Source organism: Elusimicrobiota bacterium, from assembly GCA_041660185.1.
Taxonomy (GTDB): Bacteria; Elusimicrobiota; Elusimicrobia; order 2-01-FULL-59-12; family 2-01-FULL-59-12; genus JBAZWU01.
This window is the reverse complement of sequence record JBAZWU010000007.1, coordinates 1-57406: the sequence shown is the minus strand read 5'-3', so window position 1 is coordinate 57406 and position 57406 is coordinate 1. Positions and strand designations below refer to the sequence as shown.

Below are 57406 nucleotides of genomic sequence, written 5' to 3'. Positions count from 1 at the left end.
CGGGGAATCCAGACAAGCTACCCTACGGCATGATGGATCCCCGACAGAGTCACTCGGGGATGACGGAAAAGATCTTATCGTTTCAAAATAGCCATAAAGGCTTCCTGAGGGATTTCCACTTGTCCAAACTGTTTCATTCGGCGCTTTCCCTCTTTTTGCTTCTCGAGAAGCTTCCGCTTGCGCGTGATATCGCCGCCATAGCATTTCGCCAGCACGTCTTTGCGCATCGCCGGGATGGTCTCTCGCGCAATAATCCGATTTTCAATCTTGGCCTGTAATGGAATCTCGAACATCTGCCGGGGAATGAGCTCCTTGAGCGACTCCACCAGCGACCGCCCCTGCGCATAGGCCTTGTCCTTGTGCACGATAAACGAAAAGGCGTCAACCATCTCGCCGTTCACCATGATTTCCATTTTCACCAGATCCCCCGGACTGAAGCCGGTGTGGTCATAATCGAACGAAGCGTACCCTTTGGACAGCGATTTCAGTTGATCATAGAAATCGCTCACGATTTCAGCCAGCGGCAACTCGTAATGGAGCGCGACACGCGTCGACGATAAATACTTCATATCATGGAAAATCCCTCGACGGTCCTGGCAGAGCTGCATCAGCGGACCCACAAAATCAGCCGGGGTCACAAGGGTGGCGGAGACATAGGGCTCCAGAACCTGCTTAAACTCACCGGACAGAGGAAATTTTGCGGGGTTATCCACCCTCTGTTTTTCATCCTGCAGATTGATGACCTCATAAATAACATTGGGAGCCGTAATGATCAGCAAAATCTGGAACTCGCGTTCGATCCGCGTCTTCACGATATCCAGGTGCAGCAAGCCGAGAAAGCCGGCGCGGAACCCGAAGCCCAGAGCCGTCGATGTTTCCGGTGTAAAGACAAAAGCGGAATCGGTTAAATGGAGTTTTTCGAATGCTTTCTTCAGGTTGTCGTAGTCCGCGGGATTAATCGGATAAATGCCGGCAAAAACAAAAGGCTTCAGTTCTTTATAACCGGGATGAGGTTTTGCCGTGGGCCGCTGGGTGGACGTAATCGTATCGCCGACCCGGACATCACTCAGATCCTTAAGCCCGAGGATCAGGTAACCGACTTCGCCGGCGCTCAAGCGCTCCTTCTTCACATACTTGAGCTGAAGAATACCGACTTCCTCGGCCGTCATCGTCAGTCCGGATACCATGAACGTAAGAGGCATGCCTGTTTCAACTTCGCCCTCCAAGATCCGCGCATAAACGACAACCCCTCGGTACGTATCAAAAACAGAATCAAACACCAAAGCCTTGAGCGGCACAGCCGTGTTCGTTGGGGCCGGCGGCACGCTCTTCACAACAGCTTCCAGAATCTCTTCCGTCCCTTGTCCCAGTTTGGCGCTGGCCAGAATCGCCTTTCGGTTAATGCCCAGAATTTCCTGCAACTGGCGTTGGCATCCCTCCACATCAGCCGCCGGCAGATCGATCTTATTGATCACGGGAATGATTTCCAGACCGGCATCGCGAGCCAGGGTAGCGTTCGCCAAGGTCTGCGCTTCAACACCCTGGGTGGCATCCACCAGAAGCAGCGCCCCTTCACAAGCGGCCAGCGCGCGCGACACCTCGTAAGTGAAGTCCACATGCCCCGGGGTATCAATGAGATTCAGCACAACCACCTGTCCGGTGGATGTCGAGGTGTAGGCCATCCGGACCGCTTTGGCCTTGATCGTGATCCCGCGCTCCCGTTCGAGCTCCATATCGTCCATCATCTGATCGCGCATCTCGCGCTTGGAAATCGTACCGGTCGCTTCCAGAAGGCGGTCCGCTAGGGTCGATTTTCCATGATCGATATGCGCGATGATGCAGAAATTACGGATATCCATTTGAAATTAGATCTTTGGAGTGGCAAGGCGTTTTTGGACGGCATCCTGCTCCGTCATCTGCAGGATCTCCTGGGCAAGTTTCTGGGCGTCCGAATAGACCGTCTGCCGGATCAGACGTTTGATACGGGGCACCGCCGCGGGAGGAACGGAAAGCTCATCCAATCCCATCCCAATTAAGATCTTCGTGAAGGTGGGATCTCCCGCCATTTCGCCGCACATGCCGACCCATTTTTCGGCCTTATGCGCCGCCTCGATGACCATGTGAATCAATCGCAAAACACCGATATGGAGCGGATTATAGAGCGACGCCACGTTCTCGTTTACACGGTCCACCGCAAGGGTGTACTGGATCAAATCGTTGGTCCCTAACGACACATAGTCCACTTCTCTGGCCAATAGATCAGCGATCACGGCGGCCGAAGGGGTTTCAATCATCACGCCGATTTCGACGTTCGCATCAAACGGGATAGCTTTCGACCGCAACTCCTGTTGAACGTCTGCCAGAATCGCATTGGCCTGCCGGAGTTCTTCAACACTGGTAATCATCGGATACATGATCTTGAGTTTTCCTTCGACGGAAGCGCGAAGAATGGCCCGAAGTTGTTCTTTGAAAATATTCTGGTACCGGAGGCAGAGCCTGATGCCGCGAAGGCCCAGGAAAGGGTTTTGTTCGTTATTAAGCCCCGTCACGCCCAGATTGGCCAGCTTATCCCCGCCCAGATCGATGGTGCGGATAATGACGGAGTACGGAAGCATCTGACGGGCCACCGCGCAGTACTTTTGATAGTGGTCTTCTTCCGTAGGCAGGCTGTTCCGGCCGATATACAGAAACTCCGTCCGATAAAGCCCGATCCCTTCCGCACCGTGCCCGAGCGCGGTTTTGACCTCTTCAGGAGTTTCGATGTTGGACGCCAGAACCAGGCGCCGCCCATCCGGCGTCTGAGCCGGCAAGTCTTTCAATTTTTCGAGTTGCCGGCTGTCGGCCAGTTGAATTTCATGTACTTTGCGGTAGTTCTCGAGCATCTCGGGGGTGGGATTGATGACGATCAGACCTTCGTTCCCATCCACAATCAGGGTGTCGCCGGCTTTCACCTGCGCCACCAGTTCGCGGAGCCCCACGACCGCCGGGATTTCCAATCCCTGGGCCAGGATCGCCGTATGCGAGGTTCGTCCGCCGATGTCCGTGGCAAAACCTTCCACCAGATCGTCCCGCAAACGCATCGTATCCGACGGAGACAAATCGTGCGCCACCACAATCGAGCGCGAGGTGAGCTCCGAGAGTTGCGAACCGGCATGCCCGAGCAGATGCCGCATGACGCGCTTGCCGATATCCGTGACATCGTCTTTGCGCTGACGGAAGTATTCATCCCCGAGCTGGTCAAACATCCGGCCCACACCGTCCAAAACAGCGACCAGCGCGGCTTCAGCGTTCATCATTTCCTGGGTAATCTTTTTCTCAATATCCTTGCTGAAGAGCGCGTCCTCCAGAATCAGCAGGTGGGCATCGATCAGCGCCGCATGCGATTTCCCCAGAACCTTCAAGACTTTCTCGCGCGTTTCCAGAACGTCCGCACGGGTCTTCGCGATGGCCTGCCGGAAACGGTGGATTTCCTTCTTGATCTCGTCCTTGGCGAGCGACCGGAAGACATAGGAAAGCGATTCTTCCTTGACAATAAAAGCTTTTCCGATGCCGATCCCCGGGGACGCCGCGATCCCGCGGACAACGATGGATTGCGAATGGGTTGGTTCAGTTGCCATAGGGGTCAATCCTTTTCATCAAACCGGTTCGTAAAAAGTGCATCCAGGGCGGTCAAAACATCGTTTTCATCCAACCCGATCGCTGTCACCACCACTTTGGAGCCTTCTTCTGCCGCCAACATCATCAGTCCCATGATGGACTTGCCGTCCACCTCCTGCTCTCCTTTACGGACTTTCACGTTCGAGCGGTAACGGCTGGTCGTTTGCACAAAAAGCGCGGCGGGCCGGGCGTGCAGCCCAAGACGATTCTTGACGGTAAACTCTTTTACGGCCATGTTATTGCAACCCCAGGACGCTCAGAATAATGGAACCGATACAAACCAGATAAAAGATCGTAAAACCCGAAAAAGCCCATCGCTTGGTAATCACGGTGGCCAACAGGACGCAGACCATCCAGATCAGCAGTTTCGACGAATTCCATCGCCACAAATACACCATGATCATCGCTACCAGCATCAATAAGCCAATACGCCGCAAATGCGCCGCAAACCCCTGCATACGCAAGGATTGGACCCAAGCCACAACCTGAGGGCCCTCCAGAGCGGCTTTTTGAAGCCCCCGCCATCGCAGCCAGAGATGGAACGAATTAAACACGGCCAGGAAACCAACGATCCACCACTTGGCGCAAATTAAGGCGGCAGGGGCATCAAAGACAGACCGGCTGACCGTCCCAGTTGCTGGATAAGCCACCAGCAGTCCGATCGACAGGGCCATCAGCGCACAAAAAGGTCTCCACGTCCCCCAGAAAACATGGTCGCCGATACCTCCGAAAGCCGCTCCCATGCTGTCTTTCAACACGGTGATGGTAGGGTCATCTCCGGGACGATCCGCGCTGGCTTTCTCTTTCGAATAAACAACCCCCATGATGATGGGAGCAAAATAAGGATGCACATTAAAAAACGTCATATGCCGGCGGATGGCCGTCTGGATGGATCCGGCCGAGGCGTGGGCGCGCTTTAATAACGGAACCATGCTGAAGGCAAATCCCATATTCTGCATCCGCTCAAAATTCCAGATGGTTTGCAGAAAAAGCGAACGAATGAATGTTTGCAGTAAAGCAAAAATCATTGTTTCTCCGATTTGGATCGTGTCCAGCGCAACGGCCGCCAAGACGCCCAGCGCTGCTCCGGCTCGTCGGACAGGAAGAGTTCCAGCGTCACCCCCATGCCGGCCACAGGCAACAAAATAATCGCCATTCGAAGACCCGAGTCAATCCGGACGATGTTCGGCCAGTGAATGAGAAATTGCCAGACTCGTTCACCCGCCCAAAACATCAGTCCGTAAAATAGCGCATAGCGCGCCCAGGACCAGACCAAACCGAATAGAATACCCAGGGAGAGCGCCGGAGCAATTCGTTCATCCGACACCCGTTCAATTAAACGCACGAGCCGCGTATTCAGCCGCCGGGCCAATTGATCCATTCCGCGAAAAACAAATCCAAAAGGAACCGATAACATCAGCGCCAGAACGACCTGCGACAGCGAGCTTTGGGGAATAGAGCTCGCCCAATAGACCGCCAGCAAGGTGACCGCGGTGGCATCGTAGGGAATTCCGACTCCGACGGGTGTCACATCCATCCACAACAACTGAACGATGCCCCCCACCACCAAGCCGATAAAGACATGGCCGAGGATCCAGCCAAACAAGGGACCGCAGACGAGCGGCTGGGAAACCATCCAGGGACCGCATCCAGTGAAATCCAGCGCGATGAAGCCAGCCCACAGAGCCGCTTTGATGGCCGGAGGCATCATGAGGGTTGCGCTCCGACACGCCACGATCGAACGAGGGACTGCCCCGGCTGCAGGGGCACGCGCATGTGAGCCAGAAGCACGGTGCCCTGATAGGTTTTTTCAAAACCATCTTCGGACAGGGAAACCGTATGAAGCGGGAATTCCCAGAGATCGGTAGGCACATCAAACTGGACCTTTGCGACCAATCCAAATGCTTCATCCCGCCGCATCCAGAGTTGTTGTTGATGATGTTCCGTCAATTCCTGATGCTCCTGGGTGGCAAAGGCAAAAGCCATTTCGCATCCAAACCAAAGGTTGCAGACCGGTCCCTGACGATTTTCGATGCGGTAAATCACCTGCCAGCCCAGCGGGGGCAAAAGCGAGATGGTTTTCTCGACGGAAATCGTATTGCGCTGATCTCCGGACCAGACCGTGCCGGTCCGCGACAACCGAACCTGGGGATACGTATCACGGACCACATCCACCCGATAACCGGTTTTGACAAAATCGCCCTGTTCGCCATATTGACAGCGGTAAAAATCGTTAATCTTGGTATCGGGATGGAAAAAATGATCCAACAGGCTGGACCGCCGGTACCAATCCGTAAAGAGCCGTTTTTCCAGGGCAGGTTCTTTCATGCGCATGGCATCATGAATGGTTTTGACCCCATCCCCTGCGCCATACGATCCCGAGGGATGCTCCGACAGATGCCGGTGATACCCTTCAGGACGACGGGTCAAAACATTCAACAGATTGACCCCTTCCGAACGTAGATCCCACTCAAACATCGAACCTCCGGAGCGGGGTGAAAAGTAAATGTTCTGGTCCGGCGATTCCGCCAGGATTTCGTTCGTGCCGTCTTTGTCAAAATCCACTTCCCGCACAACAATTATTTCGTCGGCCTGCAAAACTTTATCGGCAAGCTGTTCCGCGCGCAAAAGCTCGCGATAAATCGCCTGGCGGAGATGCGGCAGATAAAGTCCGCCGAACACCCCGTGCCAGTAGGCGCAGTTGCATTGTCCCGCCCACAGCGCATCCATCATTTTTTGCGCTTTAGGGGAGACCCGCTCCAGTGTTCCTCCGAGCACTTCATTAGCACGATGAACTTTATCGGAAACCAAGAGCATTTTTTTGTGAAGGTTATTGGATTCGTCGTATTTCGTTAGAAAATTACGCCAATACCCACCGCGCAGGAAACGTTTAGAGGCTTCACTCCCCAGATGCGCGGGGATGTTTTTCTGCAGAGTCGACAAAGCCTCTTGCGAAGCGGCGGGCAACGTCCATTCGCTCATTTCGTAATAGGAAGAAGTCGGGAGATACACCCGTCCTCCCGGCGGGAAAGCATCCAAATAATCCGAAATACGGCAGGTTTTGATCCAATCGCCATTGCTCTCCAAAACAGTCAGAAACTTTTCCAGCCAACCGTCCTCATAAACATGGTGATACGTGTCAGGCCAAAAACCAAATTTTTCCCCATCGTCAAACATGGCCAGGGCTTTGTAACCCGTCGGGGTCGCATGTCGGCGCAATAAATTGATGGTTTCCCCCGGATCTTTAAACGGAATGGCATAGCGCAGATCCTGGCGGATAGGCAAAAGGTTCAGAGTGGCACCCTGTTCTTCCGTCAGATACGCTCCCGTCATGTCATCCTCAGTCATTCCCGTCGAGAAAAAGTGAGTGTCATCGAGCAATGTGTAGGTGATGCCGTTTTCATGAAGCACCTTCGCCAGATGCGGTTCCCAGACCCGTTCGGCCAGCCACATCCCTCGGGGTTTCACCCGAAACCGCTGGCGAATATACCGGGTCAACTTATGGATCTGTCCCGCCTTATCCGCATCCGGCAAGGCGGACAAAATCGGTTCATAAAATCCTCCAGTCAAAATCTCGACGCGGTTTTCACGCACCTGCAAAACGATTTGTTCAATATATTCCGGGTGGTGATGTTCGAGCCAGTTCCACAAAACCCCGGTGGCATGCAGATTCCACTGCAGCTTCGGATGCCGGATCATGGCTTCTAAAAAAGGCAAGTAGGACTGCTGATAGGCCTTTTCAAAAACAAAATCAAAATTGCCGATCGGCTGATGATTATGGCACCCCAGTATAAAATGGACTCTGTTCACCTCGGTTGATCCCCCCCCGTTGTCTGACGTTGTTGCCATTGTTCCAAATAAGGCCTTAAATCGACCGGCTCATCCAGAGGGAGCGGCCGGGCCTCCAAAATAACCCCGCGCGTGACCAGGATGTTGAGTGCGGCGACATCCTGATCATCCAGGCTGATCGCCCGCAAGATCTGAACGCGGCCTTCCTTAAAATGGATACCGCCCACATTAACCGATGCAAGCGGCGCCCCGTCCTCCAACAACCGCAGGGCGTCTTTCGGCGAAGAAACGAGAATCAGCGTCCGATCAGTCCTCCAGCCATGTTTTTTCCACGCCGCCGCCGTTTCCGCCAGACTCAAACAAATTAAGCTGACGCCCTGGGGAACCGCCAGCAGGTAGAGCGCCTGTTGCGTTTCGTCGACCGCGACGCTATCGCTGGCCACGACCACCTGCGAAATGCGGAGGGACTTGAGCCATCCTTCCACCACCTGACCATGGACCAGCCGATCATCAATGCGAACCAGCTCAACCGTCATGCATTACCCCAAACGCTTCAAGAGAAGTTCCTTCGGCAGGACGATGGACTTACGCCCGTCTTCCATCACACGTGTCGCCAGCGCCTTCAAATCCAACATCTGCCGGTGCGTGAAACTCGAGATCATCATGTACAGATTCACGCCGGACACCACCTCGTGCGGTAAACTTCTCGTTTTTAACAAAGCGGAGTTACAAGGAGTCCCACCGATCATGTCGACCAGAATCAGGCAACCCTCCGGAGCGTCAATGGTTTTGAACGCAGACTCCAAGGCCGCCGACAAATTATCTATTCCCATCTCCGACGTGACGCTCAGTGCAACCGCGTGTCCCTGCCGTCCGACAATGTCTTCCGCAGTTCTCAGAAGCTCTCGTCCAAAATGACCGTGGGTAATAATAATGAGGCCAATCATAGGATTCCCCTTAACGATCAATGTCCCGATGGAGGACATGGACTTTAAATCCATGGTCCAGCAGGTCTTCGCGCAGCGCATCCGCAATCACAACCGACCGGTGACGTCCGCCGGTGCATCCAATCGCGATCGTGAGATAACTCTTGCCTTCACCGATGTAATAAGGCAGTGACTCCGTAATCAGGCTGAAGAACTTGCGCCCAAGTTGCTGGGCCTGCCGGGAGGACATCACGTAGCGGCGAACCGCGGCGTCACGCCCTGTTTTAGGACGAAGATGCTTCTGGTAATTCGGATTCGGCATAAAACGGACATCCCAGATGATATCGACATCGACGGGTAGCCCGTACTTGTAGCCGAACGAAACGATCGAAATCTGCATTTCATTCGACCGGCGCCGCTCCAGGATACCGGAAAGCGTCATTTTGAGATCGGCCAGCGTCATGTTGCTGGTGTCAATAATCTTATCGGCAATTTCTTTGATTTTGAGCAGTCGCCGCCGCTCTTCACTGATCCCTTTTCGAACGCTGTTGCCCAAGGGATGGCGCCGGCGGGTCTCCGAAAAACGACGGATCAAGGTACGATCATCCGCATCGAGAAAGAGAATGCGGCAGGCCACCCCCTGCTGTTTTAACGCGCTGATCGCAGCCATAAAATCGCGGAGAAACCCCCCCTCGCGAATGTCGATCCCTAACGCCACGCGCCGCAGGGGTCGGCCGGATTGCGCGCAAAGCTCCGCCATCTTCGGAAGCAGGGCGATGGGGAGATTGTCGACGCAAAAGAATCCGAAATCTTCGAAGCAATTAATGACCTGGGACTTGCCGGCTCCGGACATCCCGGTCACGATCCAAAAGAGCACCTTGTCTTTTTTCATGGTTTCGTTTTCTGGCCCGAAGGCTTTTTGGCTGACTTCTTCGCCATCATGGCAATCAGCCGCTTATTAAATTCCCGGGCCGTATACTGTCCGCGATATTTCAGACGTTGATTGAGCGTGGCCACCTCCACCAGAACCGCCAGGTTCCGGCCCGGCCGGACCGGCATGACGATCTCAGGAATCCGGACACCCAGAATGGATGTGACCTCCTCGGAAAGTCCCACGCGATCATACGCCACGGTTTGTTTCCATTCCTCCAAACGAATCACCAGTTCGATCCGGGTGCGATCGAGAATCGAACTGACTCCAAAAACCTTTTGAACATCGATAATACCCAGACCGCGCAATTCCATATGGTGCCGGATCAGCTCGGCGCCGGTTCCAAAGAGAAGACCGCCCAGGCGCTGTTTGATTTCGACCACGTCATCGGCCACGAGCATGTGACCCCGTTTCAGAAGTTCCAAGGCGCACTCGGATTTCCCGATCCCCGAATCCCCGACGAGAAGCACCCCTAGCCCGTAGACGTTCATTAAAACCCCGTGGATGGTGCTCGTCGGAGCCAGTTTTTCTTCCAGATAAACCGTCAGTTCTCCGATCAGGTGCGCCGTGGTCAGACCGGAACGCAGGAGCGGCACCTTCAGCTGGTCAGCCACCTTGACGAGTTCCCGGTGGGGCTTCAGCCCGCGCGTCATGACGATGCACGGCAAATTTTTGTTGTACGACAGGACCCGGCGGAGCGTCTCCACCCGCTGAGCCAGCGGGAGGGTCGCCAGATACGAATGTTCACCCAGACCGATAATCTGAACGCGTTCAGACGGAAAATAATCCAGATAACCGCTGATCGCCAGACCGGGGCGGTTGATTTCAGAAACCGTCACCACCCGGCGTATCCCTTTGGATCCGGCCAAAAGGGTCAGATCCAGATCCGTTTGCTTTTCCTTCATAATGTCTGCAACCAGGAGAACCGCCATGGCGGATTAGTACTGATCCTCTTCTTTGATAATCTTGATCACTTCATTTGGATCTTTCACATCCCGGAGCGCTTGCCGGAAGAATTTGTCTTTCAGCAGCCGGGAGATGCGGGCGAGAGCCTTCAAATGCAGGCTCGCCGCATCCGGAGGCGCCACCAGCAGGAAGAAAATGTAGGCGGGTTCTCCGTCCAACGCGTCAAACTGCACGCCGCGCTTGGAGAGTCCGAAGGCCGCCACGACTTCGGCGGTCTGATCGGTTTTGGCATGAGGAATCGCGATGCCCTGTCCGATTCCTGTGGAACCGAGCTTTTCTCGTTCCATCAAAACATCGACCGTGGCTTTGGCATCCTTCACTTTCCCATCTTGCGCCAGCAGCTCGACGAGCTCTTCCACCACCGCTCGCTTGGTCGTCCCAGTCAGATCGATGCGGATCGCCGAGAGCTTAAGAAAGTCCAGGATACGCAACTTTTCCCATTTCTCTTCTTGATTCATTAACATGCAAGGCCTCCTGATAAGAACGTTATGAAACGGACTCCACGACACCATACGTTTTGTCGGGTTTCCGGTAAATGACTGTGACGCGTCCGTTTTCCCGGTTTTGAAAAATCCAGTGCGCGCTGTCCGATTGCTCCATCGATGAAATGGCCTCGGGAAGGGATAGCGGAACCAGGCGTAAAATCTTCTGACTGCTGACCCGGGGATCGTTCCGTTCCGAACCGAACACCGGGGGTTCGGCCATCCAGGTCTCCGGCCGGGAGCGTGTACGTTCCTCTACACGATGGCCCTGGCGCTTTTCCTTGTACCGCCGCAGTTGTTCGTCGATCTTATCACTGGCAAAATCGATGGCGGCATAAAGATCAGCGGCCGTTTTCTTGGCCGTAAATGTCCGGCCGGACGCGTGAAGGACGATCTCCGCCGTGTGCCGGTCTTTTTCCACGCTTAAAATGGCTTGGCCTGAAATAATCCGGCCCAAAAATCGGTCCGCTTTCTCAATTTTCTTCTGAACATAATCCGCAATGGCGGCTGTCAATTTCAAATGTCGAGCTGTTATATGAACTTGCATAATCCCCTCATAAGCTGAATTTTTCTCCGAGATATACCCGGCGCGCTTCCGGATCAGCCAAAAGTTCGCGGGCGCTCCCTTCCCTCAAAACACGACCCTCGTACATGATGTATGCCCTGTCGACGATCTCCAACGTATCGCGGACGTTATGGTCCGTAATCAAAACACCAATCCCTTTGGCTTTGAGTCCCTTCACAACATTCTGAAGGTCCGTGACCGCCAAGGGGTCAATCCCGACGAACGGCTCATCCAGAAGAAGGTATTGCGGATCGGTCACCAGCGCCCGGGCCACTTCGCAGCGGCGCTTTTCACCGCCCGATAAAGTGGCCGCCACCTGGCGACGCAATTTTTCAAGCCCCAATTCATTCAGAAGGCCTTCCATTTTCGCCCGTTTGTCCTCCTCCGGCCCTTCCCGCATTTCAAGAATAGCCAAAAGATTTTCTTCCACGGTCATACGGCGAAAAATAGATGGCTCCTGCGCCAAGTACCCGATCCCCTGGCGAGCACGCCGGTACATGGGATCCAGGGTAACATTCCTCTGATTTAAAAGGATCCGTCCCTGGTCAGCCCGGATCAACCCCACAATCATATGAAAACAAGTCGTCTTTCCGGCACCGTTAGGGCCCAGAAGCCCCACCACTTCTCCGGGTTGAACATCAAAATGAATACCCCTCACAACCGAGCGCCGCCCATAGGACTTGAATAAGGCTTCCGCTTGTAAACTCATAAATCCGGATTCGGAATCACGTGCCCGCGGACGTTGTCGATCAGACGGGCTTCCTTTGGATCGAGCAGAACCCAACCCCGGTTGCTTGTAAAATCAGCCGAACCACGGGTGTCCTTGACATGAATAAAGACCCCTTTTTTTCCCCAGAGATGAATGGTTTTATCCGTCTGACTATATTGGCCCTGCTCGGATCGCGTCAATAACCGCGTCCCCTGCCGGATCCGGACATTCTGTTGAGCCAAAATAGTTTTCTGACGCTGTTGCGCGATAATACGCTCGGCGTTTAAAACAACCGGACACGTATCGCGTGGCGTCTCCCACCGGGTCACCTCCGGTTCCCCCCACAACTCGCTGATTTCCTCATTCGGATCATATCGGGCGTGCTGGCCGGTGGCGACGATTTTTTCTCCAGAATCGCTGATCCAGGTCCCCCGGACATGACCGCGCGCCTGCACAAGGCCGGTGGCCTTCGTCCGCTGCATCCGGTCCGCTTCAAGCCGGTACGGAGACTGAATCAATACGACATTTCCGGTGAAAATGGTCTGTGCGCCGTTGTCCTGCATCTGCAGCTCATCGCTGGTGATGGTCGCTTCCAAAGCAGGCTCCACCGCCCTCAAAGGCCCGCCTGCAGAAAGGCAGGCGGCAACCCCCAGAAAACCCAGAAAAAACCTTACATCCTGTTTCATTGACGAACACCCTTTTTCATCGTGACTTTTTGCCGGCTGATTTTAATATCCTTCAGACTGGGATCCGATTCAAAGCTCTGGCCTTCCGTTACGGAGTCCGGCTTTTCCAAACGGACCGGTTCGTTGGAAAAGATTTTCTGCTTCTGCGGATCATAACGAAGACGTTCGGTCGTGAGCGTTGCGCTGTCGGCCGTCACCACCCGGACGCTTCCCCACGCTTCAATCTCATGGGTTTGGAGGAATATCTTTCCAGCCTGCGACCACAACTGAGAAGAAATCTGCGCCTCCTTGAAAAAGGTGACATGCGGGAAGTCGACATCCGCCACCTGCTCTTTTTCAAAAATGCGGGCTTCCGTGGACTGCAACATCATCGTTCGCACACCCTTCTGCACATCGTTCAGCTCAAAATTTTGCAGAACCTGAGTGGCCACCGCTTTATCGGGTGCTGGGGGTTGTGAAGGAACCGTTTTCTGGCAGGCCGCACCCCCGAACACTAAACCCGCAAGGATACAGGCATGCCACTGATTCAAAGCAGCCCTTCCGACAAGAGGTCGCGTTCATCCAATAACCCGATCGGGCGTCCCCGCTCATCCACCACGGGCATGTTATCGCAACGATAACGATGAAGCGCCTGGGCCGCGTCCCCCAACCGTGCATCCGACGACAGGACATGCGGACGTTCCGTCATCACGTCCTTCATTTTCCTGGTTAATAACTGGGGGTCCCGGGGTGCCAATCGACGAAAATCACCATCCGTAAAATAACCCATCAGCCGGCCGGCTTGATTCACCACGCTGGCCGCTCCCGTCCGGGTACGCGTCATGATTTGCAGGCCTTCTCGTACCGTTTGATCGACACGGACCACAGGATTTCCACGGCCTTTGTGCATGACCTCTTTAACGGTCCACAGGAGCCGCTTCCCCAGCACGCCGCCCGGATGAAGTCGTGCGAAATCCTCCGCTTTGAACCCGCGCGTATCCATTACCGTCATGGCCAGGGCATCACCCAGAGCCAGCATGGCCGTCGTCGACGTGGTGGGGGTCAGATTGTAAGGACAGGCTTCTCGTTTGACATTCACACGAAGCGTCACGTCCGCCGTCCGCGCCAGCCGGGAGTGCGGCCGGGCGGTCATGGCAATCAGCGGAACCTCCATCGCTTTAATGGAAGGCAATAGCCGCTTCAGTTCTTCGGTTTCACCGGAAAAGGATAACGCCAGGACCACGTCGCGGGGCGTAATCATGCCGAGATCGCCGTGCATTCCTTCAGACGGATGTACAAAGGTCGACGGTGTACCGGTCGACGCCAACGTGGCGGTAATCTTGCGGCCGATCAGACCCGACTTTCCAACCCCGAGAACCACCACGCGTCCAGTACAACGAGAGATCAACCGAACCGCCTTGAGGAACGACTGATCGATGACACGCGCCTGCGCGGCCACGCAACGGGCTTCCAAAGAAATAACGCGCCGGGCGCGCTGAATCAGCGCCGCATCACTTTTGACCACTAGAAGAACTCCCTCCGTGCATCCAAGGTGTAATTTCCGGCGGCAGGTGGCGAACATAAGGCTTCAAAAGCATCCGCACGACAACAAAAACGACTGCCAAAACAATGTAAATAGCAATCAATGTTCGCCGATGCCACGCCCACGTCGGCTGCCATAAGGGCGACAGCTGCAGATCCATTCCACACTTGCGACAAGACTTCGCCTGATCCTTGTTATCCGTCAGACATTGAGGGCATTTCACCTTCGCCTCCCTGTTTTCTCATGGTACCGATGTAATGATTTCGCCACCTTATCAAGAGTCTGGAGCTCACGCACAAACCGCGGCAACGCGGCCAGCGGCAGGTTATTGGGACCATCCGAGAGCGCCTTCTCAGGCAACGGATGAACCTCGCAGAAAACAGCGGCGATACCCACCGCCACCGCCGCACGCGCCAACGGGACAAGATACTCCCGCTGGCCACCGGAGGCGTGACCCAATCCGCCGGGGAGTTGGACGCTATGCGTTGCATCATAAATCACCGGATACCCGAACTGCTTCATGACAGCCAATGACCGCATATCTACCACGAGGTTGTTGTACCCGAAGGAAATTCCCCGTTCCGTTAAAAGGATTTTCCGGTTTCCGGTGGACTCAATTTTTCGAACCACCTGTTCCATGTCCCAGGGGGCCAGGAACTGCCCCTTTTTTACATTAACGATGCACCCGCTTTCGCCGCATGCCAGAAGGAGATCCGTCTGCCGGCAAAGAAAAGCCGGTACTTGAATCACATCGACCACCTGCGCCACACGAGCCACATCGTTCGCGCAATGAACATCCGTCAGAACAGGACACCCGACTTCCTCTTTGACCTGACGTAAGGTGGCCAATCCCCTCTCCAGGCCCGGCCCGCGAAACGACCCTCCCGAACTCCGGTTGGCTTTGTCATAGGACGCCTTAAAAACGAAGGAAATCCTCCTCTCACGCGCCACTCGAGCCAGCCGCTTCGCCAGAGCCACTGTGAACGTGGAATCCTCAATCACGCAGGGACCCGCGATCAACGCCAACGATCCTTCGTTGGAAAATCGAATATGGCCCAGCTCTACGGATACGACCGGTTTCGTTTTCATCAAGCGTTGACGACAGGCACGGGAGCCGGTTCACGGTTGAGCGTGTGTTTAAAATCCAGCGCGGCGCGGACGAATCCCCGGAAGAGCGGATGCGGCCGCGTCGGGCGCGACTTGAATTCCGGATGGAATTGAACCCCCACAAAGAACGGATGCGCCGTCAGTTCCACAATCTCGGCCAGGTGGCGTTCCACGTATTCCCCTGAAATCCGCAGCCCGTGGCTTTCAATGGTCCGTCGGTATTTAGGATTAAATTCATACCGGTGGCGGTGGCGTTCCTCAACCTGAGATTTTCCATAAACCGTGGCCGCCAGGGACCCCTGTTTTAAGCGACAGGGATATCCTCCCAGACGCATGGTGCCGCCCTTTTTATGGATGGCTCTCTGCTCCGGCAGAATATCGATCACGGGATAAGCGGTCTTGGGATTAAACTCCGTGGAATTGGCGTTTTTCATACGGCAAACGTTCCGCGCGAATTCGATCACCGCCACCTGCATTCCCAGGCACAGTCCCAAATACGGAATCTGGTGCTCCCGGGCGTATTGAACAACAGCGATTTTCCCTTCAATACCACGGTCCCCGAAACCACCCGGGACCAGGATTCCCTGGACTTCAGCCAGTTCGCGCTCCAGATCGGGCGACTCCACATCGACATATTTGATCTGCACGCGCGCATCGTTGGCAATACCGCCGTGGAGCAACGCTTCGACGACACTCTTGTAAGCGTCTTTGAGCTCCACATATTTTCCAGCCAAAGCAATGGTCACCCGTTTACGAGGGTTCTTGATTTTCTCAACCATTTCCGCCCATTCTTGCATTCCCTGCCGATGACTCCGTTGTCGTAGCTGCATGAGGGCCAGTTCATCCAGCCCTTCCCGTTCAAAGGCCAGCGCCACCTCATAAATGGTCGACACATCCCGCGCCTCCACTACCGCTTCCACGGGGACACTGCAGAAGAGACTGATTTTAGCCCGCAGCTCTTCTTCCAGAGGCCGCTCCGTCCGGCAGACAATGATATCGGGTTCAATTCCGATTTCACGCAGCTTTCCAACGCTGTGCTGGGTCGGTTTGGTTTTCATCTCTTCGGAAGAACGAATGTAGGGCACCAGCGTCACATGAATATACAGCACGTTATCCCGCCCGACATCGAGCCGCATCTGCCGGATGGCCTCCAAAAATGGAAGGCTTTCGATGTCGCCGACGGTTCCGCCGACTTCAACGATCACAATATCTTTGTTCGGGCCGAGCTGCAGGATACGCGATTTGATTTCGTTGGTGATATGCGGGATCACCTGAACGGTCTTGCCCAGGAACTCGCCGCGTCGCTCCTTGCTGATGACGGTATCGTAGATCTGACCCGCCGTGCAGTTGTTCTTGCGGCACATGTCCTGGTCCAGATAACGCTCGTAGTGACCCAGGTCGAGATCGGTCTCTGCGCCGTCTTCCGTGACAAAGACTTCACCGTGCTGGTAGGGACTCATGGTGCCTGGATCGACGTTAAAGTACGGATCAAACTTCAGCATGTCGATCCGCAGGCCCCGCGATTTGAGCAAGCGCGCCAGGGAAGCCGCGGTAATCCCTTTTCCAAGAGATGACACCACTCCGCCGGTTACGAAAATATATTTAGTCATTTAAATGTTTTCCCTGACATGGCGTTAATCCGCCTTCGCGGATCGAGCCAGAATTTTCTCGACTTTTTTAACATCTGCGGGACGATCGACTCCGCAAGTCACTTGCGGCACAACCACGACTTTGATCGAACAACCGTGATCCAGCGCGCGCAACTGCTCCAGCCGTTCCGACTGCTCGAGCGCCGAAGGCGACAACGCGGCATACCGGAACAGAAACACCCGCCGGAACGCATAAATCCCGATATGGGCCCACCGGGGCATCTTGGACTCTTTTCCGGCTCTCATCTGAAAAGGGATCGGGGAGCGCGAAAAATAAAGCGCGTAATTCATCCGATCCAGCACGGCTTTGACAATATTCGGGTCCCGCCATTCCTTGTCGCTTTCAATCCGGCGAACCGCGGTAGACATCACGGCGTGGCTGTCCTCTTGAAGCGCCTCCACCACCCGGTCAATGGTGTTCGTCGACAAGAGAGGCTCATCCCCTTGCACGTTGACAACCATCCCAGCGGCTGAGGCACGCGCCGCCTGGGCCACGCGATCGGTCCCGCTGGGGCAACGCGGACTGGTCATCACAACCTCGCCGCCGAACCCCCGCACAACGCGGGCGATCCGGGCGTGATCGGTCGCCACTACTACACGGGTGACCCGCTTGGCACCCCTAGCCGCTTCCCAAACCCATTGAATCATGGGTTTTCCAGCAATCAAAGTCAGGGGCTTTCCCGGAAAGCGCTGGGCCCCCCATCGCGAGGGGATTACCGCCAGCACATCTTCGCGGTGATCAACCATGTCGGTTCGTCTTCAAAACTTTCAAAAGTTCATCCGGAGTGACGTAAGCTGTCCCGAGTTTGGCGACGACAAGTCCGGCCGCGTAATTGGCCAACTCGGCCGCGTCACGGAGCGAAGCGCCGGCGGCCAATGCTAGGGTGAGGGTGCTGATCACCGTATCTCCCGCGCCCGTCACGTCGTAGACTTCCCGGGCCCGCGTCGGGATATGGAGAGGCGGCTTCTTCTTTTCGATCAGAGTCATTCCGTGTTCCCCGCGCGTAATCAAAATGGAATCCGCATCCAATTGACGCAACAGTTGTTTCCCCAACCGTTCCACGCCTTCTTCGTCCTCGACCCACCGAACCCCGGCGCTTTCCATCGCTTCTTTCATATTGGGCGTCACACACGTGACGCGCCGGTAGCGAGAAAAATTCTCGACTTTCGGATCAACGGTAATCGGGATCCCTTGCCGCCGGGCCAGAAACACCAGGCGGTCAATCAGCGGCCAGGAAACGACCCCCTTGGCGTAGTCGGAGATGACCACCGCCTGCATATGAGGCATCAGCCGTTCGACCTGATCCCCGATTTCCTTTTGAATCGCCGGAGACAGAGCCGTCCTCAACTCCCGATCAAAGCGGACTACCTGTTGATGCTGGGCAATAATACGGGTTTTGACAATGGTCGGGCGTTCCGGCGTTCGGAGAATATGCTCGGCATGAATCCCGATGTTTTGAAATTTGGTTAGAAGGCGCTCCGCCCAGATATCCTGGCCGGTCAGGCCAACCACATGGACCTCCGCGCCGAGCACCGCCATATTGGCCGCCACATTCCCGGCCCCACCCGGGACTTCGGTTTCGCGCGAGACTTCCACAACCGGAACCGGCGCCTCCGGAGAAATACGGGAAACAGATCCCCAGATGAAGTGATCCAGCATCAAATCCCCCACCACCAGAGCTTTCAAATGCGCAAAACGATGAATAAGGGGTTTCGGATTACTTAAACTCATAGGAAGAAGAAGGCCGGACGGCAATAAGTGGGCACGCGGAATTTTATAAAAAACCGCGCCGTTTTGCCAATTTTAGATGATTTTAATTAGGCGGCTTTGGTGAGACCGTGACCAGGTGGTTTGAGCGGCGGTGCGGCTAGCCAAGTGGTTCGACCCCCCAAGGTTAGACGCGAACGTTCTGGGTGGTTAGAAACTCAATTCCGTAGAGGATGGCGTTCGTCTTTTTTTGAACCCATACGACGCGGGCCGTCACCATCAGGACCCCTTCCTTCAACAATCGCAAACGAGCATAAAGCTTTTCCCCTTTACCAAAAACGCGCGTGGACGAAAAACAGGCTCCAACAGCCGAAAAATTGACAAGGCGTCCGATCTCGGCAATCGAATGCCCTCCCTGATCCAGAATCTCGAGGACAGAGTTGTGTCTCGCGCGTGGGGCTCGTCTTTTTTCTTTTGCAACCATTAATTGATTGTACCAAGACTCGACCCGTTGCAAACCATTTCGTAACAAGTTGTTTCCTTGCTTCCTTGACCCAGACGTCTACATTTATAATGTGCTATCCGCTCCTATACCAGCTAACGAAGCGCAACGCTTGGCGGCACTGCGCGCACTCCGAATATTGGACACGCCTCCGGAAGAACGGTTTGACCACATTACCCGGTTGGCTCAGCACATATTTAAAGTTCCCGTATCCCTGATTTCACTCGTTGATTCCGACCGGATCTGGTTTAAATCCCGTCAGGGACTCAACGTTTCCGAATCCCCACGGGATATCTCCTTTTGCGGGCATGCCATCAGCGAACCCACGATCATAGTGGTGCCAGATGCCTCGGTCGATGCGCGTTTTGCTGATAATCCATTCGTGACAGGGGCCGCTCATTTCCGTTTTTACGCCGGATGCCCGCTTTCTGGACCGGACGGCAGCCGGGTGGGCGTCCTCTGTCTACTCGACAGACAACCCCGCCAGATCACGGAAAATGACCGGTCCATTCTTCAGGACCTCGGAACGATGGTGGAATATGAGCTGAACTCCCTGACCCTGGCAGAAGCCAACCAGCAACTGCGGGAAACGCAGCAGGAACTACGGCTCGCTAAAGAAAAATTAGAGATCGCTTTCCACTCCAGCGAAGAAAAATACCAGCAGCTTTTTGCCGCGGAATCGGATGCTTTGATTTTAATCGACGTGGAAACATTACGGCTCATTGAAGCAAACCATTCGTCTGAAAAGCTGTTCGGCTACACCCGGGAAGAATTCGATCGCTTAAAAATTTCCGATCTTTCAGCAGAACCGGAGAAGACGATTGCGTGTGTCCAGGGAACCCAGTCCGACCCAGTGACCCGATCCTATCGCCGAAAGGACGGCCGCGTCTTTCCAGTAGAAATTAATTTTAGTCGACTCCTTCTCAATGACCGAAAAATGATCCTGGCAGCCATTCGCGACATTAGCGAACGCCAGCGTATGCAGTCGGCTCTGATTCAATCGGAAAAAATGGCGGCCGTGGGTCAATTCGCCGCTGGGCTGGCACATGACATCAATAACCCCGTCGGAGTCATCTGGGGGTTTGCGCAACATCTGTTGTCGAACATCGCCGAAAACGCTCCTTCTTTCGTACCGTTGAAAGCGATCGAACGCGAAGCGCTACGCTGCAGGAACCTGGTCCAGAACCTCCTGGCATTCTCTCGAACAGACAAGGACCAAACTCACACCAAACCAGAGGATCTCTTTCAGATCACAGAGAACGCTCTGACGCTGGTCGCCACGCTATCCCTTTCCAGAAAGGTCACGCTGAAGCGGCCCACGCGAAAACCACTTCCTCCTGTTCCGGTCAACAGCACCCAAATCCAGCAGGTCCTGATTAACCTCTGCATGAACGCTTTGGATGCGATGCCCAACGGCGGGGAATTGACGGTCGAGCTGGACGTACAGGGTTCCGATGCGCTGATTCGGGTTCAGGACACAGGGAGCGGCATCCCGGCGGACGTGTGCGAGCGGATTTTTGAACCCTTCTTCACCACAAAAGAAGCCGGCAAGGGAACCGGTCTGGGATTAAGCATTACCTCAGAAATAGTTAAAAAGCATTCCGGCAGGATTGACGTGCAAAGCGACGTCGGTAAGGGAACGACGTTCATCATTCATCTCCCGCTGGAACAACCGAAGGAAGCGGATTCCAAAGCACCTCGTCAGTTAGCGGCCTAACCCCTTCTTTAACTCACCGTTTCAGCGCTGTAGCGTGCAATGAGACCGGTGCGGACCGCCTGCCGATAAACCCACGAAAAGAGTCTGCAGGCCAGCAGGCAATAGAGAACAGCTAATAAACCGCCCTGCACAAGCCCTGTTTTAGAAGCAACTCCGCCTGAAATGACGGCCCGCAGGCCCTCAAACACATAAGCGGGCGGCAGAAAATGCGCGAAGACCTGCATCCAGCGCGGGAGCGTGGATAACGGATAAAACACCCCGGCAAAAGGCGACAGGAGCGCCGGCATGGGCCAGATAAACCACTCCGCCGCCGGCCCAAGCCGGAGGACCACGGCGCAGGCGAAAACACCGAGCGCGATACCGAACAGAAACAGGACCATCAGAAACGGGATCACCATCCACCCGTAGGCGAGAAAGGAGAGACCAAAGACGGCCGTGGCCACGGCCATCATCATCAGAAGGCTGACCGAACTGGTGACGATGCTGCAGAGCACCAGACCGCTGACATATTCCGAGATGGAAATAGGGGTCGCAAAAATATTCAGAAAATTTCGCGACCAGACATCCTCGAAAAACGCCATGGAGACCCCTTGCATCACACGGACAAAGAAGTCCCAGAGAAGCACAGCGCCTAGAAGCATCGGTACAAAATTGAACGTGGAAACCGTCAGGCTGTTCAGGTAACGGGTCATAAAACCCCACAACAACATATCGATAGCGACCCAGGCAAACAGGGGCGACACCCGGGAGAAACTCCCTCGCATGAGGTAGAACTGACGCAGCATGACGGCGGCGACGCGTTTCAGCGACATCATCGCTCTTCCGACCCCAACGTAAGGGGTTCGCGCGCCACAGTAATGAACAGCTCCTCCAGGGTTCGTTTTCCATGCTCCTGCGGCATGGTTTTTGGATCTCCCTCCAGCAGAAGGGTCCCATGCGAAAGAAACAGGACACGGTCGCAAACCGCTTCGACTTCGAACATATTGTGAGACGTCCACAGCACCCCGCATTGTTTTTGGGCGGCATACTCGCGGATCTTCACCCGGATGTCGCGGGCCGTCGCCGGATCGAGCGAAGCGGTCGGCTCATCCAGGAGCAGGAGCCGGGGTTGATTCAGCATCGCTTTGGCCAGACTCACGCGCGTTTGTTCGCCCGACGAGAGAACCCCGCATTTCACATTCCGGAAGGACTCCAGCTCAAATTGCTGGAGGAGCGCCTCCAGGCGTTTGGACAGCTCCGGAACCCGATAGAGCAGCCCGAACACGCGCAGGTTTTGAATCACTGTCAAGTTGCCCGGTAGCGGTGCGTAGGCCGCCGCAAAATTCGTGACTTCCAGAGCCTGACAACGGTGGGTCGCCATGTCCCGGTTGTAAACACGGATGGTCCCGGAGGTCGGCTCGAGCACACCGAGAATCATATTAATGGCGGTGGTCTTCCCCGCTCCGTTCGGTCCAAGAAGCCCGACTATCTCCCCCTGTTCCACGTCAAAGGAAATACCATTGACCGCAACGGTGCGGGCGTAATCCTTGCGCAAATCCACAACAGAAAGCACTTTCGACATTTTTCTCCGTCATCCCCCGCGGGTTCTGGCGGTCCCGACCTCCCGTTGATGTTCTCTTTGACGGGACCGCACCGACTGTTCGATTCGACAGGTGGACGGTGCGGGGGATCTAGACATCAATGATGGATCCCCGCCTACCATACCTCTAATGCGTTTATGGAGTATGGCTATCGCCCACTAACGCATTGGGGCGATGGCGGCCTGCGGGGATGACGACTGTACAGCCAATTTTACCACTTACCAATTTCTCACATTTACTACAATTCCATCACCATCTCCAACCGGGGAGCAGGGGGACAGGCTCATTATCGACGGAGGGGCGTATGCCGGCTTTTTTCCCTTGGAAAGATGACTACAGTGTCGGGATTCCCCGGCTGGACATACAACACAAACAGCTGATCGGAGCCGTCAACCGTCTGGCCCAAGCGGTGGATGACGGTCATGCCCATCAGTCTTCTCTGCCCGATATTTTTCGGGATTTGTCCGATTATGTCCACGTGCATATTCGAGATGAGGAACAGATCATGTTGACCTACTCGTTCCCGGAGGTGGCCGCCCATCAACATGAACACCAGGAATTCATCCGCCGGCTCGACAATTTTCAGAAGGGATTGCGTGAACGTGAGAAATTCCTCGACATAAAAGTATTGGAATTTTTGAAAACCTGGCTGGCCAAACATATGATGGTCGAAGACCAGAGATATGCCGCTTACCTGAAATCGAAGGGAATCCACTTTCCCTGAAAATACGCCTGAGTCCAGCCGCCGGCACTCCCGCCAAACTTAAGAGAAGAATCGGATGACCAGGACGGCAAAGACCGCCGCGCTACCGAGCAAACATTGGTATTCCCGGTTACGACGATAGACTTCCCCGCTGAAACGCTGCTCTCCGAGTCCCTGGACATGACCGCGCGTCGGCCAGAAAGCCGGGACACGCTCGGCGTAATGCTGATAAGGCTCTCCGAGGTTGGCCAAAAGTTCTTTTTCTTCGGCGACGCTTTTGGCACGATAAACAACTCCAAAACCGAGCAGGAAAGCCAGCCACAAGAGGATAGCGGAAACAGGCAGGGGATGGCGCCAGAGAGCGATACAAAAGCCGGTTCCAATTAGAAAGCTTCCGATATACAGCGGGTTACGGATGTAAGCGTAAGGCCCTCCGACCGCCACACGCTTTCCCTTGAGAAGATAGCCAGCCGCCCACGACCGCAACGCGCAGCCGGCAATGACAAAAAGCGCGCCGGCGAGGAGCGTATTCAAAGCGTCGGGACGTGCCACCACCAGATACCACGCCGCGAACGCAAAACCCAGCGGAACCCTCCAGCGCAGAACGGATTTAGGCACGGGGCTTCACCTGGAAGCGAGGATCGTTGTACATTTTAAACTGCCGGTAGACCTTGGGGACCCAGCGCTTTTCCGTCCAGGCACCGCAAAACCCGTCCATTTCCGTCAGCAGATCATCCCGTTGGCGCTGCAGAATGGTCAGCCGGTCACGGCACATCTGGCGGTGTGATTCGTCTGCGTCTGGACGATCAATTTGTTCCCGGGTGTGGTAAATCTTCAATTCAGCGATACAGATTTTATCGATCAAGCTTCCCATTGTTTCAGCCATGGTTTATCCCTTGGGTTGCGACTTCAGGAATTGCTCATCGATCTTTTCAATCAGATCGTTCCGGCGCTGATTCAAACGATCGACTTGCCGCTTGGCCTTGGCCACAAGGACGTCCTCCGGCACACGGGCCTTGTCTTCTTCATGCCACAGTTCGACATGGGTTTGAGCCAGTTCGCTGACCAAACGGCCCAAGGTGGAGCCTTCGTTATTCATAAGGGTCCTCTTTCATTTTTCAGAATCCAATCCACCGCGTTTTGAAAAGTCGCAGAGACATGATTTGGTTTGAACGCGCGGTTCCGGCCGATCCACCGGCGGCCATACCCGGTCAAAACCAGAAGGCCTTTTCCCCCGGCACGTTGTCCGACTTGAACATCACTCGGGCGGTCTCCGATGCTGATCGCCCCTTTCCACGAAACACCCAAACACCGCGCCGCTTGACGCAGCATTTTCAATCCCGGTTTACGGCACGCGCAGCGACGGCGGGGATGGTGAATACATTGAAAATAGCCGTCGAGCGTCACGCCGTGCCGCCTCAAAAGCTTTTGGAACTGCCGGAGAACGACGCGCATTTCCTGAAGCGTAATGATCCCACGCCCCACACCGGACTGGTTGCTGAGAACCACTACTTTATAACCTGCCTGCTTGAGCCGCCGCAAGCTTTCCGGCACGCCGGAGAACAGTTTTACTTTCTTGGGATCCTTCAGATAATCGCCTTCCCGGATTAACGTTCCATCCCGGTCCAGCGCAATTAATGGAAGATGTATGAACCGGCTCGTCATCGGCAGGAACTCTCTTTTCGGCGAGCCAAAGCCAGCCCGATCCCCATAACAAAGTAAAACATCATTGAAATGATGCTGGCGTTGTATGTTGTCTCGGTGAGTCCACTGACGAGAAAACCCAGAATCCCGCCGACACAACCCCACAGAATGGCGCGGTCCTTTCCGGCGCTGCGCTGGATTCCAAGGACTAACTCATAGAGCAGCATGGCGATAAAAGCGCCATAGGCCGCCAGACCAAACAATCCCCGCTCGGTCGCGAAATTGACGTAGGTGCTGTGCAAATGGCCCCAGGGACCTTCTTTCTTTTCCTCTTCATTCTGAAAATCGACGGACACGCGCTTCACATTGCCGGGACCAATCCCAAGGAGTGGATGGCCCTTCCACAACTGCCAGCCCGCCTGCCACATATGCAGCCGCTCCTGGTTCGAGCGGTGCGCGATATCCGCAATCGAATGGACCCGGTATCGCAGCGATGGCATCAGAAAGAGACTCGAAAGCGGCAGGATCAGTATGGCAAATCGCAGGAGATTTCCCCATCGGTAGCGAACCACAATCAGAAGAAGACCCACGCACACCGCCGCGATCCAGGGCCCCCGGCTTTGTGAAACCAGAAGTGCGGCCCCGGCCAGCCAGGTCAATGGAATCCATTTCAACCATCTGCGGCCTTCCTCAAAACTGACGAAGCTTAAGGCAAAAGCCAGCAGGAACAAGAGGCTTTCGGCATAGGTCAACGGATGGCTATAGGTTCCGGCGACACGACCATTGATCATGGAAAATTGGTCGATGATCGGGCGCGGCCAGTGCGACATCTCTTGCGGCACATAAATCAAGTAACCGGCCGAGTTATCCGTCTGATCAACGCCCACCAGAAACTGGGTCAGCCCCCACACACAGGAAAGAAATCCGGCGACCAGTAACCATCGAACCAGCCGCTCGGCAACATTCTGCTGCATCGCCATCGCCGCGACCATAACCAAAATAAGAAAATAGAAGTCCTTTTTGTAGATTTCGTGAAAGCTGTGGGCCTGGGAGAGACCCAAGAGGCTCGACAGCACACTGATCCCCAAAAAAACCGCGTAAGCCTTCTCCGTATTTCCCCAGACGGGCCGCCAGCGGCCCAAGGTCCAACGTCCGCCGAAAAGCCATAAAGCCAAAAGCGGAAAAAAAATCAGGCTCGACAGGGCGATCGAAAAAGGCAGTGCGATGGCGAGGAGGATCAAACCGATACCGACGATTTTATCGAGCATGGATCAGTTGCTGAATGAGGTCAAGCAGACGTGTCCAATGATCGTGTCCCTGGCTGATGACCAACTCCACCCGCAGCACAAACGAACGGGCCAACGCCGCCGGCGGCGCCGAAGCCGTAACCCAGCGCATCGCATCTTTTTCCGTCATCAGAATCCAGTCGATCGCACGCTTGTTCCGGCTCACCCAATCCCAGACTGCTTCCGCGCGGTTTTCATGATCCGCCAATCGGAGGGAACCCACGATCTGCGCTCCAAGATTCGTCAAGGTCGCTTCAAACGCTTCGGGATTGCCAATCCCCGAGGCCACGAGCACCCTTTTCCCTCGAAGTTCGGACAAAGACACCCTGTTCCGTTTGACCAAGGCAATCAATTCCCGGGGCTCATGCCGGCTTTCCAGAAGACAGGAGGACTCCCGCATTCGCATGGAGACTTCCGCGCGCAAAACCGCTAAACGGTCCGGCCCGACAGAAGAGGTACGGGTCAACACCACCGCATCGGCACGACGCAGCGCCTCCGGGCTCTCGCGTAAAAATCCGGCTGGAAGCAGTTTTCCGCCGCCCCAGGGATCGTTCACGTCAACCGTCACGATGTTGATGTCCCGATCGAGTCGATGATGCTGAAATCCATCATCCAAGATGAAGCAATCTACCCGCTGATGCTTCAAAATAAACTGCCCCACCGCGTAACGATCAGCCCCCACCCCGATACAGGCACCGGGAAGGCGCGTCGCCAATTCCATCGCTTCGTCTCCGGATTCGGCCACTGATGCGCAGATGCCCTGTGCGTTTCGAACCAAAACCGGGTGCCGCCGTTTCTGCTCCCGTTTATACCCGCGCAAAAGCACCGCCGGCCGCAGGCCCCGGGCCAGCAAATCGCTGGCCAGACGCATCACGAGAGGCGTCTTTCCCGTCCCCCCGACCGTAATGTTTCCGACACAAATCGTCGGGTGCGGAAGGCGCTTGACCGGAAACCAGCCCCGGCGATAGGCCAATTGCCGCCCCTTCACACCAGCCGCATACCCCCAGCTGCTGAGTTTGGCGAATCGCCGAACCGACTGCGCCAGAAGATCTTGACGTTCGCCGCGCAAGATCTGTTCCCACCACGGATGATCCGCTCCCCGTGTCCGGCCCTCTTTTCGCACAACAGAACTCATCGAAAGCCTCTCGGATTCACTATTTCCATCGCGTTTTTAAAGACCATTTCAGACGCGAGTCGAGTCATGCATTCATGTTGAAAAGGACATTCATTCAAATTACAACCGAGACAGGGTACGCCATCGGCCTGAAGAAAACGATGCGGCGGCACACCGGGGTTCCAGTTGACAGGATCGGTGGGCCCATACAGAGTCAGGGTCTGTGCCCCCGCCGCCACCGCCAGGTGCATCGGGCCGCTGTCGTTGGTGATGACCAATCGGCAACGCTCCAGAAGCGCCGCCATTTGTCGCAGGGTGGTCGGCGGTATTTTACGAGCCCCCGGGACCATTCGCGACAGACGATCCACATAGGGTTCTTCTCCCGGCCCCCAAAAGAGCCAAACGTCATTCTCCCGTCGAATCAAATCCTGAGCCAGCGCCGCATAAGACTCCACCGGCCAGCGTCGGGACACCCGGCGGTGCGTTGGGACCAACCCTACAATCGCCTGGGCCGATACACTTTCCATGGCACCGGCCGCCCATTTCTTTTCATCGTCGGACAAATAAATTTTTAGCATCGGTCGTTCCGCAACAGGACCGGTCAAATTCTCAACCAGAGAAAACTTCCCATCCACCACCGATTGCCGGCCGACAGGACGTTTGACGGTCTCCCGATAAACGCGTCCCCAGAAAGGCACGCGATACCCCACGGTGAGCCGGGCCCCGCTCAAGAAAACCAGAAGCGCGGAGCGCGGCGAACTTTGAAAATCAATAATCCAGTCATAGCGCTGTCGGCGCACCTTTCGAATGCTCGAGAGGACCGCCCGGGGATCATACACCTGGACCTGATCCACATCCGGATGTTGTTCCAGAAGCGGCGCAAACGCGCCTTCCGTCAGAAAATCGATGCGGGCTTCCGGGAATTGCTGCCGCAGGACCGGCAAGACCGGAGTGGTCACAAGGACATCTCCGGCTCGTTTGAGCTGAATGATCAGGATTTTTCGACGTTTATCCATGGGAATAGGGAGACTCGGGTTTCAACCATTGTTTGAACCGTTGATCCAGCCCGTAAAAAGTCCCAAACCACTTCGCTTTCCGGGCGGAGCTGTGCCATTGTATCCGTGACAGGAGCCACTGCGGCGAAGGGTGCACCACCTTGATCCGCTGAAGCTCAAACGGGTTGATCCCGTTTGTATTGGCACCGGAACGGACCGTGGCAGCGCTTCGAAATCCCAACCTTATCAGAATCGGCCACCATGCTTCCTCATACTCACCCCACGGCCAGGCGATATGGTGGCAGGGTTGCCGGAGCTCCGCTTCGACCAATGCTTTGGATTGAACCAGCTCCTGTTTCACATCCAAATAGGGCCTGGTGCGTATCCAGCCTCGGTGCGTATGGGTATGAGAACCGAATGTGACCAAGCCGGAAGCCAACATTTCCCGCGCTTCACCCCAGGAAAGAAATTGCCCGATCTCACGTTCTTGCGTCCGGGTATCGAGTGTCAGCACGTCTTCCCGCGGGCGGGTCTGCCGTTCGATATAGGACGTCACCACGTAGATAGTCGCTTTGACATTCAGCTTTTTCAGGATTGGAAAAGCATAAACCCAGTTATCGAGATAACCATCGTCAAACGTGACAACGAATCCACGCTGATTCGCCGGCGAACGACCCGCAATAACCCTCAACACATCCTCAAGCGATAGACTCCGGTAGCCCTGGGCCAGAAGCGCTCGAAGCTGGCTTTCAAAGACATCCGGGGTGATGTCACGGTCAGGACTGACATGGTGATACAGGAGAATGGGAATGGATCGTTTCATCGGGAGGCCACTCCTTCGACGAGCCGTTGATAAAAAGCCTCGATCTGCGTCGCGGCCGATGGAAGGGAGAAACGCTCCTGGACCAGCGTTTTCCCTTGTCTGGCGAGTGATCCGGCAAACTCTGGCTGATCCAGAAGTCTCAGAATGGCGGAAGCCAGGGCTTCGCTGGCCGCTGGAGGAACCAGGAGCCCGGTTTCTCCATCTGAAATGGCTTCCGGAATGCCTCCAACGGAACTTCCGATACATGGAATTCCAGCGATCATCGCCTCCCGAAGGGCGGTCCCGGCCCCTTCCTGAAGGGAGGGCTGGACATAAATCGTTGTCGCTGCCAGGATTCGGGGCACATCGGTCCGAAAACCGAGGAGATGAACGAAACGATCCAATCCCAACTCCCGGACCAGACCCTGAAGTTGTTCCGTATTGCGGCCAGCCAGTAAAAACCGGCACTTCGGGAAACGCTGGCAAACGGGAACCGCCGCTTTCAGCAGATAATCCTGCCCTTTAAAATCCGCATAATTGGCTACGGTCGTGACCACGGGACCCTCCGGCAACCCCAGCTCGCGTCGTAGCGCCTTCCCCTCCTCCGGTAGAGCGGTCTGGGGATCCACAATAGAAGGAACAACCTCGATGAGGGACGGGATTACTCCGGCTTTCTGAAGTTCCGTACGGACAGCTTCTGAAATGGCGATGTAGCCATTGATTCGCCGGGACAGGTATTTGAGCTTGCTGAACAGGTTGCGCTTGATCGGGAAAATCACCCGCCGGGTGACGACAAAAACAGGCACGCCAGACCCCGCCACAGCCATGAGACCAATCGCGTGAGCGGTGGAATGCTGGGCGTGCAACACGTCAACTGGTTTATCTTTTAGAAGACACCTCACGTTCCAGACAGCCAACACATCGTAGTCCTGGCGCATGCGAACAGGCTCGACCGCAAGACCCGCCGACCTGGCTCGGGAGAGGATTTCACTGCCGGGTTGACAGGCCATTCGAATGTCATGGCCGCGCTTCTGGAGGGCCTCCGCCATCCGCAGCGCCTGATGCGCGCCGCCAGACCACCCCATCGACTCAGTTAGATACATAATACGCATGCTTTTTGACCTTCAAAAATAACTATTGCGGACCACTATATCTTGGGATAGAATCGGCCCAAGGAAATGCCGATGAGACACGCGCGAAAGAAAAAAATCAAAGACGAATCGGAGTTCGATGATCGTCCAGTTCCCTTCGAAGCGCTTGCCGAATTGACCCGGAGCGAAGTCATCCAACAGGTCAAAAACGGCATGAGCCGCATTGCGCCTCTGGAAACGGACGAACCGGAACCCGAGGAACCGTCTCACTAATTCGCTGCGCCCGCATGAAACGGTTGCCGTAACCGCTCCTGGCACATCTTCAATACCATTTCTACCGAAACTTGAGTGATATCCTCCTGCGGAAATCCATGATCCGGCGCCAAAGCCACCCGATGGCGTTCGTTCCCCTCTTTCCAGGCCGGATAAGGCCCCCATCGCCGGGGATGGCAGGTCGCAATCGATGAATAGATGGAGACGGTCGGAACATCCAGCCCCACAGCGATATGCAAGGGCCCCGTGGAATTGGTCACCACCAGATTGGCGCAGGCCAATAACGCCGCCAGCTCTCGAAGACTCACCCCTCCGGACGGCACAAACACGGGAACCCGGCGCATCTGATTCATCATGATCGGCTGGTAGTTTTCCCCCCGGCCTCCGGTTACCACGACCTCGTAACCTTCTTCAAGCAAACGGCTCCCAAGCTCCATGAACGAGTTCAGCGGCCATCGCGCCGAGCTATTGCCGGAACCCGGATGCAGAATCACCACCGGTTTTTGAAAGGGAACCCCCAGGCTTTCCAGAAACTGATGGGCCCGCTGCTTTTCATCCTCCGTTAAAACAATCCGGGTCTGAACGCGTTTAACCGGAACACCCAGAGGTTTGAGCAGCTCCAGATTATAATCGGCTTCGTGACGGCGGCCTTCCGAACGATGCTGCCAGAGCCGCTCATTAAAGAAAAGGCTGTACCACTTGCTCGCCGGGCCGATGCGCCTGCGAATTCTGGCGCGCCAGACGGCCCAGCTCACGCGCCAACGGGGATAAGCTACGATCGCGACATCATAACGTCCGTCCTTCAGCTGTTGGATGAGCGGGGCAACCGGTCCTCCGGCATCCACAATCGTCTCATCGATATCCGGGTTGTTCTGCAAAAGAGGAGCTGCGTAAGATCTCACCAGAAAAGCGATATGGGCTTGCGGATCAGAAGCCCGCAAAGCCGAGGCGACAGGGGTCGTCAGCAACACATCGCCGATGCGGTCGGTTCGGACAATCAAGTAACGGGTCATTTCAATTCCCACAACTTCAGGGAACGAAGCCAGGCCGTATGGGCGGAGAGTGACGCATACAACAGCCCCGGACGCCCGTCCAGCCAGGCGCCTTTGAAGACTACGCGCGACAGCAATTCCCACACGGGCCGGAGACAATCGATCCCTGTGAAATGTCTGCCCCGCTGCCGCAGATCCTGCGCAGCCAGGGAGGTATACTGGTTGCTTTTTTCAACGTACTCCGCCAGCGTGGCGTACGAAAAGTGCTCCATCGGGGACACGAGCCGCCCCACCGGGCCGTTCACGTCGATATGTTCGTGCACCCGCGCATCCGAAAAACGGCCGCTCGTGCGGCGAAAAAGGCGAAGGACCCAGTCTCGCCCCAGCCCTCCGTGCTGCAGCAAATGACCCAAAAAATAAAACCGCCTCCGGATTTCGTATCCGGCAATATTGTCGTCTTTCCCCGCGGCCACTGGCGGGGAATCCAAACCTGTCGTTCCGGATTGATGGATCCCCGGCCTGCGACCGCCGGGGATAACGATTTGGAGGATCTCTTTCGCCAGTTCCGGAGTCACCCGCTCATCGGCATCGATAGAGAGCACCCACTCTCCCGTGGTCTGTTCCAAAGCGAACTGTTTCTGGTCCGCAAAACCTTTCAAGGCACGCGTCAACGTGCGCGCTCCATAACGCCTGGCGATCTCCAGGGTGGCATCCTGGGAATGATCATCCACGACGACGATTTCATCCGCCAGCGCGCGCAGGCTCTCCAGACACACCGGCAGGTCGCGGGCTTCGTTACGGGTAATGATAAATGCGCTCAGTCGCGGCATTACGATCTCCGGATCTCTGCCAGCGCGTCCTTGTAAACCGACAGTGTTTCCTCAACGAACCGCGGAATCCCGAAAAGCTTCTCGGCACGCTGACGCGCCGCCTTTCCCATGGCCGCAGTCCGGGTCGGATCGTGCAGCATCACCGCCAGGGCTCGCGCCAGACTCGGCGCATCCTTCGGGTCCGCCAAAAAACCGGTTTCACCGTCCTTCACGATTTCAGGCAGACACCCAACGCGCGTGGCCACCACCGGACGCCCGGCAGCCATCCATTCGACCGCGGCGCGGGAAACCGCTTCGCTGCCCGTGGAAGCGATCACTCCGATGGAACAACCGGCCATGACACGCGGGACTTGAGTCTGGAATCCTTCGAAAGAGACGCGGTTCTCCATACGCAAGCGTTCCGCCATGCCGCGCAATTCTCGTTGCTTGATATTTTCTTCCTGACCGATGATGCGCAGACGCACTTTTGGATAGATATCTTTCAGGAGATGCAGCGCCTCCAGCAGATACCGGTGACCTTTCACGGGATCCAGCCGTGCCACGATCCCCAGCACCGTCTCCTCCGGAAGAGGGGTCCCTTCAAAATCAGGCAGGGAAACACCTTGATAAACGGTAACGATTTTTTTCGGCGCGATCTGCAGCGCCTTCACATAAGCCTGCCGGATGTACTCCGCCGCGGTGATCACCCGCTGGGTGTGTTTATAGAGAAACCATGAACCCACGCGTTTCTGGACGCCGCGCGCGTCTGCCCGGGTCCGGACCACGGCCACGCCCTGCCCCAGAGCGCTCGCTACAGCCAGGCTGTGGGTGCTCCCGGTATGAGCGTTGACAAGATCGATCTTGTGCTCCTTCAGAAAATGACGCAGAGGATTCAACCCTTTCAGAGTGGCCAGAGGAACCGTCCGCAGTCCTAGACGGCGGGCTTTCATCCAGGGTTTTCCCCCGGGAACAGCTGAGACGAACACCTGGTGCCCGTTTTTCTTAAGTCCTTCCGCCAGCACCAGCGCATAATGGGCCAGACCGCTGTCCCAGGGAACGTCTATGAGTTGAAGAATTTTCATAGACGGGACACCGTGATGGAGTCCGTCGATTTCAAGACCGGCCGCAGTGCCGAGACGACTTCTTCGACGGTAATACGACGCATGCATTCAAAATGATCCAGCGGACACCGCTCCGCGCCATGCAGTCCGCAGGGACGGCAGGGCAGATCTTTTTCGATGACCGTATTCCCAGGGCCATACGGGAAGAATCCCAGTTCGCGCGTGGTCGGCCCGAAGAGCGCCACGGTCGGGACCCGGCTGGCGACAGCGATATGCATCGGTCCCGAATCATTGGTTAAAAAGGCGCTGCAGCGCGAAATAGTGGCGATCAATTCCCGCAAATCTGTCTTCCCAACCCAGTCGATGGGAACCTGCTTCATAAACCGGAGCACCTCATTCATGACCTCCCGGTCTTTGGGACCCCCGACAAAAACGATCTTGGCCTTCAGATCTTGAATGACCTGATCAGCGACCGCGGCAAAGCGCTCCGGCAGCCATCGCTTGGTGGCCCAGAGCGAACCGGCATTGATCCCCAGCAACGGAACCTCTGGACCCACACCAGCCTGGCGCAAGCGCTCCGCAACACTCTTAACAGCTTCCGGTTCCGGCTGGATCCATAGCTCAGCCACGGGTTGCTGAACCCCGAGAGGTTTTAATAAGGCGAGATTCCGGTCCACATCATGGACCCCCCACTGGAAAGGCACCACGTCGGTCAGGAACCAGCGTCCCTGGCTGGAGGAAAACCCGATCCGGCGCGGAATGCCGGACAGACGCGCCAGAAGGGCGCTCGTGAGCGACCGGTGAGGCAGTACCGCAATATCAAAACGACGCTGGGACAGCTGTTTCACCACTTGCCAACGCTTCAGGAGCGAGTGATCTTTTCCGCGTTTGTCAAAGAGAATCAGTTCGTTAACCGCAGGATGCCGATGAAAAACCTCAGCGATTTCCGGCGTACAAAGTACCGTAATAGATGAATCCGGATAACGCTCATGCAAGGCCGCTAAAAGCGGCGTGGTCAGGACGGCGTCCCCCAGATAAGCCGTCTGGATGATCAGAAATTGGAGGGGACCGGAAGCCGCCAGCGGCTGAAACGCGGGCTGGGAGGGATCAAGCTGTCTTAAGGCTTCGAGATAACGGTCGAGCGTGTGCTGTTCGAGCAGCGCCGACGGAATGCGCCAATCCACATAGAGCCGGCGCGCCAGAGCGGCCTTCCGGTAACACACCCGGCGCGGCGCCCCTGAGAAAAAGCTGAGCAGACGCGAACGGATATTCCCATGCAGATCGATCAGAACGTCAAAACGCGCCTCCCGCACACGGCGGATCAGGGATTTCAAAGGCTCCTCCCGTCGCAGAACCCAATGCTCGTTAATCGATGCGTTGGCCGCCAGAACGCCGGCAAACTCCTCCTTCACCAGAGAAACGATCACGGCGTCCGGATAGGCTTTCCGCAACGCCAGAAACACCGGGCCCGTCAGCACGACATCGCCCAGGGAAGACAACCTTATGACGAGTATTTTCATTTGAGAACACAATCCCATAAATCCCCTCTTCCGTCATCCCCTGCGGTCACTGGCAGGGGATCTATGCCGCCATTGGCCATCGATAGATTCCCCGCCGGTAGCTGCGGGGAATGACGGCTTACTCTACCCACGTTGCAGCCCTTCTAAGAGTTGAAGCGTTTTCTCCGTTGCGCCCTGATGGCGCTCGACGACCTGGCGGGCGCACTCACCCATTTTCTGCCGCCCCTGTGGGCGACTCAAGAGTTCGGAAAGACACGCTCCCAGCTTCTCTAATGACACCTGCCGCGCACCCCCGTGATTCACGAGCCGCTCGGCGATCCCATGAAAGTTTTCCATCGAAGGCCCGAAAACAACAGGACGTCTCAAGGCGGCCGGCTCAATCGGATTCTGACCACCCCTGGGAACGAAACTGCCTCCCACAATCGCGATATCCGCCTGACGATAGGCATCCAAGAGGTCCCCCATCGTATCCCAGAGGATATCGTTCGCCTCTCCGGGTCCTCCCGGCCGCGATTTGCGCTGTACCACAAGCCCCTTCGAAAGGAGCATCCGTTCGACTTCGCTGACGCGCTCGACATGCCGGGGAGCCCAAATCACGCGCAGATCCGGCCACTCGCCACGAAGGTTCAGGAGAACCGGAACCAACAACAACTCTTCCCCCTCACGCGAACTTCCGATGACGATCACCGGGGAATGCGGCGCCACCTCCGGAGGCGGCGGGTCATCCTCCACCAATAAATCATATTTCAGATTTCCAGTAACGCGAAGACGATCGGACGGCACCCCGAGCGCCTGGAACCGTTCGGCATCCTGCGCTTCCCGGACCGCCCACAAATCAAAACAATCCCACAGGGCCTGCATCACACCCGTGATCTTCTGGTAGGATTCAAACGAGCGCTGAGACAAGCGCCCGTTGATCAGCGCCACCCGCGCGCCGGAGCGTTTCGCTTCACCCAGGAGATTGGGCCAGAACTCCGACTCAACGGAAATAAAAAGTTCAGGTTTCACGCTTCGGAAAACCCGGCGCACGAACCAGGGCAGATCGATCGGGGCCGCGATCACCTGATCCGCCAGACGTCGCTCCGTGGCCCAGATCAGGGCTTCGGGAGTGACCGCGCTCAAGAGCACATGCACATGAGCATGCTCCGGTGCCCGCTGGAGGAATTTCTCAATGGCTTTCACCTCGCCGACAGATACGGCGTGAACCCACCACCACCGCTCGCCTTTCTGTAACCGGTTTTGAAACTCCGGCGGAAGGATGCCGCACCGCTCCGACCACCGGTGCAACCCCTTTTTGAAAACACGACGCCGCCACCGGAGCAAAACCCAGAGCGCGATCAAGGGCAAGGCCAACAGAACGAACCCGTTATACACATGGAACATCCAGCGTCTACTCATGACCAGACGCTCCCGCCGACAAATCGGCTTCTGCACACACCGCCGTAAGTGCAATCTGCAGATCGCGGGCCCGCTGGCCGAGGTCATCCGAAGGCCCGACCGTTATCGGCTCTCCATAGACCATAGCAATCCGGTTGAACGGTTTGGGAATCAGGAATTCATCCCACCCTTTAAACACCCAGGCTTTTCGGGCGCCGTAGGCCACGGGAACAATCGACGCGCCCGTTTTCTGGGCGATATAAAGCACCCCGGGTTGCACCTGGCGCAAAGGACCCCGGGGTCCGTCGGGCGTAATGCTGATTCTCCCCCCCTGCTCAACGATGCGGCACATCTCCAATACCGCTTCGGCCCCTCCGCGAGACGTCGACCCGCGCACAGGGTTCAACTGGAAGGAGCGGCAAACCTTGGCGATGAGATCTCCATCCTGGCTGTGCGAGATCAAAGGCCGCAGCGAATCCCCCTGATGCAAATAGACCAGAAAAACCTGGCGGCCATGCCAAAAGGCGTAAATAAATCCTTTGCCGCCCGCCTCCATCCGTTGACGAACCAGTGGATTCACCCGAATAATCCGGGACGTCATTCCAACGAAACGAAGATACCACGTCGCCAGGAACGATAACAGCCGGATTTTCATGCGTGTAGTCGTGGAAGAAAGCCGCTCAGACAGCTGCTTTCTCGGGACGTGAAGAGGAATCGCTGCGTTTAGATCCGCTCTTGCGGACAGGCGTCCAAGCCGTCCAGATCAGTCGAGCATAAGGCGGCATGTGAGGGGCGGCTGGATCAAGGACCACCCCGATTCGCTGAAGCCCCAGCAAGGCCGCCAGCGGAACCAACAGGGACCCCTCGGCGAGCGGCGCAGGCGCGGACATCTCGCACTCCTCGCCCTTGGCCTGTTCTTGAATCAGCCGAAGCGCGAACTGGGTCGCCTGGGTCACGGCTTCCTGCTGAATGGCGCTCAACAAAGCCCCCTGCAAAGCATCTTTTTCAACGACGGAATGCCGTTCCTCTTCCAGCTGAGGGCCAATCGTTGCCGCCACTACAGACAGGGCCACCCCCCCAACCGGCAATGGAAGCGGTGCCGTTTTCTCAGCCACCGACTGCGTGACGGTGGTGTAGAGAGCCACCGGTTGCAGAAATCGTTTGACATCACTGAGGGTATGCTCGATGCTGGCTTCAAGTTCCGGCGTGATCTGCACTCCGTGTTGATTTTTGAGCAGGCGGGCGACTTCTCGCGGACGCAACGTGAGTCGAAAGTTTTTGATCTTCGTCATAAATTCGACCAAGCTCCCTTACGCAGGAATGATGACGGTGAACTTATCGCTTCAAGACCGGCCCGGGACGCACACCCTTGGCGATGGCAACGGCCCGTTTTCGGTCCCGGCGGGCCTGCCATTCGTAAATGATCGGGGCCGCCACAAAAATGGATGAATAGGAACCAACAAACACGCCCCAGAGCAGCGCGAAGGCAAAATCATGAATCACGCTTCCGCCGAAAAGGAACAGAACCAATACCGTAATAGCCACGGTCATGGAGGTCATGATCGTCCGCGAAAGCGTTTCATTGACGCTGCGGTTGATAATTTCCGCCAGGGTTTCTTTCTTGGATAAACGGATGTTTTCGCGCATCCGGTCGTAAATAACGATGGTATCGTTCATGGAATAACCCGCGAGCGTCAGGATACCGGCCACCACCGTGACCGAGATCTCCTTATTCATGATTGAAAAAATACCGACGACTGAGAGGACATCATGGAGGAGAGCCGCGATACTGCAGACCCCCCAAAGCGTGGACCGGAACCGGAAACCAACGTAGATGATAATTAGAATCGTGGCCCAGATAATGGCGCTCAGCGCTTGATTCGTCAACGCCCGGCCCACCGCAGGACCCACCGATTCCGCCCGCTGAACGATCGGCGCTGATCCGACGAATTGACTGCGCACCGCCTCTGTCAATTCCTCACCTAACACCGTCGCCGATTTTTCGCTTTTAGGAACCCGGATGATCACGGACTTTTCGGTTTGGAAATCCTGCAATTCGGCGTCGGGATACCCTTTTTGAGCCAGGGCCACGCGCAGTTCGCTCATAGGAACGACTGTCTGAAAACCCAATTGGACCAGCGTCCCTCCCGTGAAATCAATCCCGAGTTTCGGACCGCCTTTCACCACCAGCGAGACAATCCCCGAGAGCAGCAAAACAGCAGAAAAAGCGAAGGCGTAATACCGTTTGCCGATAAAATCAATGTTCGTTTTCTTAAAAAGCTGCATGCCGTCTCCTCGTTAATTTAAAAATTCAACTCCGGTGCGTCCGTGCCCGAAAACCAGTAGTCATAGACCATATGCGTAAAGAATACCGCCGTAAAAATGGAGATCAAAACACCCCAGAAGAGCGTCACGGCAAACCCCTTGATGGGACCCGTCCCGAACTGAAAGAGCAGGCCCGCGGAGATGAGGTTGGTGACATGGCCGTCGATAATCGCCGGCCAGGCGTGTTTGTATCCGAGATCGATCGCCAGGCGCACCGACTTGCCGGCCTGGAGTTCCTCCCGCACGCGCTCGAGGATGAGCACGTTCGCGTCGACAGCCATCGCGAGGCTGAGAATCGTACCGGCGATACCGGGAAGGGTGACGGTGGCATGCAGACAAGCCATGACCCCGAAGATAAAGAGCATATTGATCAACATCGCCAGGTCAGCGATTAAACCGGACGACCGATAGTAAATGACCATAAAGAGAATCACCAGAAACAGACCGATCAAGCTTGAACGCACACCGGCTTTAATCGAGTCTTCACCCAGGGTAGGCCCCACGGTTCGTTCTTCAATCACGCGAACCGGTGCCGGCAACGCGCCGGCCCGAAGCACGGTGGACAACAGCTTCGCCTCTTCCGCGCTGAAATTCCCTTCAATGATGGCATGGCCGTCCGGTATCGCGGAACGGATCACCGGGGCCGACTGCACCATCCCATCCAGGACGATGGCGAGTTGTTTGTTGACATTGGCTTCCGTCACCTGACCAAAGAGTTTCGCCCCTTCGGGATTAAATTCAATGCCGACACTTGGAAACCCGCCCATATCGCCCTGCCCGAACTGGACTTTTGCATCCACGAGCGTGGCCCCGGTCAACGCCGCAGGGGAATGCACCATCAGATAGTGGGTTTCCCGATTCGGTATAACCTCGAGCCCTTTGGGGAGCAGTTTGGCGATCTCGGGAGATAGGGTTTCGGCCTTCTGCTGCGCCAGGAACTGCATCACCGTCATTTTTTTAGCGGCTAGAGCGGAGGAAAAAGTGGCGAGCGCGCCGGAATCATCCACCAACCGGAACTCGAGAAGTGCGGTTTTACCGATCAGCTCTTTGGCGCGTTCCGGATCCTTGATCCCCGGCAATTGCACAACGATCCAACGATCCCCTTGACGGGCGATCATCGGTTCGGCAACGCCGAACTGATCGACACGGTTCCGGATAATCTCAATGGCGCGGTCCAACGCGTCGTTGATATTGATCTTGGGATCCAGTTTGCTGCGATCCAATTCAAGAATCAGGTGAGTCCCGCCGCGCAGATCGAGCCCCAGATTAAGGATTTTTCCGAGGATGGGGTCTTTTTGTTGTTCGTAATCCGTCCGCTCACTGACGGGCATTCGGTACCAGCGGACAGTAGGGACCAGGAAATAGATGGAAAGACCGACCAGAACGAACGTCGTCCAGAGAACGATTTGCGATCGACTCATGAAACAATTTCTCCGACAACAGCCGTCGCCGGGCTGCCGTTTGATGCCTCCTTGATCACCTGCGTGATCGCGGAACGGCTCACGTCGATGCGCACATTTTCCGCGATTTTCAGCTGGACGATCCCGCCCTTGATCGAAGTGACCGTTCCGTAAATCCCGCCTTGCGTCAGCACCCGGTCTCCCGTCTTAAGATTATCGATCATGCGCTTGTGCTCTTTCGCTGTTTTCTGTTGTGGGCGGATCACCAGGAAGTAAAGAATGAGACAAATCACGATCATGGGCATAAAGCTCATGAGGGGATTATTGGTGGGCGTCGCATTCGTTGAAGATCCTTTCGGCAAAACGGTTTGTGTTCCCATGGGTCGCTCCTAATGTTTAGTCAGTTCGAGGCTATAAAAAGGGAGGGAGACTCCCCTCCTGAACTGACCGCACTTTGATATGTTTCCAGAAAGGTTTTCTTCTCTTTTAAGAAGGTCCCTTCGGTAATGGATTTCCTTATTTTTCGCATCAATCTTATCAGAAAGGCTATGTTATGTAAAGACGCCAGGCGGAGCGCGCCCAGCTCTCCGGCCCGGAAAAGATGATGAAGATACGCCTTGGTGTAGCGGGAACACAGATCACAATCACAATCGGGATCAACGGGTGAAAAATCTTCCCGGTAAGGGGCGTTCTTGATATTGAGTTTCCCTCGCGACGTAAACAACTGGCCGTTCCGGCCGTTGCGCGTCGGAAGCACACAATCAAACTGATCAATTCCCATTTCAACCGCTTCCCAGAGATCGTCCGGGGTTCCGACCCCCATGAGGTAACGCGGTTTATCCTCGGGCAGGAGCTCCGTCGAAAGCTGAATCATTTCCAGGGTTGCTGAGCGAGGCTCTCCGAGGGAAAGCCCCCCCAACGCATAACCCGGGAAATCCAAATCCATCAACTGAAGCGTGCTGTCTTTCCGGAGCGGAGCATAGGTGGCTCCCTGAGTAATGCCGTAGAGGAGCTGCTTCCCCCTCTCCCTCGTTCCCTCATCCGGCCTTCGGCCACCTTCTCCCTCATAGGAAGAAGGAATTCGATTGAACGTTTCTTTGCAGCGTTTGGCCCAGCGGGTGGTCATCTCCAGCGCCTGGCGGGCACGGTCTTCGGTGCAGGGGTAAGGCGGGCACTCATCGAAACACATCAGAATATCCGCGCCGAGCGCAAGCTGAATTTCGATGGCTTTTTCAGGGCTGAAGGAATGCAGGGATCCGTCAATGTGGGAACGGAACTCCACGCCTTCTTCACTGATCCGTCGCAGCTTCTCTAGACTAAAAACCTGATACCCGCCGGAGTCCGTCAGAATGGCCCCCTTCCAATCCATGAACCGGTGGAGACCTCCGGCCTTTTGAATAACGTCCATCCCGGGCCTCAAGTAGAGGTGATAGGTATTGCCCAGGATCAGCTGCGTGCCCAGTTTTTCCAGATCCTGGCAGAGAAGCGTCTTGACGGCACCCTGGGTTCCGACCGGAGCAAATACCGGTGTTTCGACAACGCCATGGGGCGTGTTCAATCTGCCGAGTCTGGCTTTTGTATCAGGACAGCGCTTAACGATTTCAAAAGTTTTCATAGTTCAAATCCTTGCACAACTATCCCCCTCTCTCTGATGAGGGAGAGGGCAGGGTGAGGGTTTATCTCCGTGCAGCAACCATATTTTTACCCTCACCCTAACCCTCCCCCTCCGCAGGGGGAGGGGGTCCGAGTAATAGTTCATTGGATCAGCATCGCATCGCCGTAGGAATAAAATCGGTAACCGGATCGAATCGCTTCTTCATAGGCGGCACGCAGCCCGAACGGTTCAGCGTCACGCGTTTTATGGGAATAAAACGCTGAAGCCAGAAAGAGCGGGGTGGCATCCGGCAGATGAAAGTTAGTAATGAGCGCATCGATCGCCTTGAACGTATATCCCGGCGTTATAAACAGACGGCTTTCCCCTTGACCCGGCTGAAACACCCCGTCCTCGTCACAGACAGTCTCCAGTGTTCGGACCGCCGTCGTCCCGACAGCAATAATCCGCCGTTTCTCCCGGTGGGCGGTGTTCAGCGTTTCGGCCGTGGCGGATGTCATGTCATAAGACTCGGGCAGCATCTGGTGCTTCTGAATGTCTTCCTCGCGAACTGGACGGAAGGTTCCCCATCCCACATGAAGAACAATTTCCTGCCATTGAATGCTCCGCTGTTTGAGCCGGGCTAAAAGTTCCGGCGTAAAATGAAATCCAGCGGTCGGCGCCGCCACCGCTCCTTCGGATTTGGCATAGACAGTCTGATAGCGGTCCATGTCCAGGGCATCAGCCTGCGGCCGTTTGATATAAGGCGGCAACGGCGTTTCCCCCTGACGTTGTAAAAAAGAGCTGACATCGTCCCGGGAAAAACGCAGGAGCCACTCCTCTTCCGCCAGACGTTTTTCCATCCGAGCGCTCGTGCCTTCTTCAAAAAAGAGTTCCGTGACCTGCGTCGCTCCACGAACCAGCGCGCGCCAGCACGAAGGATCAACGCTTCTCCCGAGCAGCAAGACTTCCACTTTGCCCCCTGTTTTTTTCTTTCCGCGCAAACGCGCCGGAAACACGCGCGTGGCATTGGCGACCAGGACATCTCCCGAAACCAGCATCTGGTCAAGATCAAAAAAGGCCCGGTGCTCAAACTGCCGGGAAGAGGTGTTCACCACCATCAGTTTGGAATGATCCCGTGGCTCCACCGGTTTCTGGGCAATCCGGTCAACGGGAAGATCGTAGTGGAAATCGGAGAGACGAGGGGACGTGGCGATCATGGCGCGGACGGCCGGCTCAAAACCGCGCGGGGATAGTACGCTTCCAGGATCTGCTGATACGTTTGTCCATCCTTGGCCCGCCCGAGAGCCCCCCACTGGCAAAGCCCGACCCCATGCCCCCACCCACGGCCTTCGAAGTGAAAACCACGCTTGGTGCGCGTGATCTCGGTGATCATCGTACTCCGGAGCGCTTCCGGGCCGACGGCCATGCGAAAGCGGTTGCCCAGGATTTCTCTTTTCCCGGATGACGACTTCACCAGGAAGATCCAGGCCCGACCCGAGGGAGATACCCGGGCGATTTTGATCTGTTTGATCTCGGAAACACGGAAACCCGCGCGACGCAGACGGGCGCGAAGGATGGGCTCCGAAATGTTCAACTCCCAATGATAGAAAGGATCTTCCTTACAGAAAGGATCTTTGATGGACGTAAATCCAATGGTATCCCCTGTTGACCAGACGTACTCAGGCGTCTCCGTTTTCCCTCCGCAGGAAGAATGAAAAAAGGTTTGGAGTGGTTTTCCCTGAGCATTAGTCAAGATTTCCCCTCGCGTTTGATCAACCGCTTCATTCGAAGCGGACGCTTCGTCCTCCAGGCCGCCATAGACCTGGGCCGACACATCATTGGCCACATCGTAGCGCTGGTCCGGATCCGTCGCGAGATTGGCCACCATATACGTGCGTGAAACAACCGCCTGGGCCTTTAAAGCTTCCAACGGCCAATCCGCGCCGACCTCCCTGGGCAAAACACCATAGAGATACTCTTCCAACCCCACATGTTCGACGACATCCAGCCGTCCGTTCGGCAGAGGCTGGAACACCATGGCCCCCCGGCACCGCCGCCCGTTCAATACCATATAGTCCGATGGATTGGCGGGAGCCACCCGGACCCCTCCGGAATAAACCGACCGTCCGACCTGTATCCCTTTCTTGGTTCGCCGGGCCGTGCAGGCGCCGTGAAGGGGGATGATCTTCCCCCCGGCGATGGATCGCGCGGCATAGGCCCCCGAACACGTCAAACGAAGACTGTGTTTAGTCCGAAGAATGCGGATACGAACGGTTTGGGGAAGTTGAAGAGAAGGGGTTTCAACAACGGTCCCTCTGGACGCCGAGGCGTTCTCAAACCACGGATGGTGCGCTTCTTCAGAAAAACCAGAAGGGACAAACAATGTTACGAGGCTGATGACCAGACAGCGCACGATCAACCCACGTCCAAGGGCGGAAAGTTCCATGGAATTCAGAAGAGATGTTGCTGCGGAGCCGGAGTTTCTTTTGGAACACCGTTCGGGACGGGGCGTCCCAGATGCCGGTAGGCGTTTTCCGTTGCCACACGACCGCGCGACGTGCGCGCCAGAAAACCACACTGAATCAAATACGGCTCGTAAACGTCCGTCAGAGTTTCCACATCCTCCGAGATGGCGACCGCCAGCGTATCGATCCCAACGGGTCCGCCGCTGAACTTATCAATCAGCGTGGTCAGCAGCCGCCGGTCCATGGTATCCAGGCCGAGATTGTCGACATCGAGCGCTAATAGTCCCTGGGCGGCGACAGCGACCGTAATCTTTTTCTCCGGCGTCATGTCGGCGAAGTCCCTCAAGCGGCGAAGGAGTCGATTGGCGATGCGGGGCGTGCCGCGGCTGCGGCGCGCCATTTCGCGTAAGCCTTCCTGATCCACGTTCACCTTCAAGATGCGGCTGGAGCGCTTCAGAATCGTGATCAGCTCCGCTTCCGTGTAAAATTCCAGATGAGCGGTGATGCCGAACCGATCGCGCAAGGGGCTTGTGAGGAGCCCGGCGCGCGTCGTGGCGCCGACGAGTGTAAAGCGCGGCACCGGAAGATTGATGGTCTTGGCGCTCGGCCCCTCTCCGATGACGATATCGAGCTTAAAATCCTCCATCACCGAGTAGAGTGTTTCCTCCACCACATAGTTGAGCCGGTGGATCTCATCGATAAAGAAAACGTCCCCCTCCGCCAGACTGGTCAGGATCGCGGCGAGATCGCCTTTGCGTTCGAGCACCGGTCCCGAGGTGATGCGCAGACCGACGCCCATCTCGTGCGCGATGATGCCGGCCAGAGTGGTTTTCCCCAGGCCGGGAGGCGAATAGAACAGGCAGTGATCCAGGGGTTCTTTCCGCTGGCGCGCGGCTTCGATAAACACGCGCAGGTTCGACTTCAAGCGCTCCTGGCCGACGAACTCCTCCAGCGTTTGAGGCCGCAGGGATTGCTCCATCAGTTCTTCGTCGGGGATCACGCGCGGCATCAAGGCTGGATTTTTGTCTAAAGGGTTCATGATAATTGTTTTAACGCTTCCCTGATCAGTTCGGCGGTTGACCCGCTGGATTTAGCCTGGGACGGCAGCTGCTCGAGCGCGGCCCGTGCTTCCGACTCCCGGTATCCGAGGTGGACCAGAGCGGCGATCGCTTCATGGGTGCCCGTCGAGCCCATCGCCTGGGACCATTTTTCGCGGCCCGTGATCCGCACGGCGCCCATCCGGTCTTTCAGCGCCGCAACAATTTTATCAGCGGTTTTCCGGGTAAACCCGAACAGGCTGACGAGCGCGCGGACATCCCCTTCCAGAACCGCCCGGCGGAAATCAGGAGCGGACTTCATAATCTTGTCCAGATAATCGAGGGCTTTTTTGGCGCCGGTTCCAGGGATTTCGCGCAGCAGTAGATAAATCTCTTTATCTTCCAGAGAGAGAAAACCGTAAAGCGTAATGCCTCCACCATACATCCCCATCGATTCGCTGATATACATCTGCACGTCGGATCCCTCTTCGGGTAAGCGATCATAAGCCGAAAGAGGCACGGAGACCTCGTAGCCGATCCCGTTGACCTCCACGAGCGCGTCCCCCGGCGATTTATTCAGTAACGTGCCTCGTAAGCTACCAATCATCAGAGATTCCCCATCCTCTTATCGTCATCCTCCGCGGCCATTGGCGGAGGATCCATCATCGTCGTACGGCATGATGGATTCCCGGCCAGCGACCGCCGGGAATGACGAGTTGTGTTGCCTCCGACCGGCAGCAAAGAAACACCGGCGCGGGCCGCGAGTTCCGCTTCAAAATCAGCCCGCGACTTTCGTGAAACCGGTATTTTGAGATGATGATTTGTTTGCAAGTGGCACAGCGCGATCGCCAGGGCATCGGCGGCGTCATCGGGTTTCGGAAGTTCCTGAAGGCGGAAATGGCGCTGCAGCATGGATTGCATCTGAATCTTACTCGCGGAACCGAAACCGGTTAAAGCGATTTTGACCGCGCGCGGATTATACGTCACAATCGGCAATCCCATCTCAGCGGCGGTCACGAGAATGACCCCGCGCGCCTGCGCCGTCGACGCGATACTGACCGCAAACTTCGCAAAATACAACTCTTCAATCGCCATGAGCGCGGGCTGGAAGTTATGAATGATTTGAATAAGATCACGGCGGAGTTGCGTCAGGCGGTCCGGCAGGGGAGTGGAGGCTGGAGTCAGGATGGCGCCATACGCCCGAACAACCAGCGAGGGGCCCTTTTCGACGACGCCCCATCCGGTGGTGGCCAGTCCGGGATCGATGCCGAGAACAACGGTCTTGTTACTTGGCGGCAGCTTCAATAATCTCCTTTGGAATATCGAAGTTGGCGTAAACGTTTTTGACATCGTCGTGATCTTCCAGCGAATTCATCAGGGTCATCATCTGGCCAGCGGCGGTGCCCGTGAGTTTCACGTAAGTCTTTGGAAGCAAGGTCACTTCCGCGGTTACGGTTGGAATTTTATTGTCTTCGAGCGCTTTCTTGACTTTCTCGAAGTCGGCCGGCTGAGTCGTAACTTCAAAAACGTCCGGATCATCGGTGGTTAGATCTTCCGCGCCCGCATCCAGCACCAGGCTCATCAACTGATCCTCACTGGCCTTTGATTTTTCGACGGCCAGAATACCCTTCATCGAAAACACCCACCCCACCGACCCGGTCTCTCCTAAATTCCCTCCGCTCTGGGAAAAAATACGGCGGATTTCACCAGCGGTACGGTTCTTATTATCGGTGGTGATTTCTACCATCACCGCCACGCCGCTGGGACCGTAGCCTTCATACATCAGTTCTTCGTAATTGACACCGTCCATATCGCCGGTACCGCGCAAAATCGCCTTTTTAACGTTATCATTCGGCATGTTCGCGACTTTGGCATCTTCCATGGCCTTCCGTAAACGCGGATTACTTTCGGGAGCGCCACCGCTCATTCGCGCCGCAATCGTGATTTCCCGGATGATCTTGGTGAAGAGTTTGCCGCGTTTGACGTCGGCGATACCTTTTTTATGTTTAATCCCTGCCCATCGTGAATGACCTGACATGTATAGGCTCCTCAAGGAATGAGAAAATGGTGCGTCGATATTCTAACAGATTTAGGGAATGCCGAGGCGACCCTCACCCGCGCTTGTCCGGCCTAGCGGCCGTCCGGCTTGCCCTCCCCCTCCGCAGGGGGAGGGAACGTCAGATTTTCTATGGGCTTTATCCCCCTCTCCCTGCTGAGGGAGAGGGGGGGGTGAGGGTGAGCGACTTTACTGAATACCGAGGCGGGCTTTGACCGTCTGGTTGGCCGGGTTGATCTGAAGGACTTTTCGGAAAACCTGATCCGCTTTGTCGGTCTGCCCGAGACGATCGTAAGTCACGCCCAGATTTTGCCAGGCGCCTTCGCCGCCGGGCTGCAGGGCCACCGCCTGTTCGTACTCGACCGCGGCTTCGTCCAGGCGTTTAAGCGAAAAGAAAATATTGCCGGCATAAAAATGCGCCCGGTAGGAACGCGGAAGAGCGGTTTCAAGACGTCGAACTCTGACCAACGCCTCGTTCCAGCGCCGGCCGTCCATCAAACGCTCCACGTCGCGGAAATCCGCCTCGATCCGGAGAAACGGTTCTGCCGTCGACGGAGGCAGGTGCTTCAAAATGGCGGCGATATTGCGCCGGGCCAGATCAAACTCCGGATCCACCTGGAGCGCCTGAAAGTAGGCCTGATAAGCGGGTTCCCACCGCTGCCCCTGCGTGTAGAGATACCCCAGGTTGTTCCAGAGATCCTTGTCCAGCGGAAAAACCCGGGTCCCCTGCTGGTAAAGCGACTCCGTCTCCGCCCCGAACCGCGGAATGTTTTTCATGTATACAGTCGCCAGCGCGTTGTACGCGTCGTGCGACAACGGGTTAATGGCCAGGCAAATCCGGTAATTGGCGATCGCTTCCGGATCGCGGCCGAGCTGCATCAGCATCGTCCCCTGATTGAAATAGATTTCGTCGTAGCCGGCGTTGGCGTCGAGCGCCCGCCGGTACATTACCAGCGCTTTCTCTTTTTGATTCAGGCGGGCGTAGACATTGCCCAGTTCGTAGTTGTTGTTGACCTCCAGCGGATGCCAGGCGTAGGCGCGCTCGAGCGCGGCTTGCGCGGAGACCAGATTCGTGCCGCCTTTGGACAGCTTAAATCCTTCAAAGAAATTGATCTCTTGCCGCCAGAAACAGAAGCTGCGCGCGATGAGACAAACCAGAAAGACGCCAGCCAAAATCACGCCTGCTTTTCGCCAGAACGAGCTCAGATCCCAGCGCACCGTCCGGACCGTTGACGGATCCAGGGCAAACAGGCTGCCGACCCACCACCAGAACAGCAGCGCGGGAACCGCAAAATGCACGGAAACATTGAGCAGATTATCGACGAGCATCCCGGCCACGCCGCCGATCAGCCCCCACGCCATCGCGCGCCAGGATTCGGGCAACCGGCGGGCCAGCGACGCGTTGAACCGGAAAAAGACGACCCAGAGCCACAAGACCAGCCCGAGCCCGATCGTTCCGATCTGAGCCCAGTACTCCATGATCTCGTTGTGCGCGTTATTGGCATGCGTGCGATACCCTTGGAAAGCCGGTTCCAAAAGCAACTGACTTTGATAAAAAGGATAAAAAAGCTCGAAGCATCCCCATCCTTTCCCGATGAGCGGATGATCCTGGACCATTCCCCAGGCCGCGGTCCAGATGAGGAACCGCTGGGACGCCGACGCATAGCGTCCGTGCACCATCTGCTTGACCTCGGTCAAACGCGTGAGAACGGTGGCTCTGTAGTTCGAGCTCTGGCCCTGGGGCCAGAAAATAACCAGAAGCCCGATGCCCAGTGCCACCACCAGTCCCCACTTACGAATCGAAACGCGCCGCTTGGCGTCCAGCGTCGGCCACAAACCCAAGCCCACGATGACCAGTCCCACCAGCATCCCCAGCCAGGACGAGCGGGTCATCGTGGCCAGCAAGGCGCCCACATCGCATAAGACCGCTGCCAGCAGAAAAACGCGGGGCGCTCCGGTGGTTTGGAAAAGGAGATCAGCGATCATCACCGGGATTACCAGCACCAGATAGGAGGACATGAAGTTCGGATTCCCGAACGTGGAGACCGGCCGGCTTCCGTACGGATTCAGGTTATGCGGCCAGATCAGCTCGACTCCGAAATACTGGGCCATTCCATAAACCGAGGCGATGACGCTGACGAGGTATGTGATCCAGAGCAGGTTCCGGAAAAGCTTCCGGTCCTGGACGCGCAGTGCGATCGCGTAGACGAGATACGTGTTGACGATGAGAAAGATCGCCCCGCGGCTTCCCTCGCTATAGATCGCCGAGAGAAACGACCGGTGCGCCGCAAACGAAGCCAGCCACGAAAAGAGACTGAAGCCAATGAGGATCAGCAGAGGCCGGTCCAGAACGGTGAAAGCCCACACCAGCTCTTTTTTCCGAAAAGCCCCGATCAACCCGAACAGCGCGATCCCCGGGATCAGGACGTTCATCAGGGCGATCTGGGTGTAATAAGGATTGCGGGTCAGGTCCGTGAAAAAGAGGATCGGACAAACACCGAAGAGGATGTACAGCAGACTACGAACGAGGCGGGGCAATGGTTCCATGGAAAACACGTTGAACATCGGGGTCTTGAGGAGCGAGGGCGCGCATCCGGTTCCAGAGGCGCGTCATATCCTGTTGGCGTCCCAACCGCTGATAAACGGAAGCCAGATTTTTCATGACACGGATATTAGTTTTGTCGCGCCAGAGGCTCATCTGGTAGGCCTTCGCCGCCTCTGAAAGACGTCCCCGGACAAAACGCGCGTTGCCGAGATTTTCAAACATCTCCGCGCTCCAATGGCGGTGGGTCCTGTCCCAATCCTCGTGCATCATGTTGTTTCCGGGCGAGCCGCAAACCCAGGCGCCCAGCGATTCTTTGTAGGCTATCTCCGCCGCATCGTAATGCCGCTGAGCCGCCTCGGGTTTATTCTCCAGCGTGTCGATTTCCGCCAGCTGCATATGAACCCAGCCCATGCGGGTGTAATTCGGCTCAAAAACAGGATCTAATCCGTGATACTTATGAAAATACACGAGCGCCTGTTCCCAGTAGTTCCGGGCCTTTTCCAGAGATTGAATGGCTTCCGACCGCGCCCCGGGCTGCGATTGGAGCGTATTGGAGCGGTTCCGTTCGTCCTGCCCTTTTTTCAGGAAGACCAGTCCCGCCTGATGATGCGATTGCACGTAATTCGGAGCGATCCGCCAGGCTTGGCCATAGGCTGCCAGAGCATTCTGCAGATCATCCGGCTGCCAGCGATCGGTGTACACATTGCCCATGAAGTAGTAAGCCATGATGTAGTTCGGATTCAGCTCGACGACCTTCTTGTAATTATCAATCGCGGTGCTCCAGTTTCCCTGCTTGGAATAGAAAATCCCCCGGTTGTGGTAGACATCGGCCATAAAATAACCCCAGAAGAGGTACAACGGCGGAAGGGTGGCCCACAAAACCAGAAACGGATAAACGATCTTCAACGAACGGCTTATCCGATACAGGGCCCCCCAGACCGTTGCCACGGTCGCCAGAACAGCGGCCCAGGCGATCGTCCAAAGCAGCTGCTCCCCCAGCGGATCAGGGAAAGGCCCCTGCGTATCGCTGAACTGCACGAAGAGCCGGTAGGTAAAAAGACCGAACAAAACGGCGCTGATTGCGCTGGCCAGTGTGATCAGCGCGGGCGGATGTCCTGCCGACACATCGTCGTTCGATTCATTCTTTTCCCGCGCCGCATCCGTGTCCGGAAGCGGATCGTGCAGGACCATCGCGCCGATCAGCCCCGCCAGAAGCCACAGGAATATCCCGGAAGACACAAACCGCAGGCTGACGTCCATCAAATTATGGATCAGCATCCCCCAGAAAGCCGCCAGAATCCCCAGCATATAAAAGGCCCGCGGATCGGTGACCATCTTCCGTTTTCCCGTCGACACATCCCGGACCGCCTGCCCCTCGGTAAAACGGCGAAGAGCGCGCGCCCCAAGCAGGGAAAAGGTGGTGATCACCCAAATAAATATTCCGAAACCGATCACCCCTTCATCCTGAAACACCTCCCAATACTCATTTTCGGAGTGGTCGGTTTCGGTGTTGTGCTTGCCTTCGATATGGAAGATATGAGGGCGCCGGAACGCCGGATACAGAACACGGAAACTGCCGACGCCATTGCCCCAGACCGGATGCTGCAATCCCATTTCCCAGGTCGAGACCCAGGTACAAATTCTGAAACGCAGGGAATCCACCCGCTGGCGGGACATGTAGGTGACTCCGATCACACAAACCAGGAGGGTCACGACAACGGCCCGCTGAATCGCCCTTCGGGTGCCTTCAAAACGGAATTGCGCGAAATAGAACACCATCAACACAAAAAAGGCCGTCATACCGCCCGAATAACCGATCCACGCCCCTTTGGATTCGGTCACCACGTTGCACAGCGTAATAAGGAAGAACAAAAGCCCGAGGAAGGAGAACCGGATCGCCACCCAGAAAGAAAACCCGATCAGGATGAGCGACAGGATGGCATCCGACCAGCTCGTCAAGTGAGCGAAAGCGAGCAGTTTGGGAAGCTGCCACAACACACCCGACACCAACAAACTTGAAATCACCAGCAGCAGAATGGAAAGCGGCTGCTTCATGCTGCGCTTGAGAATCAGGGCCAGCGTCACCGGCGTTAAAATGACCAGGAAATTCCCAAAGAAGTTCGGATTTCCAAACGTCGAGAAAACGCGCTGGCCAAAAGCCTGCCGCCAGACAAACGGATCGAGGCCGCCGGAAAAAGTAGGCGCCGGGAAGAACTTGTGGTCCAGAAATTGCACCAACCCATAAAGAACCGCCACCGCCACCGCGATCAGCAGATAGAGAATCATCCGGCGCAGGCGCTCCAGCGTATTGATTTCAATCAAGGCGATGAGCGCGAAGTGGATATAGAACACCCGGCGCAAGGTCTCATCGATGCTGGGACCCGGGTACGGCGTGTGGCTGAACGACAAAAGGCCGGACACCAGCGACGCCAGGAGAGGAACCGCCAACGGCGCGTATTTTCGCCAGGGGACGTCTCGCTCGCAAATCAGCTTCATATACCAGAACGCCGTCACGAGCGTGCCGAACATCTGGACAATGGTGATCTTGACCTGGGCGGAGTCGTAGGTATGAAGATAAAAGGAAATCGACGTGAACAGATAAAGCAGCGGCAGGCCAAAGCTGAGGATACGGCTGGTTAATCGGGCGGTTGCGCGGTCCATTCAGGAAAACTATAGCAAAATCTTTCAAAATTGCTGTCATCCCCCGCGGATACTGGCGGCCCCGACTTCCCGTTGATGTTCTCTTCGACGGGGCCGCACCGACTGTTCGATTCAACAGGTGGACGGTGCGGGGGATCTAGATATCAATGATGGATCCCCGACAGTGGCACTCGGGGATGACGGCGCAAGAGATTAATCTCGAAGGCGTTTAAAACGGATATTCAAGCTAACTCTGTGGGTGAGGCCCAGATCGCCGAGAGGAACGAACGCATAATCAATTGAACAGGATTTCAGGCGGATCCCGAAACCGCCGCTGAAATCGGACAAGGTGCCCAGATCCGGGCGGGTGATCGCATACCGGTAACCCACCCGCAGGGAGAGCATCCGGACCGGGGTGATCTCCGCCCCGACATCAAATTCCCCTTTGGTATCCTGCCGCCGGACATAATCCGCTGAAAAAAGCCATTGGGCAAACGGCTGGCCGGAGACCCCGGCCCGCACCGTCGCGGGCAGCTTCACCGCGGCATCCGCAAACCGGGAAGCGGTACCTAGATTCAATAACGCCAAACCGAGATTCCATGAACGCTCATCGTTCGCCTGATAAATCGCTCCGACATCGATGGCCGCACCGTTGGAAGCGGCGTCAACCAAGGATTCCCGCAGCACTTTGAGCGTGGATCCGAACACCAGGTCTTCGGTCACGGGGGCCGCCCCGGTCAACCCTAACGCCATGTCATAAGTGGAAAATGTTCCGGACTCCGTGAATCCGTCCCCGGCCGGAAGCAGCGTCGAAACGGTCCTGGGGATGGATCCCACCCGCAAGTAGTTGGCAAATCCCCCCCAGCTGAATCCCTCCTGCCGCCCCGCGTGACCATAGGAAACCGCTTCCTGGGTCACTTCTTCGACGTAAGTTAAATGCTGAAACGAAACCTGGGACGCGGCCAGCGTCGCCAAACAGGCCGGATTATACGCCAGCCCCTGGACATCATTCGGAACGGAGGTGAACGCCTGGCCCATGGCGGTCGCACGAGCGCCAACGGGGATATTCAGGAAGGAGAAACCGGATGTGCCACTTTCGGCCGACAAGTGAACCGCGATCAGCGGCATGACTGAAACAGCAGCAAACAAACGGTGAAATCGAACTTTCATGAGAGCCAATAAGTCACGCGAGTATGTATATCAGGCTCTAGGAAGCGGGTCAACACTAAAATACATAGAAATGACGGGCAGAATATATAATAGGCCGCATGTATTACCAGAATAAACTGGATACGCTCCGGGACCTTTTCGGGACACCGGACATTGAATTGCAGGCCAACTCGCTGCGCGTCGGCTCCGTTCACTATCCGATTCACGATGACGTGATACTACTTTCTTCCCCCCATCCCCACGAATTCGCCGAAGACATCCAATTCACATTCGGGGAAGAATGGAAAACCTACGACCGGATTTTGCCGGAACATCAGCAGGAATTCCTGCGTTACTTCGACCTGATTCCCCCGGGGAGCCTGACTCAGGCACGCGTTTGCGACCTCGGCTGCGGGAACGGGCGCTGGAGTTTTTTGATCAAAGACAGCTGTCGGGAAGTTGTGCTGGTGGATTTCTCGGACGCGATTTTTGTCGCGCGCCGGAACCTGAAAGGCACCGATAAAGCCCTATTCTTCCGAGGCGATTTGAAATCACTGCCCTTCCGGGAAGGATTCGCTGATTTTCTGTTCTGTCTCGGAGTGCTCCATCATTTGCCGACACCTTGTTTAGAGGAAGTCCGCGCCCTGCGCCGCTGGGCTCCGAAGAACCTGGTGTTCCTATATTACGCGCTGGATAACCGGCCCTTTTATTTCCGGCTCCTCCTCGCGATGGTGACCGGCCTGCGTCTACTCCTTTGCCGGATCCGGAACCAAACCCTGCGCAAAATCATTTCCCACCTGGGAACCGTCGGCGTTTACTATCCGCTGATTTTGCTAGGAAAGATACTGCGGCCGCTCGGACTCAGCCGGCATGTCCCGCTGTATGACTTCTACCACGACAAGAGTTATCGGCGGATCGAGCAGGACGTCTATGACCGGTTCTTCACACGGATTGAACAACGGGTTTCAAGGCAGGATATTCTGAAACTGAAAGACACGTTCTCAAAGGTCACCGTCTCGGACCAATTTCCCTACTGGCACTTCCTCTGCGAGCAATAATCCTTCCGGCGTGATTTTGCGAATTACTGAGCGGAAATGTAGAATAGTGTGAATTTTTTGCCGAGGTAGCTCAGCACCGTCCTCTGTTTTAGTCGCCAGAGGCGACTTAATTGGTCGGTGCAGTCCCGTCGAGTTAGCTCGCCGAAGGCGAGCCAGATAGAGGACGGGACAGTGGTAGAGCACTGGTCTGAACGATTTCGCCGAGGTAGCTCAGTGGTAGAGCACTGGTCTGAAAAACCAGGTGTCGACAGTTCGATCCTGTCCCTCGGCACATTTTACGGCAGATCAGAGAGCAGAAATCAGAGAGCAGAAAAACGGCGTGGCTTAAAGAAACTGGTGAGTGCTTTCTGATATCTGCTCTCTGATTTCTGCTCTGATGTTTTCGCCGGGGTAGCTCAGCTGGTAGAGCACCTGTTTCGTAAACAGGTGGTCGTCGGTTCGATTCCGATCCCCGGCTCCATTTTTACCGTGACAATGAAACAGAAAGCCAATCGGATATTGATTCTTGTTTTTCTGCTGATTCCAGCCTTTGGCCGCGCCGCCACCTACTACATCTCCACGACTGGAAGCGACACCACCGGCGCCGGTACCAACGCCAGCCCCTGGGCCAACTTCACACGCGCCTATTCCGCCATGGCCGGCGGCGACACGCTGATCGTCAAGGACGGCACCTACACCAACCAGACGGTTATCTCTCAATATGACGGCGAGCGCCCGCCCTCCGGCAGCGACGGACACTATACGACCGTTCAGGCTGAGACCGACGGGGGCGTTGTCGTTGACGGCCAGGGAACCTCGAGCCCGATTTCGATGGCCGGCTACCCGCAGTCTCCCATGCGCTATATCACGATCAGGGGATTTGTATTCCGTCGCCAGGCAACCGGTGCTTCGCTGTTTTCCATCGACCACATGAAGTTCATCCGGAACGGCTTTGAGGATTCCTGCGACGGGAACTGCGCCACCTTCAGCATCAGCGGACGGAACCCCAACGATTGGAGCCTGCTGGAATCGCAGTACATCCTGCTTGAGGAATGCTACGCGTGGGGCTCGGGACGCTACAAATTTCTTGTCTACCATGTCGGCCACACGATCTTCCGGCGAACCGTGACGCGCAATGACCGTTCCAACGGCAATGACGTGACGGGTTCCTATTCGTTTTATCACTCCGACACAATCGAATGTCAGAACTGCATCGATATCGACGGCGACCATATCGAGTTCTTGGTCAACTCGGCTTATTACGGAGGCTCCTTCCTCATTCCCAGCACAGACGGGCCGTCGACAAACATCAACGTCACAGGCTCCATCGCACTGAACGTGGACGCCCAGTTTGGGACGTTGTCAAAGGATCTGAACAACATCAACTATTCGAATTCCGTCGGCTGGCATATTCGGGAGGGCACCTGGGCCCGGGATTCGGCCACCTACGCTCACATGACCTTCGGCGACCTCTACGGACCCGCCATCGCGACCGTCGATGACGGTTCCGGCGTCGGTCTGCGATTCTCTCCGGGTGACGACCCGGTCAATGCGACAGCGATCCGGAACAGCGTCCTCTATAACATCAAAGGAGCCGCCCTGAACAGCTGGAGCACCGAGGATTACAACGTCTTCTATGCCAACAACGCCAACCGGACCGGCGGGACACCGACAGGCGCCCATAGCGCGAATGCCAACCCGAATCTGAGATATATTACCCGGATCGAATCAGACAACACCACCCTGAAAGGAAAAGCCTCCGACGGCGGCGATATCGGCGCCACCATCCTGAAGCGGATCGGCGTATCGGGATCGCTCTGGGGAGACCCCGGCTACAATACCGTGACCGCCGTGGATCTCTGGCCCTTCCCGTATGAGGACGTGATCCGGCGGGACATGCGCAGCTACAGCTATACCGGTCCAACAGCCGCCGCGTTGTACGGAGCACCCACCGGACCCGTCCAGACGCTAAGCGGCGCCCGCGGCTTCTGCGCGAACGGGCAGACACTGACAAAGTACATCTGGGAGTATCTGGGAAACCCGAATCCGTTGCCCAGCGGACCGGGTGAGCCGGATGCCACCCCTCCGAGCGCACCGGGAACGGTGAGCGTCAGCGGAATCACCGGCACCGGCTTTCGCCTCAACTGGACGGCTTCAACGGATAATGTAGGCGTTGTGGGGTACGTGGTCACCCTTTCAACCAGCGCCAACCTGTCGAGCCCGGTTCCCGGCTACGCGAACAAAGATATCGGCAACGTGCTGACCGCCACTATTTCGGGTTTATCCATCGGGAATGCGTATTACATTTCGGTCAAAGCCTACGATGCCGAGGGCAACTCCTCCGCCGAGTCGAGAGCAACGGTGACAACGATTACCAGTTCAAGCGCGTCAGGCATTCTCGATGGGGTTCGGGCCTACCCGAACCCCTGGCGGAGCGACCGGCACGCGGCTTCTTCCGGCGTAACGTTCGACCGTCTGCCGGCCGGAAGCCAGGTCAAACTGTTTACACTCTCCGGAAGATGGGCCGCGACGCTGAACGAAACGAACCAGCAGGCCGTCTGGAACCTGACCAACGATAACGGCAAACAGGTGGCTTCGGGAATTTACATCTATCTGGTGACAGACCCCCAGGGCAATACGAAGCGAGGAAAGCTCGTTGTGATCCGGTAGTGCCTGAGCCGCAATAAACACCCAAAACAGACCGTAAATACAATCCGATTCAATTCCCTCCAGCTGTTGCCCTAAAAATTAACCTGGTTGTAATCAACTGACAACCTAGCCGTAAGATTGGGATGCCACACACTTACTAGAGGTAACACATACGGCAGGGCGGAGGGACTACTATGAATTTCATGAAAACGAATTGGCTTGGCAGACTCGTTGGCTTCTTACTTCTGGGATTGGTATTCCCCCTTTCGGGTCCGTCCTATGCCTCTTCCGGGACTGAGGGCGCCTCATTCCTTGATATCCCGGTCGGCGCCCGCCCCGCTGCTCT

55 protein-coding genes, 2 tRNA genes and 1 pseudogene are annotated in these 57406 nt (G+C 56.1%); 7 read left to right on the top strand and 51 right to left on the bottom strand.

All coding sequences use genetic code 11. The features are described from left to right. Positions 1 to 74: 74 nt before the first annotated feature. The 21 genes from lepA to WC859_06870 all read right to left on the bottom strand — a co-directional run bounded on the left by lepA (position 75) and on the right by WC859_06870 (position 19181). Positions 75 to 1859 (bottom strand): translation elongation factor 4, encoded by a 1785-nt coding sequence (gene lepA / locus WC859_06970; protein ID MFA5975894.1) that lies wholly within the window; start codon positions 1857 to 1859, stop codon positions 75 to 77. A 6-nt stretch (positions 1860 to 1865) separates the two neighbouring features. After that, on the bottom strand, positions 1866 to 3617 hold the full coding sequence (gene ptsP, locus WC859_06965; GenBank protein MFA5975893.1) for a phosphoenolpyruvate--protein phosphotransferase: 1752 nt from the start codon (positions 3615 to 3617) through the stop codon (positions 1866 to 1868). 5 nt (positions 3618 to 3622) lie between these two features. After that, positions 3623 to 3892, bottom strand: a complete 270-nt coding sequence (locus WC859_06960; GenBank protein ID MFA5975892.1) for an HPr family phosphocarrier protein — start codon at positions 3890 to 3892, stop codon at positions 3623 to 3625. 1 nt (position 3893) lies between these two features. Then, a complete protein-coding gene (locus tag WC859_06955) occupies positions 3894 to 4685 on the bottom strand; it encodes a PTS system mannose/fructose/sorbose family transporter subunit IID (GenBank protein ID MFA5975891.1) in 792 nt (263 codons plus the stop codon). Then, entirely contained in the window at positions 4682 to 5368 is a 687-nt protein-coding gene (locus tag WC859_06950) for a PTS sugar transporter subunit IIC (protein ID MFA5975890.1), read from the bottom strand. Before WC859_06950 ends, WC859_06955 begins: the two co-directional genes overlap by 4 nt. Further along, complete coding sequence (locus tag WC859_06945) at positions 5365 to 7467, bottom strand: alpha-amylase/4-alpha-glucanotransferase domain-containing protein (GenBank protein MFA5975889.1); 2103 nt, start codon at positions 7465 to 7467, stop codon at positions 5365 to 5367. The genes WC859_06950 and WC859_06945 overlap by 4 nt, the downstream gene beginning before the upstream one ends. Next, entirely contained in the window at positions 7464 to 7982 is a 519-nt protein-coding gene (locus tag WC859_06940) for a PTS sugar transporter subunit IIB (GenBank protein ID MFA5975888.1), read from the bottom strand. The genes WC859_06945 and WC859_06940 overlap by 4 nt, the downstream gene beginning before the upstream one ends. A 3-nt stretch (positions 7983 to 7985) precedes the next feature. Next, positions 7986 to 8393, bottom strand: coding sequence for a hypothetical protein (locus WC859_06935; GenBank protein MFA5975887.1), 408 nt, complete (start codon positions 8391 to 8393; stop codon positions 7986 to 7988). 10 nt (positions 8394 to 8403) lie between these two features. Beyond that, on the bottom strand, positions 8404 to 9264 hold the full coding sequence (gene rapZ / locus WC859_06930; GenBank protein MFA5975886.1) for an RNase adapter RapZ: 861 nt from the start codon (positions 9262 to 9264) through the stop codon (positions 8404 to 8406). After that, entirely contained in the window at positions 9261 to 10235 is a 975-nt protein-coding gene (hprK, locus tag WC859_06925; GenBank protein ID MFA5975885.1) for an HPr(Ser) kinase/phosphatase, read from the bottom strand. Before hprK ends, rapZ begins: the two co-directional genes overlap by 4 nt. Positions 10236 to 10241: 6 nt before the next feature. Further along, entirely contained in the window at positions 10242 to 10733 is a 492-nt protein-coding gene (locus WC859_06920; protein MFA5975884.1) for a PTS sugar transporter subunit IIA, read from the bottom strand. Positions 10734 to 10755: 22 nt separating this feature from the next. Further along, positions 10756 to 11298 carry a ribosome-associated translation inhibitor RaiA gene (raiA, locus tag WC859_06915; protein MFA5975883.1) on the bottom strand — a complete coding sequence of 181 codons (543 nt, stop codon included), beginning with the start codon at positions 11296 to 11298 and terminating at the stop codon, positions 10756 to 10758. Positions 11299 to 11305: 7 nt separating this feature from the next. After that, a complete protein-coding gene (lptB, locus tag WC859_06910; GenBank protein MFA5975882.1) occupies positions 11306 to 12025 on the bottom strand; it encodes an LPS export ABC transporter ATP-binding protein in 720 nt (239 codons plus the stop codon). Then, the gene (locus tag WC859_06905; protein MFA5975881.1) at positions 12022 to 12711 is read right to left on the bottom strand and encodes an LptA/OstA family protein; all 690 of its coding nucleotides are present in this window, start codon (positions 12709 to 12711) and stop codon (positions 12022 to 12024) included. Before WC859_06905 ends, lptB begins: the two co-directional genes overlap by 4 nt. Next, positions 12708 to 13241, bottom strand: coding sequence for an LPS export ABC transporter periplasmic protein LptC (lptC, locus tag WC859_06900; GenBank protein MFA5975880.1), 534 nt, complete (start codon positions 13239 to 13241; stop codon positions 12708 to 12710). The genes WC859_06905 and lptC overlap by 4 nt, the downstream gene beginning before the upstream one ends. After that, a complete protein-coding gene (locus WC859_06895; GenBank protein ID MFA5975879.1) occupies positions 13238 to 14215 on the bottom strand; it encodes a KpsF/GutQ family sugar-phosphate isomerase in 978 nt (325 codons plus the stop codon). The genes lptC and WC859_06895 overlap by 4 nt, the downstream gene beginning before the upstream one ends. A 237-nt stretch (positions 14216 to 14452) precedes the next feature. Continuing rightward, positions 14453 to 15322: a 3-deoxy-8-phosphooctulonate synthase gene (gene kdsA / locus WC859_06890; GenBank protein MFA5975878.1), complete on the bottom strand. Its 870-nt coding sequence runs from the start codon at positions 15320 to 15322 to the stop codon at positions 14453 to 14455. Then, positions 15322 to 16950 (bottom strand): CTP synthase, encoded by a 1629-nt coding sequence (locus tag WC859_06885; GenBank protein ID MFA5975877.1) that lies wholly within the window; start codon positions 16948 to 16950, stop codon positions 15322 to 15324. The genes kdsA and WC859_06885 overlap by 1 nt, the downstream gene beginning before the upstream one ends. Positions 16951 to 16974: 24 nt before the next feature. Further along, on the bottom strand, positions 16975 to 17736 hold the full coding sequence (kdsB, locus tag WC859_06880) for a 3-deoxy-manno-octulosonate cytidylyltransferase (protein ID MFA5975876.1): 762 nt from the start codon (positions 17734 to 17736) through the stop codon (positions 16975 to 16977). Further along, the gene (gene rfaE1 / locus WC859_06875; protein MFA5975875.1) at positions 17729 to 18721 is read right to left on the bottom strand and encodes a D-glycero-beta-D-manno-heptose-7-phosphate kinase; all 993 of its coding nucleotides are present in this window, start codon (positions 18719 to 18721) and stop codon (positions 17729 to 17731) included. The genes kdsB and rfaE1 overlap by 8 nt, the downstream gene beginning before the upstream one ends. Positions 18722 to 18884: 163 nt before the next feature. Further along, positions 18885 to 19181 carry a PilZ domain-containing protein gene (locus WC859_06870; GenBank protein ID MFA5975874.1) on the bottom strand — a complete coding sequence of 99 codons (297 nt, stop codon included), beginning with the start codon at positions 19179 to 19181 and terminating at the stop codon, positions 18885 to 18887. 130 nt (positions 19182 to 19311) lie between these two features. Here WC859_06870 and WC859_06865 point away from each other — a divergent pair, with 130 nt between their 5' ends. Next, entirely contained in the window at positions 19312 to 20916 is a 1605-nt protein-coding gene (locus WC859_06865) for an ATP-binding protein (protein ID MFA5975873.1), read from the top strand. 8 nt (positions 20917 to 20924) lie between these two features. Here the strand turns inward: WC859_06865 and WC859_06860 are convergent, their stop codons facing one another. Continuing rightward, positions 20925 to 21728 carry an ABC transporter permease gene (locus tag WC859_06860; protein ID MFA5975872.1) on the bottom strand — a complete coding sequence of 268 codons (804 nt, stop codon included), beginning with the start codon at positions 21726 to 21728 and terminating at the stop codon, positions 20925 to 20927. Beyond that, on the bottom strand, positions 21728 to 22477 hold the full coding sequence (locus tag WC859_06855) for an ABC transporter ATP-binding protein (GenBank protein MFA5975871.1): 750 nt from the start codon (positions 22475 to 22477) through the stop codon (positions 21728 to 21730). Before WC859_06855 ends, WC859_06860 begins: the two co-directional genes overlap by 1 nt. A gap of 323 nt (positions 22478 to 22800) precedes the next feature. Between WC859_06855 and WC859_06850 the strand changes: the two genes are divergently transcribed. Then, entirely contained in the window at positions 22801 to 23220 is a 420-nt protein-coding gene (locus tag WC859_06850) for a bacteriohemerythrin (GenBank protein ID MFA5975870.1), read from the top strand. A gap of 39 nt (positions 23221 to 23259) precedes the next feature. On the opposite strand, the gene WC859_06845 is transcribed toward WC859_06850, so the two are convergent. The 8 genes and pseudogenes from WC859_06845 to WC859_06810 all read right to left on the bottom strand — a co-directional run bounded on the left by WC859_06845 (position 23260) and on the right by WC859_06810 (position 30143). Beyond that, positions 23260 to 23817 carry an isoprenylcysteine carboxylmethyltransferase family protein gene (locus WC859_06845; protein ID MFA5975869.1) on the bottom strand — a complete coding sequence of 186 codons (558 nt, stop codon included), beginning with the start codon at positions 23815 to 23817 and terminating at the stop codon, positions 23260 to 23262. Beyond that, positions 23810 to 24298: pseudogene (locus tag WC859_06840) on the bottom strand (DUF4254 domain-containing protein). The gene WC859_06845 and the pseudogene WC859_06840 overlap by 8 nt, the downstream one beginning before the upstream one ends. Then, positions 24295 to 24864 (bottom strand): HAD family hydrolase, encoded by a 570-nt coding sequence (locus WC859_06835; protein ID MFA5975868.1) that lies wholly within the window; start codon positions 24862 to 24864, stop codon positions 24295 to 24297. The pseudogene WC859_06840 and the gene WC859_06835 overlap by 4 nt, the downstream one beginning before the upstream one ends. Then, positions 24861 to 26111, bottom strand: coding sequence for an O-antigen ligase family protein (locus tag WC859_06830; protein MFA5975867.1), 1251 nt, complete (start codon positions 26109 to 26111; stop codon positions 24861 to 24863). The genes WC859_06835 and WC859_06830 overlap by 4 nt, the downstream gene beginning before the upstream one ends. Continuing rightward, entirely contained in the window at positions 26101 to 27264 is a 1164-nt protein-coding gene (lpxK, locus tag WC859_06825; protein MFA5975866.1) for a tetraacyldisaccharide 4'-kinase, read from the bottom strand. The genes WC859_06830 and lpxK overlap by 11 nt, the downstream gene beginning before the upstream one ends. Next, positions 27261 to 28259, bottom strand: coding sequence for a glycosyltransferase family 9 protein (locus tag WC859_06820; GenBank protein MFA5975865.1), 999 nt, complete (start codon positions 28257 to 28259; stop codon positions 27261 to 27263). Before WC859_06820 ends, lpxK begins: the two co-directional genes overlap by 4 nt. Then, a complete protein-coding gene (locus WC859_06815) occupies positions 28252 to 29061 on the bottom strand; it encodes a polysaccharide deacetylase family protein (protein MFA5975864.1) in 810 nt (269 codons plus the stop codon). The genes WC859_06820 and WC859_06815 overlap by 8 nt, the downstream gene beginning before the upstream one ends. Beyond that, entirely contained in the window at positions 29058 to 30143 is a 1086-nt protein-coding gene (locus WC859_06810) for a glycosyltransferase family 4 protein (GenBank protein ID MFA5975863.1), read from the bottom strand. Before WC859_06810 ends, WC859_06815 begins: the two co-directional genes overlap by 4 nt. Positions 30144 to 30224: 81 nt before the next feature. Here WC859_06810 and WC859_06805 point away from each other — a divergent pair, with 81 nt between their 5' ends. Further along, positions 30225 to 30404, top strand: coding sequence for a hypothetical protein (locus WC859_06805; protein ID MFA5975862.1), 180 nt, complete (start codon positions 30225 to 30227; stop codon positions 30402 to 30404). Here WC859_06805 and WC859_06800 read toward each other — a convergent pair. From WC859_06800 to WC859_06705, 20 genes are all read right to left on the bottom strand, one after another. Beyond that, positions 30401 to 31417 carry a glycosyltransferase family 9 protein gene (locus WC859_06800; protein MFA5975861.1) on the bottom strand — a complete coding sequence of 339 codons (1017 nt, stop codon included), beginning with the start codon at positions 31415 to 31417 and terminating at the stop codon, positions 30401 to 30403. The two genes, WC859_06805 and WC859_06800, sit on opposite strands and share 4 nt — an antisense overlap. After that, complete coding sequence (locus tag WC859_06795; GenBank protein ID MFA5975860.1) at positions 31414 to 32226, bottom strand: glycosyltransferase family 2 protein; 813 nt, start codon at positions 32224 to 32226, stop codon at positions 31414 to 31416. Before WC859_06795 ends, WC859_06800 begins: the two co-directional genes overlap by 4 nt. Continuing rightward, positions 32226 to 33287: a glycosyltransferase family 4 protein gene (locus WC859_06790; protein MFA5975859.1), complete on the bottom strand. Its 1062-nt coding sequence runs from the start codon at positions 33285 to 33287 to the stop codon at positions 32226 to 32228. Before WC859_06790 ends, WC859_06795 begins: the two co-directional genes overlap by 1 nt. Continuing rightward, positions 33284 to 34786, bottom strand: a complete 1503-nt coding sequence (waaF, locus tag WC859_06785; protein MFA5975858.1) for a lipopolysaccharide heptosyltransferase II — start codon at positions 34784 to 34786, stop codon at positions 33284 to 33286. Before waaF ends, WC859_06790 begins: the two co-directional genes overlap by 4 nt. Before the next feature lie 123 nt (positions 34787 to 34909). Further along, the gene (locus WC859_06780; GenBank protein MFA5975857.1) at positions 34910 to 36184 is read right to left on the bottom strand and encodes a 3-deoxy-D-manno-octulosonic acid transferase; all 1275 of its coding nucleotides are present in this window, start codon (positions 36182 to 36184) and stop codon (positions 34910 to 34912) included. Further along, the gene (locus tag WC859_06775; GenBank protein ID MFA5975856.1) at positions 36177 to 36818 is read right to left on the bottom strand and encodes a lysophospholipid acyltransferase family protein; all 642 of its coding nucleotides are present in this window, start codon (positions 36816 to 36818) and stop codon (positions 36177 to 36179) included. Before WC859_06775 ends, WC859_06780 begins: the two co-directional genes overlap by 8 nt. Positions 36819 to 36843: 25 nt before the next feature. Beyond that, positions 36844 to 37455, bottom strand: a complete 612-nt coding sequence (locus WC859_06770) for a hypothetical protein (GenBank protein MFA5975855.1) — start codon at positions 37453 to 37455, stop codon at positions 36844 to 36846. A gap of 43 nt (positions 37456 to 37498) precedes the next feature. After that, positions 37499 to 38449 carry a protein translocase subunit SecF gene (gene secF / locus WC859_06765; protein ID MFA5975854.1) on the bottom strand — a complete coding sequence of 317 codons (951 nt, stop codon included), beginning with the start codon at positions 38447 to 38449 and terminating at the stop codon, positions 37499 to 37501. A gap of 17 nt (positions 38450 to 38466) precedes the next feature. Further along, on the bottom strand, positions 38467 to 39909 hold the full coding sequence (secD, locus tag WC859_06760) for a protein translocase subunit SecD (protein ID MFA5975853.1): 1443 nt from the start codon (positions 39907 to 39909) through the stop codon (positions 38467 to 38469). Continuing rightward, positions 39906 to 40268, bottom strand: a complete 363-nt coding sequence (gene yajC / locus WC859_06755) for a preprotein translocase subunit YajC (GenBank protein MFA5975852.1) — start codon at positions 40266 to 40268, stop codon at positions 39906 to 39908. Before yajC ends, secD begins: the two co-directional genes overlap by 4 nt. A gap of 20 nt (positions 40269 to 40288) precedes the next feature. Next, positions 40289 to 41503 (bottom strand): tRNA guanosine(34) transglycosylase Tgt, encoded by a 1215-nt coding sequence (gene tgt / locus WC859_06750; protein ID MFA5975851.1) that lies wholly within the window; start codon positions 41501 to 41503, stop codon positions 40289 to 40291. Between the two features lie 140 nt (positions 41504 to 41643). Then, positions 41644 to 42699 carry a tRNA preQ1(34) S-adenosylmethionine ribosyltransferase-isomerase QueA gene (queA, locus tag WC859_06745; GenBank protein ID MFA5975850.1) on the bottom strand — a complete coding sequence of 352 codons (1056 nt, stop codon included), beginning with the start codon at positions 42697 to 42699 and terminating at the stop codon, positions 41644 to 41646. Beyond that, positions 42696 to 43928 carry a SpoIID/LytB domain-containing protein gene (locus WC859_06740; protein ID MFA5975849.1) on the bottom strand — a complete coding sequence of 411 codons (1233 nt, stop codon included), beginning with the start codon at positions 43926 to 43928 and terminating at the stop codon, positions 42696 to 42698. The genes queA and WC859_06740 overlap by 4 nt, the downstream gene beginning before the upstream one ends. A gap of 5 nt (positions 43929 to 43933) precedes the next feature. Next, a complete protein-coding gene (ruvB, locus tag WC859_06735; protein MFA5975848.1) occupies positions 43934 to 44956 on the bottom strand; it encodes a Holliday junction branch migration DNA helicase RuvB in 1023 nt (340 codons plus the stop codon). 26 nt (positions 44957 to 44982) lie between these two features. Beyond that, entirely contained in the window at positions 44983 to 45591 is a 609-nt protein-coding gene (gene ruvA, locus WC859_06730) for a Holliday junction branch migration protein RuvA (protein ID MFA5975847.1), read from the bottom strand. Further along, the gene (gene ruvC, locus WC859_06725; protein MFA5975846.1) at positions 45591 to 46289 is read right to left on the bottom strand and encodes a crossover junction endodeoxyribonuclease RuvC; all 699 of its coding nucleotides are present in this window, start codon (positions 46287 to 46289) and stop codon (positions 45591 to 45593) included. The genes ruvA and ruvC overlap by 1 nt, the downstream gene beginning before the upstream one ends. Beyond that, positions 46270 to 47022, bottom strand: coding sequence for a YebC/PmpR family DNA-binding transcriptional regulator (locus WC859_06720; protein MFA5975845.1), 753 nt, complete (start codon positions 47020 to 47022; stop codon positions 46270 to 46272). Before WC859_06720 ends, ruvC begins: the two co-directional genes overlap by 20 nt. Positions 47023 to 47229: 207 nt before the next feature. Next, positions 47230 to 49587 carry a tetratricopeptide repeat protein gene (locus WC859_06715; protein MFA5975844.1) on the bottom strand — a complete coding sequence of 786 codons (2358 nt, stop codon included), beginning with the start codon at positions 49585 to 49587 and terminating at the stop codon, positions 47230 to 47232. Next, positions 49559 to 52246, bottom strand: coding sequence for a tetratricopeptide repeat protein (locus WC859_06710; GenBank protein MFA5975843.1), 2688 nt, complete (start codon positions 52244 to 52246; stop codon positions 49559 to 49561). The genes WC859_06715 and WC859_06710 overlap by 29 nt, the downstream gene beginning before the upstream one ends. A 192-nt stretch (positions 52247 to 52438) precedes the next feature. Then, positions 52439 to 53395, bottom strand: coding sequence for a PorV/PorQ family protein (locus WC859_06705; GenBank protein MFA5975842.1), 957 nt, complete (start codon positions 53393 to 53395; stop codon positions 52439 to 52441). A 98-nt stretch (positions 53396 to 53493) separates the two neighbouring features. Here WC859_06705 and WC859_06700 point away from each other — a divergent pair, with 98 nt between their 5' ends. The 4 genes from WC859_06700 to WC859_06685 all read left to right on the top strand — a co-directional run bounded on the left by WC859_06700 (position 53494) and on the right by WC859_06685 (position 57081). Continuing rightward, positions 53494 to 54432 (top strand): class I SAM-dependent methyltransferase, encoded by a 939-nt coding sequence (locus WC859_06700; protein MFA5975841.1) that lies wholly within the window; start codon positions 53494 to 53496, stop codon positions 54430 to 54432. A 199-nt stretch (positions 54433 to 54631) separates the two neighbouring features. After that, positions 54632 to 54703 (top strand) — tRNA-Phe (locus tag WC859_06695). A 113-nt stretch (positions 54704 to 54816) separates the two neighbouring features. Then, positions 54817 to 54892 (top strand) — tRNA-Thr (locus tag WC859_06690). Between the two features lie 14 nt (positions 54893 to 54906). Continuing rightward, positions 54907 to 57081, top strand: a complete 2175-nt coding sequence (locus WC859_06685; protein ID MFA5975840.1) for a fibronectin type III domain-containing protein — start codon at positions 54907 to 54909, stop codon at positions 57079 to 57081. Positions 57082 to 57406: the final 325 nt, after the last annotated feature.

Excerpts from the sequence above, each read along its gene's own strand:
- lepA (MFA5975894.1), bottom strand. The coding sequence starts at position 1,859 with ATGGATATCCGTAATTTCTGCATCATCGCGCATATCGATCATGGAAAA.
- ptsP (MFA5975893.1), bottom strand. The coding sequence starts at position 3,617 with ATGGCAACTGAACCAACCCATTCGCAATCCATCGTTGTCCGCGGGATC.
- WC859_06960 (MFA5975892.1), bottom strand. The coding sequence starts at position 3,892 with ATGGCCGTAAAAGAGTTTACCGTCAAGAATCGTCTTGGGCTGCACGCC.
- WC859_06955 (MFA5975891.1), bottom strand. The coding sequence starts at position 4,685 with ATGATTTTTGCTTTACTGCAAACATTCATTCGTTCGCTTTTTCTGCAA.
- WC859_06950 (MFA5975890.1), bottom strand. The coding sequence starts at position 5,368 with ATGATGCCTCCGGCCATCAAAGCGGCTCTGTGGGCTGGCTTCATCGCG.
- WC859_06940 (MFA5975888.1), bottom strand. The coding sequence starts at position 7,982 with ATGACGGTTGAGCTGGTTCGCATTGATGATCGGCTGGTCCATGGTCAG.
- WC859_06935 (MFA5975887.1), bottom strand. The coding sequence starts at position 8,393 with ATGATTGGCCTCATTATTATTACCCACGGTCATTTTGGACGAGAGCTT.
- rapZ (MFA5975886.1), bottom strand. The coding sequence starts at position 9,264 with ATGAAAAAAGACAAGGTGCTCTTTTGGATCGTGACCGGGATGTCCGGA.
- hprK (MFA5975885.1), bottom strand. The coding sequence starts at position 10,235 with ATGGCGGTTCTCCTGGTTGCAGACATTATGAAGGAAAAGCAAACGGAT.
- WC859_06920 (MFA5975884.1), bottom strand. The coding sequence starts at position 10,733 with ATGTTAATGAATCAAGAAGAGAAATGGGAAAAGTTGCGTATCCTGGAC.
- raiA (MFA5975883.1), bottom strand. The coding sequence starts at position 11,298 with ATGCAAGTTCATATAACAGCTCGACATTTGAAATTGACAGCCGCCATT.
- lptB (MFA5975882.1), bottom strand. The coding sequence starts at position 12,025 with ATGAGTTTACAAGCGGAAGCCTTATTCAAGTCCTATGGGCGGCGCTCG.
- WC859_06905 (MFA5975881.1), bottom strand. The coding sequence starts at position 12,711 with ATGAAACAGGATGTAAGGTTTTTTCTGGGTTTTCTGGGGGTTGCCGCC.
- kdsA (MFA5975878.1), bottom strand. The coding sequence starts at position 15,322 with ATGAAAACGAAACCGGTCGTATCCGTAGAGCTGGGCCATATTCGATTT.
- WC859_06885 (MFA5975877.1), bottom strand. The coding sequence starts at position 16,950 with ATGACTAAATATATTTTCGTAACCGGCGGAGTGGTGTCATCTCTTGGA.
- kdsB (MFA5975876.1), bottom strand. The coding sequence starts at position 17,736 with ATGGTTGATCACCGCGAAGATGTGCTGGCGGTAATCCCCTCGCGATGG.
- rfaE1 (MFA5975875.1), bottom strand. The coding sequence starts at position 18,721 with ATGAGTTTAAGTAATCCGAAACCCCTTATTCATCGTTTTGCGCATTTG.
- WC859_06870 (MFA5975874.1), bottom strand. The coding sequence starts at position 19,181 with ATGGTTGCAAAAGAAAAAAGACGAGCCCCACGCGCGAGACACAACTCT.
- WC859_06860 (MFA5975872.1), bottom strand. The coding sequence starts at position 21,728 with ATGTCGCTGAAACGCGTCGCCGCCGTCATGCTGCGTCAGTTCTACCTC.
- WC859_06855 (MFA5975871.1), bottom strand. The coding sequence starts at position 22,477 with ATGTCGAAAGTGCTTTCTGTTGTGGATTTGCGCAAGGATTACGCCCGC.
- WC859_06850 (MFA5975870.1), top strand. The coding sequence starts at position 22,801 with ATGCCGGCTTTTTTCCCTTGGAAAGATGACTACAGTGTCGGGATTCCC.
- WC859_06835 (MFA5975868.1), bottom strand. The coding sequence starts at position 24,864 with ATGACGAGCCGGTTCATACATCTTCCATTAATTGCGCTGGACCGGGAT.
- WC859_06830 (MFA5975867.1), bottom strand. The coding sequence starts at position 26,111 with ATGCTCGATAAAATCGTCGGTATCGGTTTGATCCTCCTCGCCATCGCA.
- lpxK (MFA5975866.1), bottom strand. The coding sequence starts at position 27,264 with ATGAGTTCTGTTGTGCGAAAAGAGGGCCGGACACGGGGAGCGGATCAT.
- WC859_06820 (MFA5975865.1), bottom strand. The coding sequence starts at position 28,259 with ATGGATAAACGTCGAAAAATCCTGATCATTCAGCTCAAACGAGCCGGA.
- WC859_06815 (MFA5975864.1), bottom strand. The coding sequence starts at position 29,061 with ATGAAACGATCCATTCCCATTCTCCTGTATCACCATGTCAGTCCTGAC.
- WC859_06810 (MFA5975863.1), bottom strand. The coding sequence starts at position 30,143 with ATGTATCTAACTGAGTCGATGGGGTGGTCTGGCGGCGCGCATCAGGCG.
- WC859_06805 (MFA5975862.1), top strand. The coding sequence starts at position 30,225 with ATGAGACACGCGCGAAAGAAAAAAATCAAAGACGAATCGGAGTTCGAT.
- WC859_06800 (MFA5975861.1), bottom strand. The coding sequence starts at position 31,417 with ATGACCCGTTACTTGATTGTCCGAACCGACCGCATCGGCGATGTGTTG.
- WC859_06795 (MFA5975860.1), bottom strand. The coding sequence starts at position 32,226 with ATGCCGCGACTGAGCGCATTTATCATTACCCGTAACGAAGCCCGCGAC.
- WC859_06790 (MFA5975859.1), bottom strand. The coding sequence starts at position 33,287 with ATGAAAATTCTTCAACTCATAGACGTTCCCTGGGACAGCGGTCTGGCC.
- waaF (MFA5975858.1), bottom strand. The coding sequence starts at position 34,786 with ATGAAAATACTCGTCATAAGGTTGTCTTCCCTGGGCGATGTCGTGCTG.
- WC859_06780 (MFA5975857.1), bottom strand. The coding sequence starts at position 36,184 with ATGAGTAGACGCTGGATGTTCCATGTGTATAACGGGTTCGTTCTGTTG.
- WC859_06775 (MFA5975856.1), bottom strand. The coding sequence starts at position 36,818 with ATGAAAATCCGGCTGTTATCGTTCCTGGCGACGTGGTATCTTCGTTTC.
- WC859_06770 (MFA5975855.1), bottom strand. The coding sequence starts at position 37,455 with ATGACGAAGATCAAAAACTTTCGACTCACGTTGCGTCCGCGAGAAGTC.
- secF (MFA5975854.1), bottom strand. The coding sequence starts at position 38,449 with ATGCAGCTTTTTAAGAAAACGAACATTGATTTTATCGGCAAACGGTAT.
- secD (MFA5975853.1), bottom strand. The coding sequence starts at position 39,909 with ATGAGTCGATCGCAAATCGTTCTCTGGACGACGTTCGTTCTGGTCGGT.
- yajC (MFA5975852.1), bottom strand. The coding sequence starts at position 40,268 with ATGGGAACACAAACCGTTTTGCCGAAAGGATCTTCAACGAATGCGACG.
- tgt (MFA5975851.1), bottom strand. The coding sequence starts at position 41,503 with ATGAAAACTTTTGAAATCGTTAAGCGCTGTCCTGATACAAAAGCCAGA.
- queA (MFA5975850.1), bottom strand. The coding sequence starts at position 42,699 with ATGATCGCCACGTCCCCTCGTCTCTCCGATTTCCACTACGATCTTCCC.
- WC859_06740 (MFA5975849.1), bottom strand. The coding sequence starts at position 43,928 with ATGGAACTTTCCGCCCTTGGACGTGGGTTGATCGTGCGCTGTCTGGTC.
- ruvB (MFA5975848.1), bottom strand. The coding sequence starts at position 44,956 with ATGCCGCGCGTGATCCCCGACGAAGAACTGATGGAGCAATCCCTGCGG.
- ruvA (MFA5975847.1), bottom strand. The coding sequence starts at position 45,591 with ATGATTGGTAGCTTACGAGGCACGTTACTGAATAAATCGCCGGGGGAC.
- WC859_06720 (MFA5975845.1), bottom strand. The coding sequence starts at position 47,022 with ATGTCAGGTCATTCACGATGGGCAGGGATTAAACATAAAAAAGGTATC.
- WC859_06715 (MFA5975844.1), bottom strand. The coding sequence starts at position 49,587 with ATGGAACCATTGCCCCGCCTCGTTCGTAGTCTGCTGTACATCCTCTTC.
- WC859_06710 (MFA5975843.1), bottom strand. The coding sequence starts at position 52,246 with ATGGACCGCGCAACCGCCCGATTAACCAGCCGTATCCTCAGCTTTGGC.
- WC859_06705 (MFA5975842.1), bottom strand. The coding sequence starts at position 53,395 with ATGAAAGTTCGATTTCACCGTTTGTTTGCTGCTGTTTCAGTCATGCCG.
- WC859_06700 (MFA5975841.1), top strand. The coding sequence starts at position 53,494 with ATGTATTACCAGAATAAACTGGATACGCTCCGGGACCTTTTCGGGACA.
- WC859_06685 (MFA5975840.1), top strand. The coding sequence starts at position 54,907 with ATGAAACAGAAAGCCAATCGGATATTGATTCTTGTTTTTCTGCTGATT.